General features: G+C 69.4%; 58 protein-coding genes (1 of these 58 cut by a window edge). 39 read left to right on the top strand and 19 right to left on the bottom strand.

Features of this window, described 5'->3' with window-relative positions:
• Positions 1-440: the 3' end of a phytoene desaturase family protein gene (locus LEL83_RS10180; protein ID WP_225558721.1), read on the top strand. 1,036 nt of this gene lie to the left of the window's left edge; the window shows 440 of its 1,476 coding nt (coding positions 1,037-1,476); the start codon falls outside the window, past its left edge; it ends in the stop codon at positions 438-440.
• Positions 441-555: 115 nt separating this feature from the next.
• Here the strand turns inward: LEL83_RS10180 and LEL83_RS10175 are convergent, their stop codons facing one another.
• Positions 556-1,749, bottom strand: a complete 1,194-nt coding sequence (locus LEL83_RS10175; RefSeq protein ID WP_225558720.1) for an acyl-CoA dehydrogenase family protein — start codon at positions 1,747-1,749, stop codon at positions 556-558.
• 47 nt (positions 1,750-1,796) lie between these two features.
• Here LEL83_RS10175 and LEL83_RS10170 point away from each other — a divergent pair, with 47 nt between their 5' ends.
• A complete protein-coding gene (locus LEL83_RS10170; RefSeq protein WP_225558719.1) occupies positions 1,797-2,405 on the top strand; it encodes a QsdR family transcriptional regulator in 609 nt (202 codons plus the stop codon).
• Positions 2,402-2,845 (top strand): acyl-CoA thioesterase, encoded by a 444-nt coding sequence (locus tag LEL83_RS10165; protein WP_225558718.1) that lies wholly within the window; start codon positions 2,402-2,404, stop codon positions 2,843-2,845. The genes LEL83_RS10170 and LEL83_RS10165 overlap by 4 nt, the downstream gene beginning before the upstream one ends.
• 142 nt (positions 2,846-2,987) lie before the next feature.
• Here the strand turns inward: LEL83_RS10165 and LEL83_RS10160 are convergent, their stop codons facing one another.
• From LEL83_RS10160 to LEL83_RS10150, 3 genes are all read right to left on the bottom strand, one after another.
• Positions 2,988-3,137: a hypothetical protein gene (locus LEL83_RS10160; RefSeq protein ID WP_225558717.1), complete on the bottom strand. Its 150-nt coding sequence runs from the start codon at positions 3,135-3,137 to the stop codon at positions 2,988-2,990.
• 32 nt (positions 3,138-3,169) lie between these two features.
• Positions 3,170-3,610, bottom strand: coding sequence for a VOC family protein (locus tag LEL83_RS10155; RefSeq protein ID WP_225558716.1), 441 nt, complete (start codon positions 3,608-3,610; stop codon positions 3,170-3,172).
• A gap of 224 nt (positions 3,611-3,834) precedes the next feature.
• Entirely contained in the window at positions 3,835-7,293 is a 3,459-nt protein-coding gene (locus tag LEL83_RS10150) for a proline dehydrogenase family protein (protein WP_225558715.1), read from the bottom strand.
• A 105-nt stretch (positions 7,294-7,398) separates the two neighbouring features.
• Between LEL83_RS10150 and LEL83_RS10145 the strand changes: the two genes are divergently transcribed.
• From LEL83_RS10145 to LEL83_RS10130, 4 genes are all read left to right on the top strand, one after another.
• Positions 7,399-8,301, top strand: a complete 903-nt coding sequence (locus LEL83_RS10145) for a LysR substrate-binding domain-containing protein (protein ID WP_198658234.1) — start codon at positions 7,399-7,401, stop codon at positions 8,299-8,301.
• 144 nt (positions 8,302-8,445) lie between these two features.
• On the top strand, positions 8,446-10,299 hold the full coding sequence (locus LEL83_RS10140) for a hypothetical protein (RefSeq protein ID WP_225558714.1): 1,854 nt from the start codon (positions 8,446-8,448) through the stop codon (positions 10,297-10,299).
• 245 nt (positions 10,300-10,544) lie between these two features.
• Positions 10,545-12,140, top strand: coding sequence for a putative Ig domain-containing protein (locus tag LEL83_RS16240; protein ID WP_225558713.1), 1,596 nt, complete (start codon positions 10,545-10,547; stop codon positions 12,138-12,140).
• Positions 12,141-12,220: 80 nt separating this feature from the next.
• Positions 12,221-12,853 (top strand): FMN-dependent NADH-azoreductase, encoded by a 633-nt coding sequence (locus LEL83_RS10130; RefSeq protein WP_225558712.1) that lies wholly within the window; start codon positions 12,221-12,223, stop codon positions 12,851-12,853.
• A 15-nt stretch (positions 12,854-12,868) separates the two neighbouring features.
• Here the strand turns inward: LEL83_RS10130 and LEL83_RS10125 are convergent, their stop codons facing one another.
• On the bottom strand, positions 12,869-13,912 hold the full coding sequence (locus tag LEL83_RS10125; protein WP_225558711.1) for an MBL fold metallo-hydrolase: 1,044 nt from the start codon (positions 13,910-13,912) through the stop codon (positions 12,869-12,871).
• Between the two features lie 88 nt (positions 13,913-14,000).
• Between LEL83_RS10125 and LEL83_RS10120 the strand changes: the two genes are divergently transcribed.
• From LEL83_RS10120 to LEL83_RS10105, 4 genes are all read left to right on the top strand, one after another.
• Positions 14,001-15,224 carry a hypothetical protein gene (locus tag LEL83_RS10120; RefSeq protein ID WP_225558710.1) on the top strand — a complete coding sequence of 408 codons (1,224 nt, stop codon included), beginning with the start codon at positions 14,001-14,003 and terminating at the stop codon, positions 15,222-15,224.
• Positions 15,225-15,433: 209 nt separating this feature from the next.
• On the top strand, positions 15,434-15,709 hold the full coding sequence (locus tag LEL83_RS10115; RefSeq protein ID WP_225558709.1) for a hypothetical protein: 276 nt from the start codon (positions 15,434-15,436) through the stop codon (positions 15,707-15,709).
• Between the two features lie 122 nt (positions 15,710-15,831).
• On the top strand, positions 15,832-16,875 hold the full coding sequence (locus LEL83_RS10110; protein WP_225558708.1) for an ATP-dependent DNA ligase: 1,044 nt from the start codon (positions 15,832-15,834) through the stop codon (positions 16,873-16,875).
• A 137-nt stretch (positions 16,876-17,012) separates the two neighbouring features.
• Positions 17,013-17,174: a hypothetical protein gene (locus LEL83_RS10105; RefSeq protein ID WP_198658228.1), complete on the top strand. Its 162-nt coding sequence runs from the start codon at positions 17,013-17,015 to the stop codon at positions 17,172-17,174.
• A gap of 143 nt (positions 17,175-17,317) precedes the next feature.
• Here LEL83_RS10105 and ligD read toward each other — a convergent pair whose 3' ends face one another.
• Complete coding sequence (gene ligD, locus LEL83_RS10100) at positions 17,318-18,340, bottom strand: non-homologous end-joining DNA ligase (protein ID WP_225558707.1); 1,023 nt, start codon at positions 18,338-18,340, stop codon at positions 17,318-17,320.
• Positions 18,341-18,408: 68 nt separating this feature from the next.
• Between ligD and LEL83_RS10095 the strand changes: the two genes are divergently transcribed.
• The 3 genes from LEL83_RS10095 to LEL83_RS10085 are packed head-to-tail and all read left to right on the top strand — an operon-like array spanning position 18,409 to position 21,074.
• Positions 18,409-19,248, top strand: coding sequence for a DUF429 domain-containing protein (locus tag LEL83_RS10095; RefSeq protein WP_225558706.1), 840 nt, complete (start codon positions 18,409-18,411; stop codon positions 19,246-19,248).
• Positions 19,249-19,257: 9 nt separating this feature from the next.
• Positions 19,258-20,460: a glycosyltransferase gene (locus LEL83_RS10090; RefSeq protein ID WP_225558705.1), complete on the top strand. Its 1,203-nt coding sequence runs from the start codon at positions 19,258-19,260 to the stop codon at positions 20,458-20,460.
• Positions 20,457-21,074, top strand: a complete 618-nt coding sequence (locus LEL83_RS10085) for a uracil-DNA glycosylase (protein WP_225558704.1) — start codon at positions 20,457-20,459, stop codon at positions 21,072-21,074. Before LEL83_RS10090 ends, LEL83_RS10085 begins: the two co-directional genes overlap by 4 nt.
• Positions 21,075-21,087: 13 nt before the next feature.
• Here LEL83_RS10085 and LEL83_RS10080 read toward each other — a convergent pair whose 3' ends face one another.
• Positions 21,088-21,516: a DUF6892 domain-containing protein gene (locus tag LEL83_RS10080; protein WP_198658222.1), complete on the bottom strand. Its 429-nt coding sequence runs from the start codon at positions 21,514-21,516 to the stop codon at positions 21,088-21,090.
• A gap of 98 nt (positions 21,517-21,614) precedes the next feature.
• Here LEL83_RS10080 and LEL83_RS10075 point away from each other — a divergent pair, with 98 nt between their 5' ends.
• The 3 genes from LEL83_RS10075 (at position 21,615) to LEL83_RS10065 (ending at position 24,111) form a co-directional block, all read left to right on the top strand.
• A complete protein-coding gene (locus LEL83_RS10075; protein ID WP_198658221.1) occupies positions 21,615-23,069 on the top strand; it encodes an APC family permease in 1,455 nt (484 codons plus the stop codon).
• Positions 23,069-23,185, top strand: a complete 117-nt coding sequence (locus LEL83_RS10070; RefSeq protein WP_225558703.1) for an LPXTG cell wall anchor domain-containing protein — start codon at positions 23,069-23,071, stop codon at positions 23,183-23,185. The genes LEL83_RS10075 and LEL83_RS10070 overlap by 1 nt, the downstream gene beginning before the upstream one ends.
• 305 nt (positions 23,186-23,490) lie before the next feature.
• Positions 23,491-24,111 (top strand): hypothetical protein, encoded by a 621-nt coding sequence (locus tag LEL83_RS10065; RefSeq protein WP_225558702.1) that lies wholly within the window; start codon positions 23,491-23,493, stop codon positions 24,109-24,111.
• Between the two features lie 4 nt (positions 24,112-24,115).
• Here LEL83_RS10065 and LEL83_RS10060 read toward each other — a convergent pair whose 3' ends face one another.
• From LEL83_RS10060 to LEL83_RS10050, 3 genes are all read right to left on the bottom strand, one after another.
• Positions 24,116-24,550 carry a hypothetical protein gene (locus LEL83_RS10060; protein WP_225558701.1) on the bottom strand — a complete coding sequence of 145 codons (435 nt, stop codon included), beginning with the start codon at positions 24,548-24,550 and terminating at the stop codon, positions 24,116-24,118.
• 96 nt (positions 24,551-24,646) lie between these two features.
• On the bottom strand, positions 24,647-25,093 hold the full coding sequence (locus LEL83_RS10055; RefSeq protein ID WP_263867412.1) for a DUF6264 family protein: 447 nt from the start codon (positions 25,091-25,093) through the stop codon (positions 24,647-24,649).
• Positions 25,093-25,473, bottom strand: a complete 381-nt coding sequence (locus tag LEL83_RS10050) for a DoxX family protein (protein ID WP_225558700.1) — start codon at positions 25,471-25,473, stop codon at positions 25,093-25,095. Before LEL83_RS10050 ends, LEL83_RS10055 begins: the two co-directional genes overlap by 1 nt.
• Positions 25,474-25,563: 90 nt before the next feature.
• Between LEL83_RS10050 and LEL83_RS10045 the strand changes: the two genes are divergently transcribed.
• Positions 25,564-25,896, top strand: coding sequence for a hypothetical protein (locus tag LEL83_RS10045; RefSeq protein WP_198658216.1), 333 nt, complete (start codon positions 25,564-25,566; stop codon positions 25,894-25,896).
• A 6-nt stretch (positions 25,897-25,902) separates the two neighbouring features.
• Here LEL83_RS10045 and LEL83_RS10040 read toward each other — a convergent pair whose 3' ends face one another.
• Positions 25,903-26,403 (bottom strand): DUF427 domain-containing protein, encoded by a 501-nt coding sequence (locus tag LEL83_RS10040; RefSeq protein ID WP_198658215.1) that lies wholly within the window; start codon positions 26,401-26,403, stop codon positions 25,903-25,905.
• 123 nt (positions 26,404-26,526) lie between these two features.
• Here LEL83_RS10040 and LEL83_RS10035 point away from each other — a divergent pair, with 123 nt between their 5' ends.
• Positions 26,527-27,939: an amino acid permease gene (locus LEL83_RS10035; protein ID WP_198658214.1), complete on the top strand. Its 1,413-nt coding sequence runs from the start codon at positions 26,527-26,529 to the stop codon at positions 27,937-27,939.
• 43 nt (positions 27,940-27,982) lie between these two features.
• On the opposite strand, the gene LEL83_RS10030 is transcribed toward LEL83_RS10035, so the two are convergent.
• Positions 27,983-28,969 (bottom strand): AraC family transcriptional regulator, encoded by a 987-nt coding sequence (locus tag LEL83_RS10030; RefSeq protein ID WP_225558699.1) that lies wholly within the window; start codon positions 28,967-28,969, stop codon positions 27,983-27,985.
• A gap of 104 nt (positions 28,970-29,073) precedes the next feature.
• Complete coding sequence (locus LEL83_RS10025) at positions 29,074-29,271, bottom strand: hypothetical protein (protein ID WP_198658212.1); 198 nt, start codon at positions 29,269-29,271, stop codon at positions 29,074-29,076.
• A 123-nt stretch (positions 29,272-29,394) separates the two neighbouring features.
• Between LEL83_RS10025 and LEL83_RS10020 the strand changes: the two genes are divergently transcribed.
• The 3 genes from LEL83_RS10020 (at position 29,395) to LEL83_RS10010 (ending at position 34,184) form a co-directional block, all read left to right on the top strand.
• Positions 29,395-32,829 carry a DEAD/DEAH box helicase gene (locus LEL83_RS10020; protein ID WP_225558698.1) on the top strand — a complete coding sequence of 1,145 codons (3,435 nt, stop codon included), beginning with the start codon at positions 29,395-29,397 and terminating at the stop codon, positions 32,827-32,829.
• A gap of 77 nt (positions 32,830-32,906) precedes the next feature.
• A complete protein-coding gene (locus tag LEL83_RS10015) occupies positions 32,907-33,677 on the top strand; it encodes an HNH endonuclease family protein (protein WP_225558697.1) in 771 nt (256 codons plus the stop codon).
• A 90-nt stretch (positions 33,678-33,767) separates the two neighbouring features.
• Positions 33,768-34,184, top strand: coding sequence for an SseB family protein (locus LEL83_RS10010; protein WP_225558696.1), 417 nt, complete (start codon positions 33,768-33,770; stop codon positions 34,182-34,184).
• 32 nt (positions 34,185-34,216) lie between these two features.
• Here the strand turns inward: LEL83_RS10010 and LEL83_RS10005 are convergent, their stop codons facing one another.
• The 3 genes from LEL83_RS10005 to LEL83_RS09995 all read right to left on the bottom strand — a co-directional run bounded on the left by LEL83_RS10005 (position 34,217) and on the right by LEL83_RS09995 (position 39,063).
• Complete coding sequence (locus tag LEL83_RS10005; RefSeq protein WP_225558695.1) at positions 34,217-35,074, bottom strand: nuclease-related domain-containing protein; 858 nt, start codon at positions 35,072-35,074, stop codon at positions 34,217-34,219.
• Positions 35,075-35,281: 207 nt separating this feature from the next.
• Complete coding sequence (locus tag LEL83_RS10000) at positions 35,282-38,776, bottom strand: TM0106 family RecB-like putative nuclease (protein ID WP_225558694.1); 3,495 nt, start codon at positions 38,774-38,776, stop codon at positions 35,282-35,284.
• Between the two features lie 68 nt (positions 38,777-38,844).
• Positions 38,845-39,063, bottom strand: coding sequence for a DUF1653 domain-containing protein (locus LEL83_RS09995; RefSeq protein ID WP_225558693.1), 219 nt, complete (start codon positions 39,061-39,063; stop codon positions 38,845-38,847).
• Positions 39,064-39,181: 118 nt separating this feature from the next.
• Here LEL83_RS09995 and LEL83_RS09990 point away from each other — a divergent pair, with 118 nt between their 5' ends.
• The 5 genes from LEL83_RS09990 (at position 39,182) to LEL83_RS09970 (ending at position 41,915) form a co-directional block, all read left to right on the top strand.
• Positions 39,182-39,679 carry a hypothetical protein gene (locus tag LEL83_RS09990; protein ID WP_225558692.1) on the top strand — a complete coding sequence of 166 codons (498 nt, stop codon included), beginning with the start codon at positions 39,182-39,184 and terminating at the stop codon, positions 39,677-39,679.
• A gap of 108 nt (positions 39,680-39,787) precedes the next feature.
• Positions 39,788-40,306, top strand: coding sequence for a hypothetical protein (locus LEL83_RS09985; RefSeq protein WP_225558691.1), 519 nt, complete (start codon positions 39,788-39,790; stop codon positions 40,304-40,306).
• A 162-nt stretch (positions 40,307-40,468) separates the two neighbouring features.
• Positions 40,469-40,951, top strand: coding sequence for a DNA mismatch endonuclease Vsr (vsr, locus tag LEL83_RS09980; protein ID WP_225558690.1), 483 nt, complete (start codon positions 40,469-40,471; stop codon positions 40,949-40,951).
• A gap of 23 nt (positions 40,952-40,974) precedes the next feature.
• Positions 40,975-41,439 carry a TlpA family protein disulfide reductase gene (locus LEL83_RS09975; RefSeq protein ID WP_225558689.1) on the top strand — a complete coding sequence of 155 codons (465 nt, stop codon included), beginning with the start codon at positions 40,975-40,977 and terminating at the stop codon, positions 41,437-41,439.
• Positions 41,436-41,915, top strand: a complete 480-nt coding sequence (locus LEL83_RS09970; protein WP_225558688.1) for a DUF4395 domain-containing protein — start codon at positions 41,436-41,438, stop codon at positions 41,913-41,915. Before LEL83_RS09975 ends, LEL83_RS09970 begins: the two co-directional genes overlap by 4 nt.
• Before the next feature lie 114 nt (positions 41,916-42,029).
• Here LEL83_RS09970 and LEL83_RS09965 read toward each other — a convergent pair whose 3' ends face one another.
• Positions 42,030-42,458 carry a hypothetical protein gene (locus tag LEL83_RS09965; RefSeq protein WP_225558687.1) on the bottom strand — a complete coding sequence of 143 codons (429 nt, stop codon included), beginning with the start codon at positions 42,456-42,458 and terminating at the stop codon, positions 42,030-42,032.
• Positions 42,459-42,487: 29 nt separating this feature from the next.
• On the opposite strand from LEL83_RS09965, the gene LEL83_RS09960 reads away from it, so the two are divergent.
• From LEL83_RS09960 to LEL83_RS09905, 12 genes are all read left to right on the top strand, one after another.
• Positions 42,488-43,294, top strand: coding sequence for an ATP-binding cassette domain-containing protein (locus LEL83_RS09960; protein ID WP_225558686.1), 807 nt, complete (start codon positions 42,488-42,490; stop codon positions 43,292-43,294).
• Positions 43,294-44,586, top strand: coding sequence for a DUF7224 domain-containing protein (locus LEL83_RS09955; RefSeq protein ID WP_225558685.1), 1,293 nt, complete (start codon positions 43,294-43,296; stop codon positions 44,584-44,586). The genes LEL83_RS09960 and LEL83_RS09955 overlap by 1 nt, the downstream gene beginning before the upstream one ends.
• Positions 44,583-45,173 (top strand): hypothetical protein, encoded by a 591-nt coding sequence (locus LEL83_RS09950; RefSeq protein ID WP_225558684.1) that lies wholly within the window; start codon positions 44,583-44,585, stop codon positions 45,171-45,173. The genes LEL83_RS09955 and LEL83_RS09950 overlap by 4 nt, the downstream gene beginning before the upstream one ends.
• 83 nt (positions 45,174-45,256) lie before the next feature.
• Complete coding sequence (murQ, locus tag LEL83_RS09945; RefSeq protein ID WP_225558683.1) at positions 45,257-46,054, top strand: N-acetylmuramic acid 6-phosphate etherase; 798 nt, start codon at positions 45,257-45,259, stop codon at positions 46,052-46,054.
• 60 nt (positions 46,055-46,114) lie between these two features.
• Complete coding sequence (locus tag LEL83_RS09940; RefSeq protein ID WP_225558682.1) at positions 46,115-46,585, top strand: PTS sugar transporter subunit IIB; 471 nt, start codon at positions 46,115-46,117, stop codon at positions 46,583-46,585.
• Positions 46,586-46,673: 88 nt separating this feature from the next.
• Positions 46,674-47,087: a PTS transporter subunit EIIC gene (locus LEL83_RS09935; protein WP_225558681.1), complete on the top strand. Its 414-nt coding sequence runs from the start codon at positions 46,674-46,676 to the stop codon at positions 47,085-47,087.
• 20 nt (positions 47,088-47,107) lie between these two features.
• Positions 47,108-47,629 (top strand): PTS N-acetylmuramic acid transporter subunit IIBC, encoded by a 522-nt coding sequence (locus tag LEL83_RS09930; RefSeq protein WP_225558680.1) that lies wholly within the window; start codon positions 47,108-47,110, stop codon positions 47,627-47,629.
• A complete protein-coding gene (locus tag LEL83_RS09925; RefSeq protein WP_308009905.1) occupies positions 47,604-48,662 on the top strand; it encodes a MupG family TIM beta-alpha barrel fold protein in 1,059 nt (352 codons plus the stop codon). Before LEL83_RS09930 ends, LEL83_RS09925 begins: the two co-directional genes overlap by 26 nt.
• 650 nt (positions 48,663-49,312) lie before the next feature.
• Positions 49,313-50,098 (top strand): sigma factor-like helix-turn-helix DNA-binding protein, encoded by a 786-nt coding sequence (locus tag LEL83_RS16360; RefSeq protein ID WP_225558679.1) that lies wholly within the window; start codon positions 49,313-49,315, stop codon positions 50,096-50,098.
• Positions 50,085-52,130: a Z1 domain-containing protein gene (locus LEL83_RS09915; protein ID WP_225558678.1), complete on the top strand. Its 2,046-nt coding sequence runs from the start codon at positions 50,085-50,087 to the stop codon at positions 52,128-52,130. The genes LEL83_RS16360 and LEL83_RS09915 overlap by 14 nt, the downstream gene beginning before the upstream one ends.
• Positions 52,123-53,241, top strand: a complete 1,119-nt coding sequence (locus tag LEL83_RS09910) for a hypothetical protein (RefSeq protein WP_225558677.1) — start codon at positions 52,123-52,125, stop codon at positions 53,239-53,241. Before LEL83_RS09915 ends, LEL83_RS09910 begins: the two co-directional genes overlap by 8 nt.
• On the top strand, positions 53,242-54,108 hold the full coding sequence (locus tag LEL83_RS09905; protein ID WP_225558676.1) for a hypothetical protein: 867 nt from the start codon (positions 53,242-53,244) through the stop codon (positions 54,106-54,108).
• A 440-nt stretch (positions 54,109-54,548) separates the two neighbouring features.
• Here LEL83_RS09905 and LEL83_RS09900 read toward each other — a convergent pair whose 3' ends face one another.
• Together LEL83_RS09900 and LEL83_RS15955 are read right to left on the bottom strand one after the other, a co-directional pair.
• On the bottom strand, positions 54,549-55,904 hold the full coding sequence (locus tag LEL83_RS09900; protein ID WP_225558675.1) for a DNA cytosine methyltransferase: 1,356 nt from the start codon (positions 55,902-55,904) through the stop codon (positions 54,549-54,551).
• A 104-nt stretch (positions 55,905-56,008) separates the two neighbouring features.
• Positions 56,009-56,203, bottom strand: a 195-nt coding sequence (locus LEL83_RS15955) for a zinc-binding dehydrogenase (RefSeq protein WP_263867410.1), incomplete at its 5' end; no start/stop codon positions are given.

Genomic DNA, 56,203 nt, shown 5'->3' with positions numbered 1-56,203 from the left:
AGCCGGCGGACACCATGGTGTTCGTCAACCAGTACCGCGCGGGCGAGGTGTACCCGAACCCGCGCAGCACCGTCGGGATCCTGCTCACCGCCCCCGCCGACGGCGGTCACTACACGGCGGAGCACCCCTTCGTACGGCGCGAGGTCGATCGTGTCTCCCGGGCGATGGGACTCGACCGTCCCCTCACCGACCTGCTCGACGAGCAGGTCGTGCTCGACCCGCAGTACTACGGCCAGGGCGGCGAACCGCACGGTGCGCTCTACGGTGCGGCGCGGCCGCCGTGGCTGAGCGGGCCGTTCCACCGGCCCTCGTACAACGACCCCTGGCGGCCCTGGCTGTGGCGGGTCGGTGCGTCGGTGCACCCCGGCGGCGGCGTCCCGGCGGTGGTCGGCGGCGCGATGATCGCGGTGAACCGGCTGCTCAAGTCGACCCCGGCCTGACGGCGGTCAGCGAACCGCTCGCCCCGGCTTGACACGGACCAGCGAACCGCGACCACGGCCTGACACGGACCAGCGGACCGCTCGGCCCCGGCCCGACCGAACCCCCGGCCGACCGCTACACGAACGCAGCCTGCCCGGTGATCGCCCGCCCGACGATCAGGGTGTTGACCTCCCGCGTCCCCTCGTACGAGTAGATCGCCTCGGCATCGGCGAAGAACCGCGCGACCCCCTTCTCGAGCACGATGCCGTTGCCGCCCTGCACCTCGCGGCACCATCCGACGGTCTCGCGCATCTTCGCCGTGGCGAACGCCTTGGCCATCGCCGAGTGCTCGTCGCCCCCGGCACCGCTGTCCTGCATCGCCGAGGCCTGCGTGCACAGCGCGATCGACGCCGTGATGTTGGCGAGCGACTTCACGAGCAGGTCCTGCACGAGCTGGTGCGACGCGATCGGCTTGCCGAACTGGATCCGCTCGCGCGCGTAGGACAGCGCCGCCTCGTACGCCCCGACCGCGATGCCGATCGCCTGCCAAGCGACCTCGGTGCGGGTCAGGCGGAGCACCTCGGCCGTCGCGCGGAACGACGTCGCCCGCTGCAGCCGCCGCGCCTCGGGCACGCGGACGCCCTGCATGACGATGTCGGCGTTCTGCACGCCGCGCAGCGCGATCTTGTCCTCGATCTTGGTCGCGGTGAAGCCCGGGGTGTCCGTGGTGACGAGGAAGCCCTTGACCTGCTCGTCGGCGACGTCCTTCGCCCAGATGACGACGACGTCGGCGAAGGTGGCGTTGCCGATCCACCGCTTCTCACCGTCGAGCACCCACTCGTCGCCCTCGCGCCGGGCCGTCGTGCGCAGCCCGCGCGCGGAGTCGCTGCCGGACAGCGGTTCGGTCAACCCGAAGGCTCCGATCACCTCGCCCGCGGCCATGCGCGGCAGCCACTCGCGCTGCTGCTCGTCGCTGCCGCCCACCGCGATGGAGTTCATCGCCAGGCCGGACTGCACGCCGATGAAGGTCGCAACGCTCGCGTCGACACGCCCGAGCTCGAGCGCCGCCCAGCCGCGGTACACGGCGGAGTTCTCGAACTGCCGGACGAGCGGCACACCCGGCCCGTACATGCCGAGCTCGGCCAGCGGCGCGATCACCTGCGTCGGGAACTCGGCGCGCGCCCAGTACTCGTCGGCGATGGGCGCGACCTCGCGCTCGAGGTACTCGCGCAGCCGTCCGATGGACGCCCGCTCCGGCTCCGTCAGCTGCTGCTGGAAGCCGTAGAAGTCCGATTCGAGCAGGGTCGTCGGGAGCGCCGTCGTTGACATGGAACCAACGATGCATCATTCTCGAAAACGTTGCAAGGGAGGGTTGCGTGTACACATCGGATTCTGCGCTGCGCGCCTTCCGGGAGGCCCGTCACACCTTCATCGCCGGCTCCCGGATCGACATGGGCGCCTTGGCTGCCGCGCTCGGCGTGGACCGGACGTCGCTGTTCCGGTGGGTGGGCAACCGTGACCGGTTGCTGTCCGAGATCCTGTGGTCCCTCGCCGTGCCGACGCTCGACGGTGCCACCCGCGCCGCGGACGCCACCGGATCGACCGGTGCCGAGCGGCTCGTCGCCGTGCTCGACCGGTTCACCGCGGACTTGATCGACGCGCCCTACTTCCGGGCGTTCCTGACGCGCGAGCCGGCGCGGGCGATGCGCCTGCTGACGACCTCGGACAGTGACGTGCAGGGCCGGTTCGTCGGCCGGGTGACCGCACTCATCGAGGAGCAGGAGTCGTCCGGTACGTTCGACCCTGCGCCGCTGTCGGCCGAGGAACTCGCTCGACTGCTCGTCCGGATCTCCGAGTCGTTCACCTACGCCGAGTTCATCTCGGGCGAGGCCCCCGACCCCGCCCGAGCCCGTGCGGCCTTCGAGTACGTCCTGCGGCCCGACACGACGCGCTCCACACCAGCACCACCGATCGGAGACCGATGACCATCGACGAGTACCCGTTCCGCCGCGACTACCCCACCCGTTGGAACGACAACGACATGTTCGGGCACGTCAACAACACGATCTACTACTCGGCGATGGACAACGCGTCGACGTACTGGTTCCGCGAGGTCGCCGGGCTCGACCCGTTCTCGTCCGAGTGGATCGCCGTGCTGGTGTCCTCGAGCTGCCACTTCGTCGAGTCCGCCGTCTGGCCGGACGTCATCGAGGTCGGGATGCGCTCGAAGCACCTCGGTAACACCAGCCTGTCGTGGGAGTTCGGCCTGTTCCGCCAGTCCGACGGCGCCCTGCTCGCCACCGGCGAGTTCGTGCACGTCATCATCGACCGCGAGGGCGCCCGCCGCCCGGTCCCCCTGCCCGCCGAGCTCCGCGAGCTCGTGACCAGTTCGATGGTCGCGCCGCAGCCCGCCGCCGCCGACTGACCCCCGCCGAGCGCGCCCGGCCGCGCCCCACCCGTCGCGCCGGCCGCGCCGGCCCGCGCCGGCGCACACCCACAGTGCCCCCGAACCACGCGATCGTGCGGTTCGGGAGCACTTCGGTTGTGCGAGCCGGATCCGAACCGGGTCAGGGCCGGTGGTCGTCCCGCCGCGGCCGGTACAGCCGAACCGCCAGGTCGTCGCCGGCGGGCTTCGCACCGTTGAGGGTGCCGAGCACCGCTCCGACCGTCCGCAGGACGGACCCGATCCCCCGCCCGATGGCCCCCATGATGCGCATGTCCTCATCGTGGAGGCCGACGGCGTCGTGCGTCAACCCTTCAGGGCGGCCAGCTCGAGGTTGATGTCGTCCGGGTCCTGCACCGACAGGATCACCATGCCGGCGTCGCCGAGGTCGGTCACCTCGCCGTGCTCGACCCCGGCGGCGTCGAGCCGTGCGGCGGCCTCGTGCAGTTCGTCGACGGACCCGACGACGAAGCTGACGTGGTCGAGCCCGACGGAGTCCGGGTCGAAGGTCTGCCCGGCGGGAGCGACCGGCCGGAGCCCGAACACCTGGTCGCCGAGCCGGAACACCGCTCCGCCGTAGAAGCGCTCGCGGTCCTCGCGGACGCCGGGCTCGTCGACCTGGTCGCTGAAGTCGATGGCCGGCTCGGTGCCGAGCAGCTGCTGGTAGAACGCCTTGCTGCGGTGGATGTCGGTCACGGTCACCCGCACGTGGGCGAGCGCGGTCGGGCGGGCGAAGGGTTCGGTCATGCTGGGGCTCCTCGTCGGTCGACCCGACGCAGGGCCGCCGGGTGCGCGCCTTGGTCGCGGCGCGCACCCGAGGCAACCCTCGCCACCTCGGAGCACCCCCGCACGGTGCGGCGACCGGACAGTCGGCGGCACCGAAATCGACTCGAACCACGTGATTCCGCGGTTCGAGTCGACTTCGGTTGGGCGCAGGCTGCGCAGCGCAGCGCCGCGCAGCGCCGCAGCCGCTAGATCAGGTCGTCGGTCAGGTGGTTCGGCGTCCCGAACCGGTGCGCCGTGATCGACACCGCCTGCTCCCGGACGAACGGCAGGATCTCGAGGCGCCCGGCCTCGGTCACCGGGCCGCCGTACACCGCGACGTCCGGACGTCCACCGATCGCGGTGGTCAGCGCCGAGGCGTCCCCGCCGACGAGCCGGACCCGGGTCGACGGCCCCGACGCGATCGAGCTCGCGAAGGACTCGTCGGACACGGTCTGCGACAGCGACCGGACGATCGGCAGCGAGCGGATCGCCGACGCGACGGACGACGGCAGCGTCGCCGCCGTCGAGACGTCGATCGTCGTGCCGGCACGCAGCGCAGCGGCGACGACGCGGACGAGCTCCGGGACGGCGTCCTCGCCGACGGAGGACAGCCGCACCTGCACCGAGGGGAACGGCAGGTAGCGGGCGATGTTCCGCTCCGCGCTCAGCGCCGAGACGTCCGTCGCGGTGCCGAACAGCGTCGACCACGCCTGCTCGTCCGACGCGAGCGCACGACCGAGCACGTCCGAGGTCACCCCGGCGGCCCGGACGAACGCCGAGACCGGTGCCGAGACGGCCGAGCCCTCGGTCGCAACAGCCGGCGTCCACGACCCGAGCCCGAGCAGGTAGTTCAGCCCACCGGCCTTGGTGCCCGCACCGACCGCCGACTTCTTCCACCCGCCGAACGGCTGGCGGCGGACGATCGCGCCCGTGATGCTGCGGTTGACGTAGAGGTTGCCCGCCTCGATGCGCGCGAGCCACGTGCCGATCTCGGCCGGGTCGAGCGAGTGCAGACCCGAGGTCAGGCCGTAGTCGACCTCGTTGACGATGTCGATGGCCTCGTCGAGGGTGTCGGCGGTCATCATGCCGAGGATCGGGCCGAAGTACTCGGTGCGGTGGAACTCCGAGCCGCGGCGGACGCCCTGTCGGACACCCGGGCTCCAGAGCTTGCCGGTCTCGTCGAGGCGCTTCGGTTCGACGGCCCAGGACTCCCCCTCGCCGAGCGTCGTCAGGCCGCTGAGCAGCTTGCCCGATGCCGGCTCGATGACCGGGCCCATCTGGGTCGACGGGTCGGTCGGGTAGCCGACGGTGAGCGAGGACACGGCGTCGAGCAGCTGGTTGCGGAAGCGCTTGGACTTCGCGACCGAGCCGACCATGACCACGAGCGACGCGGCCGAGCACTTCTGTCCGGCGTGCCCGAAGGCCGAGGCGACGACGTCCTTCACGGCGAGGTCGAGGTCCGACGACGGGGTGACGATGATCGCGTTCTTGCCGGAGGTCTCGGCGAGCAGCGGCAGGTCGGGGCGGAACGAGCGGAACAGCTCGGCGGTCTCGTAGGCGCCGGTCAGGATGACCTGGTCGACCATCGGCGACGTGATGAGCTCCTGCCCGAGCTCGTCCTCCGCCACCTGCACGAAGGCGAGCACGTCCGCCGGCGCACCCATGGCGTCGAGTGCGGTCTCGATGACCGAGGCGAGCACGGCGCCGGAGCGCTCGGCGGGCGGCGCGGGCTTGAGCACGACGGCCGACCCCGCGGCCAGCGCGGCGAGGGTCGAGCCGGCGGGGATCGCGACCGGGAAGTTCCACGGCGGCGCGACCAGCGTCAGCGCGGCGGGCGTGAAGGTCGCACCGTCGACCTCGTCGAGCGAGGCGGCGAGCGAGCCGTAGAAGTGGGCGAAGTCGATCGCCTCGGACACCTCGGGGTCGGCCTGGTCGATGGTCTTGCCCGTCTCGGACGCCATCACCTCGATCAGGGCTGCCCGGTTCGCCTCGAGTGCGTCGCCGACGGCGTGCAGCACGGCTCCGCGGGCGGCGCCGGACCAGCTGCCCCAGACCGCACCGGCGGCGCGGACGCGCTCGAGCACCGAGGTGAGCTGCGTGGCGGAGTCGACCCGGGCCTCCCGGACGGCCGACGCACCCAGCGTCGAGGACCCGATCCGGTCCGTGATCGCGGCGCCCCAGGAGCGGACGTCACCGACCGACGGGTCGCTGTCCGGGGTGTTCTCGAAGTGACCGGGGCCGGGGCGGCCGACGGCGGCGTAGCGGTCGGCGACGCGGTGCGACGGCGGCGCGTCGAGTCCGCCGGGCTGCGCGAGCGGCTCGAGCGAGGCCCGGAAGCGGGCTTCCTCGCGGGCGAACAGCGGCGGCGAGGACACCAGGGAGAACACGGCCGACATGAAGTTGTCCTGCGAGGCCCCTTCCTCCAGGCGGCGGATCAGGTACGCGATCGCGACGTCGAACTCACCGGGGTGCACGACGGGCGTGTAGAGCAGCAGCGAGCCGACGGTGTTCTTCACGGCCGCCGCCTGGCCCTGCGCCATGCCGAGCAGCATCTCGAACTCGATGCCGTCCCGCACCCCGCGCTCACCGGCGAGCAGCCAGGCGTGCGCGACGTCGAACAGGTTGTGCCCGGCCACGCCGACCCGGACGTTCTCGACGCGGGAGGGGGTGAGCGCCCAGTCGAGCACGCGCTTGTAGTTGGTGTCGGAGTCCTGCTTGGTGTGCCAGGTGGCGAGGGGCCAGCCGTGCACGGACGCCTCGACCTGTTCCATCGGCAGGTTGGCGCCCTTGACCAGGCGGACCTTGATGCCCGCTCCGCCACGGGCGCGGCGGGCCGCGGACCACTCCTGCAGGTGCTGCATCGCGGCGAGCGCGTCGGGCAGGTAGGCCTGCAGGACGATGCCGGCCTCGAGGTGCAGGAACGCGGGCTCGTCCAGGAGCTTGGTGAAGACCGCGATGGTGAGGTCGAGGTCCTTGTACTCCTCCATGTCGAGGTTGATGAACTTCGCGGGGGTGGCGGCCGCGGCGCGCGCGAACAGCGGGCGGAGCTGCTCGACGATGTCGTCGACCGCGTGGTCGAACGCCCACGGGGAGTGCGGGTGCACGGTGGACGAGACCTTGATCGACACGTAGTCGACGTCGTCGCGGGCCAGCAGCTTGTGCGTGCCCTCCAGGCGGCGGGCGGCTTCGCGCTCCCCCAGGACGGCTTCGCCGAGCAGGTTGACGTTGAGACGGACCCCGTCGCGCTTGATCTTCGCGATGGCCGGGCCGAGCTTGGAGTCGGTCGCGTCGACGATGAGGTGTCCGACCATGTCCCGGAGGACCCGTCGGGCGATGGGCACGACGACGGTCGGCAGGACCGGGGCCATGCCGCCGCCGAGGCGCACGAGTCCTCGCAGCGCGGCGGGCAGGAACCCGGGGGCGTCCGGCGCGATCTGCCGGAGCTTGCGGGCGGCGACGGACAGGTCCTCGGGGCGGACGACGCCGTCGACGAACCCGACGGCGAAGTCCAGGCCGGCGGGGTCGGCGAGCACGCCGGCGAGCTGCTTCGCGGAGCCGTCGACCGGGTACGACTCGGCCTCGGCGAGCCACTGGCGGACGAGTGCGACGGACTGGTCCGCCAGCGCGTCGTGGTCGGTGGCGGGGTGCTCGTACAACGTCGTCATGGGATCAGTGTGGAGGTCCGGGATGCGGTAGCGGAAGTGAGCGTTCCTGATGGGTACCGTTCAGTTGCGCTACCGTTCCGGCCGTGACCCGGCTAGCGTCGGAGCATGCTCGACGTCCGCCGCCTCGTGCTCCTGCGCGAGCTGTCCATCCGCGGCACGATCGCCGCCGTCGCCGAGGCGATGAACTTCACCCCGTCGGCCGTGTCGCAGCAGCTGAGCGCCCTCGAGCGGGAGGCGGGCGTGCAGCTCCTGCGGCGGGCTGGCCGGCGGCTGCAGCTCACCCCGCAGGCCGAGGTGCTGGTCGCCGCCGCCGGTCAGGTGCTCGACGTGCTGGAGCACGCGCAGTCGCAGGTGGCCGAGACCCTGCCGTCGGTGCAGGGTCGGGTGCGGGTCGCGGTGTTCCAGTCCGCGGCGCTCGCCCTCATGCCGAGCGCCCTGCACGAGATGGCGACGCAGCACCCGGACGTGCGGATCGAGATGGTGCAGCGTGAGCCGGAGACCGCGCTCAACGAGACGTGGGCGCGAGACTTCGACATGGTCATCGCCGAGCAGTACCCCGCGCACGCCGCACCGCACCTGTCCGGGCTCGACCGCTCCGACCTGACGACCGACGCCGTCCGCTTGGCCCTGCCACCGCTCGAGACCGCGCTGCTGCCGGTGTCCTCGCTCGACGATGCAGCAGCGATGCCGTGGGTCATGGAGCCGCGGGGCACGGCGTCGCGCCACTTCGCCGAGCAGGTGTGCCGCCGCTGGGGCTTCGAGCCGGACGTGCGGTACGAGACCGCCGACCTGCAGACGCAGATCCGCCTGGTCGAGTCGGGCAACGCCGTCAGCCTCATGCCGGACCTGATGTGGACCGGTCGGACGACGACCTGCCGGCTGCTGGACCTGCCGGAGCGCCCCCGCCGGACGATCTTCACGGTGGTCCGTGCCGCCGGTTCGTCGTCACCGGCCGTCCGGGCGCTCCGCGATGCGCTCGAACGGGCGGCGGCAGCCGTCGGCGACTGATCCCCCGCACCCCCGTCGCGGTGGCGGTGGTGTCGACGCCGTGACCGGATCGAGACCTGGGCGAGCGTCAGGATCGCGGCGCCGCCGACACCTCCTGGATGAGGGCGCCTCCCGGTGCCCCGACCGGCATCCGAGGGGGATCCCATGAACCAGCCCTGCACCTCCACCACGCGACGGGTCGCCGCGATCGGCGCCGCCGTCGCCGTCGTCGCCGCGTCGTCGGCCTTCGGCATCGGCGCCACGACCGCCGTGGCCGCCGAGCCCACGGCGGCCACGAGTTCGGCGACACCCGGTGCGTCGGCTGCGCCCGCCATGCCCGTCACGACGGTCGACAGCGACGAGCAGTCGGGAGGCCCGGCCGCCGACCCGACGCCGACCCCCGTCCCCGAGACGGCGACTCCAGAGCCCACCGCGCCCGCGGAGCCCGCGGCACCCGTCGCGCCCACGGAACCCGCGGCACCCGCGGACGACCCGACCGCCGGGGCTGAGGACGGCAGCGACCTCGCCTTCACGGAGTCCTCGACCGCGGAGGACCCGATCGAGCTCACGGCCACCAGCGGTACGCCCTTCACGCACGCGTTCCGGACGACCGGCGGCGACGGCACCGTCGACTACGCCATCCAGGACGCCCCGTCCTCCGACTATCGGGTCGACGTCGACAGCGGCGTCCTGCGCGGCGACCCGAAGGAGGCCGGCACCTTCCGGTTCCAGGTCGTCGCCCGGAGCGGCTCGACCGAAGTCACGCAGTACGTCGCGTTGACGGTCGCCCCCGGTGACCCCGTGGGCGTGACCTTCGCTGTCGCCACGCCGTACTACGAGGGCATGTGGCAGGTCGAGACCGACGGCACGATCTGGGAGCAGGCCGCCGGTCAGGGTCGCGTCCGCATCGTGCCGAGCGTCCCCGTCGCCGAGGACACCCCGCTGAAGCTCGCCGGACTCGCAGTCGACGAGTGGGGCAACCGGACCACGCCGGGTCCGGAGTACCCCCGCTCGACGGTCACGAGCACGGACGACGCCGACGCGGCGGTGTGGAACGACGGGGACTCCTCGAACACCGTGACCTTCGGCGGGCCCGGCACCCGGACCCTGACGGTCTCAGAAGGGGGCGTGTCCACGTCGTTCGAGGTCGTGGTCGGCGCCGAGGACACCGACGAACCCGCCGCGCCGGACACCATCACGTTCACCGAGCCCTCGACGCCGGAGTCCCCGATCCGGATCGAGACGACAGCGGGCGAGGAGATCGAGCGCACCTTCACCGCGACGGGGTCGTCGAAGGAGCTGCACTACGTCCTGCTGACCGGCCCGACGGCGTTCCCCGTCCCGGACAACCAGTACCCGACCGCTCCGCTCGGCCTCGAGGTCGGTGACACGAGCGGGGTCCTGAGCGGCGCCCCGACCGTGGCCGGCGAGTACGACTTCCAGGTCATGGCGATGAACGGCTCACGCGCGGCCACGCAGTACGTCCACCTGTCCATCCGGCCGGCGGCCACCGAGGAGCTCAGCCTCCTCGTCGGGACCATCGGCTCCCCGAAGGCGTGGCTCCGCGACGCCGACGGCCTGCGCGAGGTCTTCGCGGAGAGCTCGGAGTCGATCCCGGTCGACGCCGTCCCGGTGGCCCAGGGGTCGACGATGGTCGTCCGGGTGAGGGCCCTCGACGCGTTCGGGAACAGCACGCGGGAGTCGGACGGCGCGCAGCCCGTCGTCACGAGCAGCGTCGCCAGCGACGAGGTCACCCTGCCCCACGGGGACTGGGAACCCCGCGTCGGGTTCCCCCACGCATCGCCGCACACCATCACGGTCGCCCTCGGCGAGGTCGCGACCACGTTCGACGTGGACGTGCGACCCTCGATCGCGACCGTCGGTGACACCACCCCGACGGCCGACGGCGGACACCTCGCGTACACCGGCGCGGACACCTCCGGCCCGCTCGCGTGGGCCCTCGCCCTGCTCGCCGCCGGGGTCGGTCTGCTGGTCCACCGCCTGCGCCGTCGCGCCTGAGACGCGACCACCGACGGACGGGAGGCACGGGGCGGGCCCGCCCCGCGCCTCCCGTCCGTCCGTGCGCGACCCGCAGCGAGACGATCGATCCTGCGGCTTCCCGCACGCACCCCCAGCTCTGGTCACAAACCGGCCAACCAGCCCTGGGCGGCCACCCGGCACCGCTACGATCCGAGAACGCCGACATTCTCGGCAGATTCACAAGATCCGGTACCCGACCGGACCCGAACCCCTGGGGGGAACCCGTGCACCGCAGCACCTCCACCGTCCGTCGCGCGTGCGCCGTCGGCACGACCGTCGCACTCGTCGGCCTGACCACCGGCCTCGGCATCATGACGGCGACCGCCGCCAACGCCGAGCCGGTCGACACGACGCAGCCGGTCACGGCAGTCGAGACGCCGATGCCGGCCGACGGCGACGTGACGCCGACGCCGACCGACCCGCCCGCCGAGACCACGCCCGAGACCCCGGCTCCCGTCGAGGAGACCCCGGCACCGGAGGTCACCGACGAGCCCGTCGCGCCGGAGCCCGCTGCGCCGGCTGCCGAGGCCCCGAAGCCGACCGAGACCGCGAAGCCGGACGTCGCCGTGGCCGCCGCGGATGCCACCGTCACCATCGAGGGCGCCGCGAAGGTCGGCACGCTCCTCAGCGCCGTCGTCACCGGCTTCGACGACGAGCAGGGCTACAAGTACACGTGGACCGACCAGGCGGGCACCGTCCTGTCGAAGACCGCGACCTACCGCGTCGCGGCCACCGACGTGCGCAAGACCATCACCGTCGCCGTCACGGGGACGCTGCCCGGCGCGACCGAGACCAGCACCATCACCTCGCCGGCCACCGCGGCCGTCACGCAGACCCCGGCGTTCCTCGGCGAGGACGGCCAGCCCACGAAGGTCGGCGCGACGCAGGACGACCCGCTCATGCTCTCCACCGGCGCGGGCGAGGCCTTCACGCACACCTTCCGCGCGCAGGGTTCCCCGGAGCCGACCTACAGCATCGAGTGGTTCTCCGAGGAGGACGCCGAGTACGCCGAGGAGTTCCCCGAGGACGGGATGACGCCGGCGGACCAGCTCCCCGACGGCCTGGCCTTCGACGCGTCGACCGGCGAGCTCAGCGGCGTCGCCACCGACGCCATGGACTGGACCTTCGCGATCACCGCGACGAGCGGCACCGAGACGACCACGCAGTACGTCTGGCTGACCGTCGAGGCCGCGGCGCCCCTGGGCCTCTTCGTCTACACGACCGACCGCGCCGGCCTGTTCGACTTCGACGACGAGGACACCAGCCCGCGTACCACCTGGGTGATCGACCCGGACGGCAAGCTCTACACGGTGACCGAGACGAGTGACGGCGACGGCACGATCGTCGGCAGCGAGGTCGAGGGTGGTCGGCCGACCATCGCGCAGGGCGGGACGCTCGTCGTGACCGGCTTCCTCGTCGACCGCTACGGCAACCAGATCCTGGGCGAGGACGACGAGTCGATCCAGCCCACCGTCACCTCCGACGTCGCCTCGGACGTCATCGCCATCGACCCCGAGATCGGTGACTTCGGCTTCGTCAACGTGACCTTCCCGCACGCCTCGATCCACAACCTGACCGTCACCGCCGGCGACTTCGACACGTCGTTCGCCGTGGACGTCCGGCCGACCGCGGCGGCCGTCGTCGCGCCGGTCCCGGCCGCGCCGGCAGCGGCCCCGGTCGCTCCGGTGAACACCGGCGGCCAGCTCGCCTACACCGGCTCGGACACCACCGACGCCCTGCCGTGGGCACTCGGCCTGCTCGTCGCCGGTGCCGGCCTCATCGGCGCCCGCTTCGCACGTCGTCGCCGCACCCAGCGCTGACACCTGCACACCGAACGGCCCCGACGTCCCACTCCGGGACGGCGGGGCCGTTCCGCGTCCGCGCCGGTAGCGTGGCCCGCATGCCCTCGCTGCTGCACATCGACTCCTCGGCCGACCTGTCCCACTCGCGCTCGCGTGCGCTGACCGCGGCCTTCGCCGACGCCTGGCGCGCTCGCGGACCGGAGTACACGGTGGTGCGCCGGGACCTGCACGTCGACCAGCTCCCCCACCTGGAGACGTCGGCGCTGCACTGGGCCGCCGCCGACCGCACGCCCGAGGAGTCCGTCGCGCCGGAGGCCGAGGCGCTCCGCCAGCAGGTCATCGACGAGCTGCTGTCCGCCGACGTCGTGGTCGTGGGGGCCCCGCTCTACAACTACACGGTGCCCTCGACCCTCAAGGCGTGGATCGACCGCGTCCACATCCCGGGTGTCCTCACCGGCGGCGTGCAGCCCCTGGCGGGCAAGCCGGTCGTCACCATCGTCAGTCGTGGTGGCACCTACGACGCCGGTACCCCGACCGAGGACTGGGACCACGGTTCCCCCGTCCTGCACATCGTGCTCGGCACCGCGCTCGGCATGAAGCTCTACCCGGTCACCGTCAGTGCGACGCTTGCCGACCGCCTGCCCGACCTCGCGCCGCTCGCCGGACACGCCGCAGCCGAGTTCGCCGACGCCCGGACGACGATCGAGCGGCTCGCCACGACCCTCGGCTGACCCCGGCGGCGACCGTCAGACGCGCCGGACCTCGTCGGCACGTCCGAGCAGGTCGGCGTGGAAGGCCGTCTGCGTCAGAGCACTCGCCAGCAGGAAGCCGGTCATCGACTCGATCCCACCGCTGAACGGCACGCGGGACGCAACGTCGAACAGCGTCGGGTGGTCGAGCGCGTCGAGCGCCGCGGCGACGTGCCGTGATCGCTCCTCGCGGTGCCGAGCGAGCGTCCGAGCGCGCGACACGACGTCACGGAAGCGGTACTCGTGCCCCGGGCAGACCTCCAGGTCGGCGTACGGTTCGAGCCGTGCGAGCGACGCCAGGTGGTCGCGGAGCGGGTTCGTGTCGGACCGACCGCCGAGCCCGATGCCGGAGTTGATCCGGGGCAGCACGTGGTCGCCCGTGAAGAGCAGCCCGTCGGCCTCGTCGACGAAGCACACGTGCCCGGTGGTGTGGCCCGGGGTCCAGAGCGTGCGGATCGTCCGGCCCGGGATCGGCAGCAGGTCGCCGTCCGCCAGGAGCAGGTCGGCGTACGGCGCCTCGATCCGGCCCATCCCGACCCGTCGGCCGCTCCCCCAGGCCTCGACCACGCCCGCGAGCAGGTGCTCGGGGACGCCCCACGTCGCGATGTCCGAATCGGTGCGCTCCGCGTCGGCGCGTTCGTGCTCGAGGGCGGCGACCTCGAGACCGTGCATCGCGACGCGGGCGCCCGTGGCACGGCGGATCGCTGCCGCGGCGCCGAGGTGGTCGGCGTGCAGGTGCGTCACGGCCACGAGCGAAACCTCGTCCAGGGAGCGGCCGATCGCGCCGAGCCCGTCCCGCAGTTCGCGCAGTCCTCCGTCGGCCGTCCACCCGGGGTCGATCACGGCGAGTGACCCGTCGGAGCCCGCGACCACGTAGACCAGGGTGGCGTCCGGGACGCCGGAGCGGAACGGGACCGCGAAGGTCCAGATGCCCGGCCGGACCTGCTCGACGGGCGGCAGCACACCGTCGCGGAGCGCTGCGGCCTGCACGGGGCTGATCGGTTCCGGTGCCGGCGTCGCCGGTGGGGGCACGGTCGTCACGCTGCTCACCCTACCGACCGCCTTTCGGGAATCGGAACGGCACTTCATATGTGTTGTTTTAGAACGTGTATTCCAGTACGTTCCATTTGTGGGCACCGACGACCACGAACGAGAGGACAACATGCAGAAGTTCACGATCCTGATGGCGAGTCTCGGCTTCGCAGCGACATCGCTCACGATCACGCCGCTCGCCGCCGCAGCAGCGACTCCCGACGGCCCGACACTCAGTGGCATTGCGACCCGGTCAGACGGATCGCCGTTCTCGGCCGGGGCGCCCGTCGCACTGTTCGCAACTACTCGGGACCGTGGCGACTCGGCGGTCGGCGAGTCCATGGAGTCCGTTCGCGTCGGGACCTCTCGTGTCGGAGCGGGTGGCGCCTTCGCCGTGACGATCCACGACCTCGCGTCGGTCGAAGCGTTGGCCGACGAGTCCGCCGTTGTCGACCTCGAGATTCGCGCCGTCGACGGCGCGCAACTGGCTCCCTACTCGATCAGTCGCAAGATCACCCACGTCGAAGACCGAGTGTTGCTGACGGACCCTGCTGTCGACGAGGAACAGGCGTCCGCGCGATCTGCGGACCCGGCAGAACCGTTGCGCATCACCTCGACCACCAATGTCGGGTCCGCTCCTGACGCCGGCGTGGGCGACGACCGAACGGTCGCCGCGACCGGCTCCTCGGGCGCGACGCCGATGACCCAGATCTGCGGCGAGACGAAGACCAAGAACCTCGGTACCCGACGCGTAATCGTCGGCGCGACCTACGCGACGGCGAGGTCGACGACCGGGAAGTTCACGTACAAGGCCGGCGCCTCCTCCAGCCTCGGGGTGGCGTACTCGGCCAGCGGAAGAAGCGGGACCTGGTCGAAGGCGGGTTCCACGAGCCGCTCGTCGACCGCCGGCGTGAGCTTCGGGTCTCGGACGGGCGGCAACGCCTACTCGACGTACTTCACGTACGGGCAGTACGCACAGTGGTGCCGCCCCCTCGGGAGCTCGAAGAACAACGTGTACAACCACGTCGTGAAGGCGAACGGCTACGCCGGAGGATCGCACGTCAAGAAGGCTCCCGTCCCCTCGGCGAGGTACTGCACGCCGTTGAGCCGACGAGACACGGTCACGCGGAAGACCACGACGTCGAACACCTGGAGCAACGCCGTGAACTTCAGTGGCCCGCTCGGAGTGAACCTGACTGCGAAGACGGGGTGGTCGTCGTCGGCTTCCATGTCCTACACGAACAACTCTTCGTCGACGAAGCGCATCTGCGGCACGAACGGCTACTGGGGAGGCACGCCCGTCCGAGCGGTGACCAAGTGAGACGCGCGATGGTACTGGCTCTCGCTGCCGCCTGCGCAATCGGCATCACCGCGTGCGCGCCCTCGACGAACGGACCGCTCCGGTACACGGACAGCGGCACCGTGTGGTGCCAGAGCGCCCGACTCGACGGCTCCATCGGCATCCCCATCGACAGGGAACACGGCCCACCCATCGTGGTCACCGGAGTCAGGACGCCGAAGCAGACGGGCGTGACGGCCCACGAGGTCCTGTTGGTCCCGGTCTCGCCGTACGACAGGACCGGGTCGGTGTCGTGGCCGTTGGCCGAGGAATGGGGCGCACCGAAGTCGGCGATCGGTCGAACCGTTCCCGCCGGCGAACACTTCGACCTCGTGATCCACCTGGCACGCGACAAGGGAACGTCGGGCACGACCGGGCCGATCTTCATCGACTACGAGGCTGAGGGCCACTCGTACACGGCCGACACCCACACCGTGGTGGAGATGGAGCCGGACTGCCGGGAATGATGATCGCCCAGGGATCGTGAGCAGCAATGGTCGAGTGCCGGCGGCGGACCCGACCATTCCTGCTCACTATCGCACGGCTCCTGCTCACGATCCCGCACGGGCCCTACGAGTAGACACGAAGCATGGAGATCGCACCGATGCTCGCCAAGGCCGTCGCCACCGTCCCCGACCCGGACAGCACGAAGGGCGGTCTGCGGTACGAACCCAAGTGGGACGGCTTCCGCGGGATCGTGACCATCGACGGCGACGACGTCGTGATCGGCAGTCGCGGCGCGAAGCCGCTGACCCGGTACTTCCCCGAGCTGGTCGAGGCGTTCCGCGCCCAGTTCGGCGGACGCGACCACCCCGTGGTGCTGGACGGCGAGGTCATCCTGCGCTCGGGCGCACCGGGTGCCGAACGCCTCGACTGGGAGGCCCTGTCGCAGCGCATCCACCCCGCGGCCTCGCGCATCGCGAAGCTCAGCGTTGCGACCCCGGCGCAGTTCGTCGCGTTCGACCTGCTCGCCGTCGACGGCCAGGACCTCGTCGACCTGCCGTTCGACGAGCGGCGCGAGCGGTTGGAACAGCTCGGAGCCGACATGACGGACCCGCTCTTCGTCACGCGGACGACGCTCGACGTCGACCTCGCGCGTGAGTGGCTCACCACCTTCGAGGGCGCCGGCCTGGACGGGGTCGTCGCGAAACCCCGCGCGCGGCCCTACGAACCGGGCAAGCGCTCGATGCTCAAGGTCAAGCACCACCGCACCGCGGACGTCGTGGCGATCGGGTACCGGGTGCACAAGAGCGGCTCCGGCGTGGGCTCGCTGCTCGTCGGGCTCTACGACGAGGACGGCGAGCTCCGGCAGGTCGGCGGCGTCTCCGCCTTCTCGGACAAGCGCCGGGCCGCGTTGGTCGACGAGCTCGACCCCGTCGTGCTCCGCGATGCGGACGGGAGGCCCGTCACCGGTGACGGTGAACGGTCCCGGTTCTCGTCGGGTCGCGACACGTCCTTCGTCCGGCTGGCGCCGGAGCGGGTGCTCGAGGTGCGGTACGACCAGATGGAGGGCGACCGGTTCCGGCACACGGTGCAGTTCGAGCGGTGGCGGCCGGACCGCGACGCCGGGTCGTGCGGCTTCGAACAGCTCGAGGTGCCGAGGGCGTACGACCTGCACGACGTCCTCTCCTGACGGGAGGGACCGGCAGCGGAGGGCTGTCCGATTGCCGCTCTCGACGGAACATAGTTAGCCGAACTAGCGAAGTCATGCCAGGATGATCGCAGCAGCACAGGCGTCAACCCGGACGCCAGGGATCGGAGGGGATCGACATGAGCACCAGCACGCTTGTCCGCCACGATCGGCGGACTCCCTTCACGGAGGTCCGCGAGGCACGGCGCCAGCGCGCCCTGCAGCTCAGCGCGATCGTGAGCGCCATCGCCGGCGTCACCGCCACGGCACTCGCCCTCGTCACGATCGGGCTCGGCTCGTGATCGTTGACGGCATCACCGACGTCCACCGCGGCACGTGGTCGAGGCTGACCCGCCTGCACACCGCGAGCATCGGTCTCCCGACGCACACCACGCGCGTCGAGGATCAGGACCGTCAGCGGGACGTCAGCACCGCGTCCTGACGCTCAGCTCGACTTCTTCGCCCGGGACGGCTGCACACGCGGCGGCTCCCCCGGCATCTTCGGGAAGTCGGGCGGGAACGGGAGCTCACCCGCGCCGTTCGCCAGGTCGCGCTCCCACCACGCCAACAGCGGGGCGATGCTCGCCGGTTCCGCGTGCATGTCCCGCCACGGGTCGCCGACCGTCTGCAGGCGCTCGGGCACGGTCCGCACCGTGAACGACATCGGGTCGGCGGTGGGCAGTTCGTCCCAGGTGATCGGTGTCGACACCGACGCGTGCGCGAGTGCTCGCGGACTGTAGGCACCCGCCATCGTCCGGTCGCGGTTCGCCTGGTTGAAGTCGACGAAGACCCGCTGCCCCCGCTCCTCCTTCCACCACGCGGTCGTCACCCGGTCGGGCATCCGACGCTCGAGTTCCCGCGCCGCGGCGATCACCGCGTGCCGCACGTCCAGGAACTCGTACTCGGGACGGATCGGCGCGAACACGTGCAGGCCACGGTTGCCGCTCGTCTTGATCCACGTGGTCAGGCCGACCTCGTCGAGGACCCTGCGGAGTTCCTGCGCCACCGGCACCGTGTCCGAGAAGTCCGTGCCCGGCTGCGGATCGAGGTCGATGCGGAGCTGGTCCGGGTGGTCGCTGTCCTCGGCACGGGACGCCCACGGGTGGAACACGACGGTGTTCATCTGCGCTGCCCACACCGCCACCGCCGGCTCGTCGATCACGAGCTGCGGGTGGGAGCGGGCGCTCGGGTACGTCACGGTGACGGAGCGGACGTAGTCGGGGGCGCCCTTCGGCGGGTTCTTCGAGAAGAACTGCTCGCCGTCGACCCCTCCGGGGAACCGCTGCAGCGAGATCGGCCGGCCGCCGTTCGCCCGGACGAAGGCGTCGCCCACCGTGATGAGGTACTCGGCCAGGTCGCGCTTGGTGATCCCCGCCTCGGGCCAGAGCACCCGCGAGGGGCTGCTGATCCGGACCTCGCGGTCGCCGTCGGGGCCGGGCACGGTCAGCACCGTCGCTTCACTCGCCATGCGACGGACCGTACACGCGTCCCCGCGGCAGGCCCCAGGCCCGCCCTGTGGGGCGGCAGGATGGGCGGGTGGACACCGCGTACCTCGGCATCGACCTGGCGTGGGGCCTCGGCTCCCCCACCCGCGCCCCGAACGAGACCGGGCTCGTCGCGATGGACCACGACGGCACGATCACCGACGCCGGCTGGGCCCGCGGGGTCGCCGAGGTGACCGACTGGATCGTGGGGCACCTGGGCCCGCGCACCCTGGTCGCCGTCGACGCCTCGCTCGTCGTGACGAACCCGACCGGCATCCGCGAGGCCGAACGCCAGGTCGGGCAGCGCTACGGCCGGTGGAAGGTCGCCGCCAACCCGACGAACCTGGCGTCCGCGGCGAGCGCCGGTGCCCGACTGCTCGACGCGCTCACGGAGCACGGCCTCGGGTACGTGTCGAGCACCGAGGCGATGCGGGAGCGCACCGGTCCGGCGATGTTCGAGTGCTACCCGTACACGACCCTGGTCGGCGTCGAGGAGCTCGGCTACGACGTCGAACGTCCCCGCTACAAGCGCCTCGACCTGAAGATCCCCGCGGCCGAGGCCCGGGCCCGCCGTGCCGAGGCCTTTGACGAGCTGGTCCGGCGGCTGCGCGGGACGCCGCTCGACCCACCAATGCTGCTCGACTCGCACCCGCTGACGCGCGCACTGGCAGACCCGTCGGTGCTGCACGGCCCGACGCACAAGCACCGCGAGGACCTGCTCGACGGTGCGCTGTGCGCCTGGACCGCCGCGTTCTGGGAGCGACACGGCGACGGGCGAGTGCAGATCCTGGGCGGCGATCGGGACCTCCAGACCGACACGCTGGACGAGGCGGGCCGCCGGCCCGTCATCGTGGCGCCGGCGCGCCCGTCGCAGCGGGGGCCACGCGGCTAGGGTTGAGCGGTGAGCGCCACGACCGAACCCCTGCACATCGGGCTGGTGTCGCTGCACACCTCCCCCGGCGACGAACCGGGGTCGGGCGAGGTCGGCGGCATGAACGTCGTCGTCCGGCACCAGGCCGAGGCCCTGGCCGACCGGGGCCACCACGTCGACATCATCACGCGCCGTTCCGCTCCGACGCAGCCCGACTCCGTGTCGCTCGTGCCGGGCGTGTGCCTGCGGTTCCTGTCCGCGGGGCCGGCCGAGCCGGTGCCGAAGGGCGAGCACGACGCGTTCATCGAGCCGTTCCGGCAGGGACTCGAACAGCTCGGACCGTTCGACGTCCTGCACTCCCACCACTGGTTCTCCGGTGCTGCCGCCCTGCCGGTCGCCCGCGAGCGGGGCATCCCCCACGTGCAGTCCTTCCACTCGATCGCCGCCGACCCCGCGACGCCGCTGTCCGAGGGCGAGCGCCCCGAGTCGGCCGGTCGCATCGCGGGCGAGGAACGGCTCGCCCGGGAGTCGGACGCCGTCGTCGCGGTGTCCGAGGCCGAGGCGTCGACCGTCCGCACCCGGCTCGGCGGCGACACCGCTCGCACCTGGATCGTGCCGCCGGGTGTCGACGGGTCCGTCTTCCGCCCGGCTGCGGCCGGCGCGCGCCGCGCCGCCACCCCCTACGTGGTCGCGGCGGCCCGTGTCCAGCCGTTGAAGGGGCTGGACCTGGCGATCGAGGCGATCGCCGGCATCAGCCTGGAGGCCCGCCCCACGTTGGTCATCGCGGGTGACGCCTCGAGCGAGGCGGGCGACTACGTGGACGAGCTGCGTCGGCTCGCCGCCGCGCACGGCATCGCCGACCGCGTCACCTTCATCGGACCGCAGTCGCGCGCCGACCTGGCGTTCCTGTTCCGTGGCGCGGCAGCCGTGCTCGTGCCGTCGCACTCCGAGACGTACGGACTCGTCGCGCTCGAGGGGTCCGCTTCCGGGGTGCCCGTCGTGGCCGCCGCCGCCGGGGGGCTGCGTGAGGCCGTGGTCGACGGCGAGACGGGCGTCGTGCTCGAGTCGCGTGATCCCGGGGTGTGGGCCGCGGAGATCGAGCGGATCCTGACCGACGGCCCGTACGCGGCTGCCCTGGCCGCTGCGGGTCGGGAGCACGCGGAGCGCCTGAGCTGGGAGCGGTCCGCCGCCGGACTCGAGGACGTCTACCACCGGGTGCTCGGTCGATCGTGAGCGATCCGGACGGGCGCGACCGGTTCGTCCGGTTCTGGGAGGCGCTCGACGCCGTGCCGGTCGAGCCCGACGCCGAGGCCCTGTACGACGTGCGCTCGGACGAGGGGCGCCTGCGCCGCACGAACCTGTCGCGGTACCTCGAGCGGCTCGCACCGACGGCGGACACCGTGCTGGTGGCCGAGGCCCCGGGCTGGCGCGGCATGACGAACACCGGGATCCCCTTCACGAGCATGCGGGAGCTCGGGCCGGAGTACCGCGTCCCGCCGGAGCCGACCGCACCGTGGGAGGCGTCGTCACGGGTCGTGCACGCTGCCCTGCAGGGGTGGACCGGCCCGCTGCCCGTGGCCTGGGCGATCTTCCAGCACCACCCGTTCGTGGCCCCGGACCGGCTGACGAACCGCACGCCCCGACCGGCCGAGGTCCGGGCCGGCGCACCGGTCGCACTCGCCCTCGTGGAGGCCCTCGGCGGCGCCGATCGGGTGCGGGTCGTCGCGGTCGGTCGGAAGGCGCAGGGTGCGCTCGCCCTCGCCGGCATCGACGCGACGGCCGTACGGCACCCCGCGCAGGGCGGGGCCAGACAGTTCACCGAGCAGCTGCACGCGCTGTCCCGGTGATCCCCGCCGGCGGTCAGGCGGAGCGGACCTCGACGCCCTTGGCCGCCAGGCGTTCCGCGACGTGCGCCGGCAGCGGCGCCGCTGCGTACACCGTGCGGAGTTCCGGCAGGTCGAGCAGATCGTCCCAGTTCTGCGGGTCGAAACGGTCGTCGGAGCCGTCCCAGCCCGGGTGCACGTCCTGCAGCACCTCGAGGTCGGAGTCGACGGTGAGCTCGGTCACCAACGACAGGTGCGACGGCAGGAGTTCGAGGTCGTCGTAGTACTCGCGGGCACGGTCGTCCTGGCCGTCGACGTCGAGGTCCTCGTCGCTCTCGTCCTCGGCATCGGGGTCGTAGGGGTCGAGGACGTCCAGGTCGTAGCAGAGGACGTCGAGCACCAGGAGCTTCGCGTTGAAGTCCGCGAACTCGATGGGCTCCTCGGTGGTGTTCGACTGCTGGTCCATGGCCCGGAGCGTATCCGTCACCGGACCACCGTGTTGCGATCGCGAGAAACCTCCCTGTGGGACTGGACAGCAAGGCATCGCACACGAAAGGGTGACGCATGGCCACAACCAAGTCGGACCACCCGAAGTCGGAGACCCCCGAGCTCCGCAGGGTCCTCGGTCCCAAGCTCCTGCTGCTGTTCATCATCGGCGACATCCTGGGGACCGGCGTCTACGCGCTCACCGGGCAGGTGGCGGCGGAGGTCGGCGGAGCAGCGTGGCTCCCCTTCCTCATCGCCTTCGCGGTGGCGCTGCTGACGGCGTTCTCGTACCTGGAGCTCGTGACGAAGTACCCGCAGACCGCCGGTGCCGCCCTGTACGTGCACAAGGCGTTCGGCATCCACTTCGTCACCTTCATCGTCACGTTCATCGTCATGTGCTCGGGCATCACCTCGGCGTCCACGGCGTCGCGAGCGTTCGCGGCCAACCTCGGCGCGGGCTTCGGACTCGAACTGCCGAACGGCGTGGTGATGCTCATCGCGATGGGCTTCATGCTCGCCGTGATGCTCGTCAACTTCCGCGGTGTGAGCGAGAGCGTCAAGACGAACGTCGTGCTGACGCTGGTCGAGCTGTCCGGTCTCGTCATGGTGATCCTGATCGGCTTCTGGGCGATCGCCGGCGGCAACGCGGACTTCTCCCGCGTGGTCATGTTCGAGACGCCGGAGGACAAGTCCCTGCTGCTGTCGATCAGCACGGCGACCTCGTTGGCCTTCTTCGCGATGGTCGGGTTCGAGGACTCGGTGAACATGGCCGAGGAGACGAAGGACCCGTCGCGCATCTTCCCCAAGGTCATGCTCACCGGCATCGGCATCACGGCCGTCATCTACGTGCTCGTGTCGATCTGCGCCGTGGCCGTCGTGCCGATCGGCGAACTCGCCGGCAACGAGACCCCGCTCGTGACGGTCGTGCAGACCGCCGCCCCGGACTTCCCCATCGCCGACCTGCTGCCGTTCATCTCGATGTTCGCCGTCGCCAACACCGCCCTGATCAACATGATGATGGCGTCGCGACTGCTGTACGGCATGAGCAAGCAGGGCGTGCTGCCGGGCTTCCTGTCCCGCATCTCCCCCGCGCGCCGCACCCCGTCGACCGCGATCTTCTTCACCACGCTCATCTCGCTCGCGCTGATCGGCTGGGTCTCGCTCGACCCGGAGTCGCCCATCGTCGTCGTGCTCGGTGGCACGACCTCGCTGCTGCTGCTGACCGTGTTCGCCGTCGTGAACGTCACGGTGCTGGTGCTGCGGCGCGACCGGGTCGGCCACAAGCACTTCCGCGCCGGCGTGATCATCCCCGTGATCGGCGTGATCACGTGCCTGTGGCTGGTGCTGCCGTTCTCGTCCGGACGTGACCCGCAGCAGTACCAGATCGCCGGCGCGCTGCTGGCCCTGGGCGTGCTGCTCTGGGTCGTCACGTGGTTCACGCACGGCCGCAAGCAGGCCGAGAAGGCACCGACCGGCCTCGTCACCGAGCCGACCAAGGTGCAGCGGCCGCCGCACGACCGCCGCGACGGCTGATGGACGCGACGAGTGTCATCTGGACCGTGGTCATCGCGGTGATCGCCGTGCTGTCGCTGTCTGCCGGGGGCTGGCGCCTGCGTCGCCGTCGCCGCGACGACCGACGCGACGGCTGATCCCCGCGCTCGACGGCCGACTCGTCTGCTGATCGCCGCGTTCGACGAGCGCCGCGCCGTCTGATCGCCGCGCTCGTCTGACCCGTGACGGTCCTGGTTCGCGAAGCCCCCGCTTCGTGCACCAGGACCGTCACTCGTCGTCGGGGATCTGCCCTCCCTGCGGCGAGCAACCGCCGGCGCACCCTGGCGCCCGCCCCGCGACCACGGCGGGCCGCCGCACGGTTCCCAGGAGGTGCCCGTACGCTCGTGCTGCTCTTCCTGCTCCGCCCGTCCAGCACCCGCCCAGCCCGTCGAGAGGTCCCGCCATGCGCCGTGTCGGCATCACCCTCGCCTCGGTGTTCGGCGCCGGGATCGTGGCGGTCGGCATCGGCGTGGTCGTCCTCGTGGTGATCGCGGTCAACTCGATCGCCGGCATCGCGAAGTCGAGCGCCGCCACCCCGACGCCCGCGTGCCCGGCCGTCGCCGCGAAGACCGTGGGCGGCATGGTCGTGCCCGCCGGACCCGTCGGCGGCTTCTGCCAGGACCGCCTGGTGAACGCCGCGCACGTCATCCGGGCGGCGCAGGCACTGGGCATCGGGCCGCACACCCAGGCCGTCGGGGTGATGACCGCGATCGGCGAGTCGAGCCTGGTGAACCTGGACCACGGCGACGCCGCCGGCCCGGACAGCCGCGGCCTGTTCCAGCAGCGCGACAACGGTGCGTGGGGCACGTACGAACAGCGGATGGACCCGTACACGGCGGCGTCGATGTTCTACGCGAAGCTCGTGAAGATCCCGGGCTGGAAGACGATGACCCCGACGCAGATGGCGCACGCGGTGCAGGTCAACTCGGATCCCGACCACTACGCGAAGTCGTGGCCCGAGGCGAAGGCGATCGTCGAGGAACTCACGGGCGCGACCGTGCCGGACACCGCCCCGCAGGGCTGAGCGGTCACGAGGCCAGCGCACGCGCACCCTCGTCGAACTCGATCACCGCCGTGCCCCCGGTGTGCACGACGACCTGGGCGCGGAGCCGGACGGACTGCTCGTCGAGGGCACACGCGCACGCGTCGATCCACCCCCAGTCGGCCGGTGTGAGCCGGTCGGCGTCGGGGCGTTCCCACGCCAGCACGACGTCGGCGGCACCGAGCTGCGTGACGACGTCTGCGATCAGGGCCGCGAAGTCCTCGACGTGCTCGTCCGGTTCGACCGGCAGGTCGGCGATCGGCAGCAGGAACGGGATCGGCATCCCGCGGTCGTCGAGGAAGAGCACCCAGCACTGGGGTCGGATGGCCCGCTCGATGACGGCGGTGACGAGTCGGACGACGTCGTCGTCGGTGCGGACGGGTTCTCGGATGAGACGGTCGAGCATGTCGGTGTCAGGCATGCCCCCAGCGTGGCCGGACCACCGCCGCCGATGAGCTCCGACCGGACTCCTGTGGACGGATCACTGCACCCGCGCTGCCTGTGGAGGAGAGCCGGGTCAGATGCCGCGCGACACCGAGCTGTCGACGAGGAGCATCGCCGCGAAGAACACCACCACGACGGCCGCCATGCCGACGAGCACCGCCGGCCACGTCAGCCGGCGTCGGACGAGCCGCAGCACGCTCACGACGAGCGTCGCCACGAACAGCACCGCGACCAGGATCGGACCGGCGACGACGACCGAGTCACCGAGCGCCGCGTTGCAGGAGTTCCCGGGTGCCGCACACGACACGAACGCCAGCGACAGGAGCTTGATGCCCCAGCCCGCCGCCAGCGCCTCGACCGTGAGCACGACGAGCAGCGCCGTGGAGGCGACCAGGTCGGCCACGCGACGACGACCGGCCAAGGGGTGGCGGGCCTCCCGGCCGAACCGCGCCGGAGCGGACGCGAGCGGGTCCGGGCCGGCCGCAGCCGACGGCCCCGTCCGCTCCGGCGACCCGGCCATCAGGGACGCCGGCCGCGCGTCGACCAGAGGGCGAGCGCGATGAGGAGCGGCTGGCCGAACAGGCGGCCGAAGCGCTTCTCGTCGGTGTCCAGACCGAACGCGTCGCGACGGTTGACCCACTGCGACAGGTTGCCGGGGAAGATCACCGTGAAGAACAGCGCGGCGACGTTGCCGACCAGCCGACGGGACCGCTTCGGCGCGAGCACGAGCGCCGAACCGAGCGTGATCTCCGCCACCCCGGACGCGAGCACGGTCGTGTCCTCGTCGAGCGGCACGAAGTCGGGCACCTGGGCGGTGAACTCCCGACGCGCGAACGTGAGGTGACTGGTGCCGGCGAACACCAGTGCCAGGCCGAGCAGGACGCGGAAGAAGGAGCGCATGCCTCCATGGTGCCCGCTCGCCGGACCGGGCGCCCACGCGGCGTTCCCCGGGCGTGTACGGATCGCGGTCTGCTCGCTAGATTCAGACCCATGGGAGCTGCCGCAGGGGACCACGAACCACCGGCGGCACCTGCGACCGTCGCGGTGCTGCTCGCGCCGCTCGCCTTCTACCTCGGCATCATCGTCCCGGCGCAGTCCACGGTCCGGCACGTGCTGCTCGGCGCGGTGTTCGGGCTCGTCTGCGTGCTGAGCGGGATGCGGGCGCTCCGGATCGCCGGGCGTCGCCGAGCGGTGCGGGTATGGGCGTGGGTCGGCATCGTCATCGGCACCGTCGGCCTGGTGATGCTCGTGTGGCAGGTGCTCGTCATCGTGACGGGTGGCGCGTTCCCGCCGCCGTTCTGGTCGCCGTACGCCCACCGCTGACGCGGGTCACCAGCCGAAGGTGCCGGCCCCGCCCTTGAACGGCCCGACGATGTCGGCCGTGATCCAGCCGCCGTAGAAGTCACCCTCCTGCGCCTGCACGACCTCGCCGCCGACCTCGCAGGAGTCCATCGCCGACGGGTAGATCGCCACGTGGTCCCGCAGCGACTCGTACCCGGGCTCGGGCGTCGGGTAGTCCCAGGCGGCGCGGCTGGCGACCGTGCCGTCACCGCCGACGACGTCGAAGTAGCGCGCACGGCCCTTGAACTCGCACATGCTCGAGCCCTCGGCGCGGACGAGCGAGCCCTCGGCCATGTCGGCGACCGGCAGGTAGTAGACCGGCGGGTGCGACGTCTCGAGCACCCGCACGGCGTCGGTCGTGTCCGCCACGACCGTGCCGCCGAGCCGGACGACCACACGGTCGGTCACGGGCTGCACGGCCGGCGGGCGGGGGTAGTCCCAGACCGATTCCTGTCCGGGGCCGGGTTCGATCCGCTTCGGGTGACGCATGCACCTCGTCTACGCCCTCTGCCTGCGCTCAGCCCGGACGGCGGGCGTGTCCTGCTCCGGTGCCGACCCGTCTCGGTCCGATGGGACCGTGCGCCGATCGCCCGCCGGGTGCACCATGGGCGGGTGACGACGACGACACGAACGCTCTTCCGACGGAAGCCGATCGACACCATCGACGACGAGACCGGGGGCGAGGGCGGCCTGAAACGGCACCTCGGCCTCTGGCAGCTCACCGCGATCGGCATCGGCGGGATCATCGGCGCGGGCATCTTCACCCTCGCCGGCACGGTGGCGAACGGCGTCGCCGGGCCCGCGGTGCTCATCAGCTTCCTGGTCGCGGGCGTCGCCAGCGCTGCCGCGGCCCTGTCCTACGCCGAGTTCGCGGGCCTCATCCCCAAGGCCGGCAGCGCCTACACGTACGGCTACGCCGTGCTCGGCGAGATCGTCGGCTGGTTCATCGGTTGGGACCTGCTGCTCGAGTACACGGCGATCGTGGCGGTGGTCGCGATCGGCATCTCCGGCTACGTCGGGTTCCTGGTCGGTCAGTTCGGCATCGACCTGCCCGCCTGGATGCTCGGCGCGCCCGGCACCGGTGACGGCCACGTCGTCGACGTCTTCGCGATCATCCTGTGCCTGCTCACCGCCTTCGTGCTCACCCGCGGCATCCGCAGCGCCGCACGGTTCGAGTTCGTCGCCGTCGGCATCAAGGTCGCACTGGTCGTGCTCATCGTGGTGCTCGGCGTGTTCCACATCAACAGCGCGAACTACTCCCCGTACTTCCCGTTCGGGTTCGGCGGCGTGATGACGGGCGCCGCGACCGTGTTCTTCGCCGTGTTCGGCTACGACGCGATGTCCACCGCGGCCGAGGAGTCCACCGACGCCCGCAAGCACATGCCGAAGGCGATCCTGCTGTCCCTGGGCATCTCGATGGTGCTCTACGTGCTGGCGACGCTCGTGCTCACCGGGATGCAGAAGTACACCGACATCGACCCGGCGTCGGGCTTCTCGTCGGCGTTCGCGTCCGTCGGGCTCGGCGGTGTCGCGAACGTCATCGCGATCGGGGCCATCGTCGGCATCGTCACCGTCCTCGTGACCTTCATGCTCGGTGCCTCGCGCGTCTGGTTCTCGATGAGCCGCGACGGCCTCATGCCGAAGTGGTTCGCGAAGACCGACCCCAAGCGGCACGTCCCCACCCGCGTCACGTGGATCCTCGGCATCGCGTCGGCGATCCTGGCCGGCGTGCTGCCCATCGGCGTCGTCGCGGAGCTGACGAACATCGGCATCCTGCTGGCGTTCGTGGTGGTCTGCTCCGCCGTGATCGTGCTGCGCTACCGGCAGCCCGACCTGGACCGCCAGTTCCGGCTGCCGTTCATGCCGGTGATCCCGATCATCGGTGTCGTCGCGTCGCTGTGGCTCGTGACGTTCCTGCAGTGGGAGACGTGGGTGCGGTTCGGGATCTGGTTCGCGATCGGGCTCGGGGTGTACTTCGGCTACTCGCGGCGGCACAGCGAGTTGGCGAAGCCCGCGAAGGACTGACGACAGCGCCGCGCGAGACGGCGGCGCAGCCGCGCTCCGACCCTCAGCGCCGCAACGTCTCCCGCGGGTACTCCCCGAACCGCGCCGCGTACACCGACGCGAACCGCCCCATGTGCGCGAACCCCCACCGACGCGCGACGTCGGCCACCGAGGTCGCGTGCGGGTCGAGCACGACGAGCTCGTCGCGCACCCGCCCGAGCCGGACCTCGCGCAGGTACGTCATCGGCGAGCGCTCGAACGCGCGCTGGAACGACTCCTGGATCCCGCGGATGCTCAGCCCGGCGGCGGTCGCGATGTCCGCGACGGTCAGCGGCTCGTGGGCGTGCGCCTGGATGAACTCGACCGCCGCGCGCAGCCGGCCGTCGCTCCGCGTGCCGTACCCGGCGGGGAAGCGCTCGGCCTGCATCGGGTAGAGCCGGAGCAGGGCGCGGGCGACCCCGCGCTGCGCCTCGTGCCATGCGAGCGACTGGTCGCCCTCCTCGCGCAGGGCGCGGACGGCACCGGCCACGGCCGTCCGCCACGCGCCGATCGCGGCCGCGTCGGGCTCGGTCCGCCAGTCGAAGGTCAGGGTGCCGTCGACCAGGTGGTCCTCGGCGGCGACGTCGAGCACCAGGTCCCGACGCAGGTGCACCAGGCGCTGGTCCCAGTCCTGGTACTCCATCTCGAAGCGGCGCTCGACGGGGAACATCGTGGGGACCCCTGGTCGCATGCGGACCTCGTCGCGGCCGACGTCGACGCGGGCCTGCCCGGACTCGAGCCACTGCACGACGACCTCGCCCTCGGTGGCGACGTCGCCCCGCAGGTAGCCGTGCATCTGCGAGCGGCGGATGCTCAGTTGGTCGTCACCGACGGCGACGTACTTGTACCAGTAGTCCTGGTCGAGGGGCCGGGAGTACCAGGCCTTGCCCGCGTACATGCCGGCGAGCGAACTGATCGCGGAGTCGGTGTCCTGCCCGGCGACCGCGATGAGTGACCGTGGGGGCGTGTCACGGGGAGCGGGTGTGACGGCCCCGGTGCTGCTGTCGCTCATCTGGGCTCCTCCCTGCTCGGTCAGAAGGGTGCGGGAGCACGCGGTCTGTGCTCCCCACGCTAGGGAGGGTCACCGCGTCCGACAAGCCAGCTTCGTTCCCTGGCCTAACGGCCGGTCCAGCGCACCCATCCGTGCACCTGGGCGGCGGCGCTCTCCAGCGAGGAGTGCGCGCCGACGAGCGAGTGGTCCGGCGAGTCGACGGTGTACTGCGCGCTCCGCGTGACGTCGCAGACGAGCTCCGAGTCGAGCAGCACGTTCCAGTGGTCCTCGGAGTCGTGCACCCAGTGCAGGCGGTCCGGCATGAGCGTGTCCAATCCATCGTGGACCGCAGTCGTCGCGTCCTCCCCGGACGGTAGTCCTGTCGCTTGACAGGGCTCCCGGGTGGCGGTGCGGGATGGTCGGTGGTGGCTGGCACGATGGGGTCCGTGCCAGCAGCCCCGATGATCGACGCCGTCGACGTCATCCGTTTCGTCGGGCCGCAGACCTTCGGCCGTGCGCGCGACGTCGTGCGGGCCGGTCTGGTGGACGAGGCCACCTGGCACCCCGACGACGGCACGGTCACTGCGACCGTCTCCGGCACCGCCGACGACCCGTACGAGCTGCGGATCGACACCACCCCGGCCCGTGGCGACTTCGTCCGCCCGGTCCGGAGCACCTGCAGCTGTCCCCTCCGCGGCGACTGCAAACACGTCGCCGCCGCGCTGCTCACCATCAACGCCCGCGCACTCGCCGCGAACGCCGGCCCACGCCCGGAAGCGCCGGCTCCGCCACCGTCGGACTGGAGGCACGACCTCGCCCGCCTCGCCGGTGACGACGAGCAGGCGGTCGCCCCGCAGGGCACACGGATGGGCCTGCAGTTCGAGTTGCGTGACGCGGTCCCCGCCCGGCTCGCCTCCCGCGCTCGCGCGGCCGGCAGGGCGCTGCCGGCGCCTTCGCGCTCCGTCCGGCTCGGGGTCCGCCCGGTGACCCGCAGCGACGCCGGCAACTGGGTCCGAGGGCAGCTGACCTGGGGCACGCTCCCCTACTCGCAGAACCGCCTGGGCGTCGGCGCCGAGCAGCACGCCTGGTTCCTGCAGCTCGCGGCCCTGCACCGTGCCGGGCAGCTCGCGGGGCTGCCGGGCGAGAGCGACTGGCTGCACCTCGACGACTTCCGCAGTCCGCTGCTGTGGCCGCTGCTGCGGCAGGCCGCGGCGCTCGACATCGCGTTCGTCACCGGCAAGCGCGAGGGCGGTGCGGTCCTCGGCGAGCAGGCGCAGGTGCTGCTCGACCTGGCGCGGCACGACGGCGCCGTGGTGATCGGAGCGAGCGCCGTGCTCGACGGCCGGCCCGTCGTGCCCGGAGCCGCGCGGATGATCGGCGACCACGGCGTCTACGTCTTCCGTGAGGCCCCCGACTTCACCGTCGGCCTCGCTCCGACACCCGCGCCCGTGCCGGCGGACCAGCGCCGGATGCTGCTCGAGGGATCGCGCATCACGGTGCCGGACGCCGAGGTCGACGAGTTCCTGGCCGACTGGTCGCCCCGGCTGCGTGGTGCCCTCGGCCTGGTCAGCTCCGACGGGTCGGTGGAGCTGCCCGAGCGCACCCCGCCCGAGCTCGTGCTCACCGCAACGTTCGAGCCGGCCCGGGCGCCGCGCACCGACGACCGGGTGCACCTGCACTGGCGCTGGCACGTCGACGGTCGGAAGGACCCGGTCTCGCTGCACGGGCCGCTCCCCGACCTGTCGGTGCTCCGCGCCGCCGACGACGACGATCCGACCGGCACCGACGTTCCGTCCGGCACCGACGCCGGTCCCGTGGCGGACCCGGCCGCGGCGGTGGAGCCGACCACGGCGACGACGCAGGCCGACGACGCGGCACAGGCCGGGCCTCCCGACCGCCCGACGGGACCGGGTGGCGGACTGGACTGGTTCCAGGACGGCACCATCGACGGGGCCGACGTCGCGGTGTTCGCGAACGAGCTGCTGCCGGAGCTGCCCGCGCTCGGCATCCGCACGGTGGTGCAGGGTGAGCGCCTCGACTACGAGCGGTTGAGCGGGCGGCCGCACATCCGCGTGACGACGATGCCGTCGGACAAGCACGACTGGTTCGACCTCGGCATCATCGTCAGCGTCAACGGCAAGCAGATCCCGTTCACACCGCTGCTCACCGCGCTCGCGAGCCGGCAGCGACGACTGAAACTCGTCGACAACTCGTACCTGTCCCTCGCCGACCCCGCGTTCGACCGGCTCAAGGAGCTCATCGACGAAGCCCGCGACCTGGACGAGTGGGAGCCGGACCAGCCGATCGCCGTGACCCCGCTGCACGCCGGATTGTGGTCGGAGTTCGACCTGCTGGCCGACGAGACGTCGCACGACGAACGCTGGCAGGCCGTCACCGCCGGACTGCTCGGGGCGACTCCCCCGGGTGACGTCGCCGTACCGGACACCGTGCACGCCGAGCTGCGGCCGTACCAGCACGCCGGGTACGCCTGGTTGTCGTTCCTGGCGTCGCACGGCATCGGCGGGGTGCTCGCCGACGACATGGGGCTCGGCAAGACGCTGCAGGTGCTCGCGATGATCGCCGCCCGTCGTGCCGCCGACCCCTCGGCGCCGCCGTTCCTCGTCGTCGCGCCGACCTCGGTCGTGGGCAACTGGGCGGCCGAGGCGACGAAGTTCGTGCCGTCGCTGCGGGTCGCCACGGTCACCTCGACCTCGTTGAAGGACCCGGGGCTCGTCGCCCGGACGGCGTCGCAGGCCGACGTCGTCGTCACCTCGTACGCGCTGCTGCGGCTCGACGCCCAGGCGTGGACCGACCTGCCGTGGTCGGCACTCGTGCTCGACGAGGCGCAGTTCGTGAAGAACCCGCAGTCCCAGACCCACCGCGTGGCGTCGGAGCTGCAGGCACCGGTGAAGTTCGCGATCACCGGCACCCCGCTCGAGAACGGGCTGACCGACCTGTGGGCACTGTTCCACATCGTCGCGCCCGGGCTGCTGTCCACCTGGACCCGGTTCGGCGACGACTACGTGAAGCCCCTCGCCTCCCCCGACCTGCGCGGCGAGGCTCGACAGCAGCTCACCGCGCGGCTGCGGCGACGGATCCGGCCGCTCATGCTCCGGCGCACGAAGGAGGCCGTGGCCGCCGACCTGCCGCCCAAGCAGGAACAGGTCGTCCGCGTCACGCTCGACCCCGCGCACCGGGAGCTGTACGAGCGCACGTTGAACCGGGAGCGGCTCAAGGTCCTCGACCTCATCGACGACCTGTCGAAGAACCGGATGATCGTCTTCCGGTCGCTGACGCTGCTGCGGATGCTCGCGCTGTCGCCGGCGCTGGTGTCGCCGCCGACGAGCGACTCGGACGTCTCCGCATCTCCGATCCCCTCGGCCAAGCTGGACCTGCTGCTCGACGAGCTCGAACAGCTCGCCGCCGAGGGTCGCCGTGCCCTGGTGTTCAGCCAGTTCACCTCGTTCCTGCGGATGGTGTCCGACGCCCTCGACGCCCGGGCCATCGGGTACGAGTACCTCGACGGCTCCACGCGCAAACGCCCCGAGGTCATCGAGCGCTTCCGGCGGGGCACCGCGCCCGCGTTCCTCATCTCGCTCAAGGCCGGCGGGTTCGGGCTCACCCTGACCGAGGCGGACACCGTGTTCGTGCTCGACCCGTGGTGGAACCCCGCCGCCGAGTCCCAGGCCGTCGACCGCACGCACCGCATCGGCCAGACCCGGTCGGTCACGGTGCAGCGGTTCATCGCCGAGGACACCATCGAAGAGAAGGTGCTGGCCCTCGCCGCGAAGAAGGCCGAACTGTTCGCCACGATGATCGACGACGACGCCCTGTTCGCCGACGACCTGACCGCCGACGACATCCGTTCCCTGCTGGCCTGAGCCGCCGGCCCGTTCGACCCCGCACCACGTTCCGCCCCGCACCACCGTTCCGCCCGCAGCACCTGGAGTCCCACCGCATGACGTCCCGCCGACGCCGCAGCCGCATCACCCTGACCTCTGTCATCGTCGTCCTGGCCATCGCCCTCGGCGGGTACGCGCTCGACGCCACCGGCGCCCTGGAGCCCGACGCCGCCGGTGAGCCCGCCGCCCGTGACACGACCCCGAGCCGACCGCAGGGCGCATCGACGGAGCCGAGCCGGGCCTCCAGTCCGACCGTCAGCCGGGGCGCCGACACCGATGCAGCCGCCGCTCGCGCGCTGCTCGCCGACCTGCCCGTCAAGGGCAAGGCGGCCGGCACCGGCTACGACCGTACCGGTCAGTTCGGCAGCGCCTGGCTCGACGTCGACCGCAACGGCTGCGACACCCGCAACGACGTGCTGGCCCGCGACCTGACCGGCATCACCCGCGAGGGGCGCTGCAAGGTCCTGACCGGCACCCTCGTCTCGCCGTACACGGGCGCGACCGTCGACTTCGTCCGCGGCAACACGACGTCGACGCTCGTGCAGATCGACCACGTCGTGGCGCTCGAGAACGCCTGGCGCACGGGCGGTCAGCGGCTGTCGCAGGACACCCGCGAGGCGCTGGCGAACGACCCGATGAACCTGTTCGCGGTCGACGGGCGGTCGAACTCGCAGAAGGGCTCCGGCGATGCCGCGACCTGGTTGCCCGCGAACAAGGCGTTCCGCTGCACCTACGTCGAACGCCAGGTCACGGTGAAGGCGAAGTACCGACTGTGGGTCGCGCCGGCAGAGCGGGACGCGATGGTGCGGGTGCTCGACGCCTGCTGACAGGGCTGTCGGCCACTGCTGGGCGTCGGGTTCCATCCTGGAGGCCCGGCTCGCCCCGCTCCGCTGGCTCACCGTGACAGCATGGCTGGCGTGAGTACCGATCAGACGAACGGATCAGCCTTCGGCCGCGGCGTCGACAAGGCGCCGCCGAGCGCGGCCGCCGAACTCCGACGGCGGCTGGCCGCCTCGCCGGCGGGCTTCCTGCGCAGCGCGGCATGGGTCCCCTGGAAGCCGGAGGGCACTCCGGAGGGCGGCAGCGTCGCCCACGTGATCATCCGGGACAAGCCGTTCGTGCCCGTCTTCACCGACCCCGCCGAACTCGCCGCCGGGCTGCCCGACAACGAGGGGCGTCCCGTGCCGATGTCCGAACTCGTGTCCGCACTGCCCGAGGAGTTCGGCATCGTGGTCGACCCGACGAGTGCTGCCGACGCGAACTTCCTGCACGCGGACGTCCTCGCCGAGATGCGGGCGCAGATGCAGGGCGGCGTCCCGACCGACGACGACTGACCCGCACTGTCTGCGGCTCGGAGCATCCGTCGTCAGGCAGGCGCAATCGCCGTCGCGGCGACCGCCCACCAGTACCCGAGCAGACCGCCCGCCGGAACGGCCAGCACCGCGAGGACCCGAGCGCGGCGCATGAGGCTCCGACGGGAGCGCGCGTCGGCGATCTCGCGTTCGAGCCGTTCGAAGCGCTGCACGTGGCGGAGTGTGTCGTCGATGATGACGGCATCCACGTGCCACGTGCCCCGTTCCTCGGCCAGCATCGAGAGGAAGCGCACGGCTTCGTCCGAGTGCACACGCGGCAGACCGCGGATCCACCTCCCCACGTGCTCGGGCTGGAGGACCACGGCTGCCGGCGACTTCTTGCCGAACCGGAGCTCCGCGGCCGCGACGACCAGGATCGGCTGCACGAGGATCGGACCCCCTGCCGCCGCCGACAGCAGGGTCGTCGCACGCTGCCCCTCGGCCAGCGCGCGGTGCAGGTGCGGCGTCCGCTGACCGTTCACCATCAGCGTGCGTCCGCCCGCCCAGACTGCGTGACCGGAGTGGTTCTTCGTGTTGATCGAGAACACGCCGGTCGGACCGACCACGACGTGATCGATGTCCGTGGTGCCCGTCCCGATCGGAACGGCGTGCAGGACCGTGAAGTCCGGGCCGAGTTGCTCCAGCTGCGTCGCGACCTGCCGCTCGCCGATCGCGCCCTTGAACCAGGAACGGGCTTCGGGACGGAGCGGGTCGTGTCCCCAGAACCGCTGCCGGGCGGTCCGCGCGGGGCCTTCGGCCTGGATCGCGAGACACTGCTGCATCACGGCGTACCCGGGCTTCCGGGCGCGGAGGGTCAGCGGGGCCGTTCCCTTCGGGCGCTGCCGGTCCGCGGCGATCGTGTGTTCCCCCATGCCTCCACCGTTCCAGGGCGGTGGATCGCCCGGCCAGCCCTCGTTCTGGCGTCACGACGCGGCGGGGGCGGTCGTGTTTCCGGGTCGTTGACGGTTCTGGTTCACGATCCTCGGAGTTCGCGAACCAGAGCCGTCAGGCGGCTCGGGATCGCCCAGCATCCTCCGCCAGGACGACACCGGCCGCGAACCCGACGACCGCCACGACGGTCACGATGCCGGCGGCTCGACCAGTTCGATGAAGCGCGAGAGCAGGGACAGCCCGGCGATGGACGGCGGCAGCCCCGTGGTGAGCGCCGGCGAGTACACGAGGTACGCCGCCCACTGCGCTCGCGACAACGCCACGTTCAACCGGTTCGGCATGAGCAGGAAGTCGAGCCCGCGCGGGATGTCCGCCGCGCTCGATGCCGCCAGTGACGTGATCGACACCACGGCCTCGCGCCCCTGGAACATGTCGACCGTGCCCACCTGCGTGCCACGGAGCCCGGCGCGGTCGAGGGCCTCGCGGATGAGCGCTCCCTGCGCGTTGTACGGCGCGACGACGATGACGTCCTGGTCCGTGAGCGCCCGTGACACATCGCCGTCGACCCAGCGGCGGCCGACCAGGTCCCGGGCGAGTTCGACGACCCGGGCGGCTTCCTCCGCCGAGGACGTCGTGTTCCCCGTATGCACCACGGGCACGGGGTGGACGCCCGGGTCGAGGTCGTCCAGGTGTCGCCCGCTGACGAGCGAGCTGAGCTGCCCGTCGTAGGACAAGCCTGACACCGACGCCGTCAGCGCGGGCTCCATCCGCCGGGTGTGCGCGAGGAAGTAGCCGAACTCCGGCGGCAGCACGTGCTCGCCGTCCGCCAGCCACCCGAGCGCGGACTGGTCCACCGGCTCAGGGTGCGACCCCTGCGACACCTGTGGGAGCTGCTGCGGGTCGCCGAGCAGCAGCAGGCGCGTGGCGGCGACCGAGGACGCGATGGTCGGCGCCAGCGAGAACTGCCCGGCTTCGTCGACGACGAGCAGGTCGAGCGAGCGCCGCGGGACCGTGCCCTCGTTCGCGAACGTCCACGCGGTCCCGCCGACCACGCCCCCGGTCCCCGTCTCGGCACACGAGGACAGGAACGCCCCGAGTGCGGCGTTGTTCTTCACAGGGGTCCACACGGCGGCCTCGAGGTCGTCCTCGGTCGCACCGGACTTCGGCACCTTCACCACCCGGTCGGCCGGTACCCCCGCACGGACCACCGAGGCCAGGAAGTTCTCCGACGTCGCGTGCGACTGTCCGACCACACCGACCCGCCAGCCATGCTCGCGGACGAGGCGTGCGACGACGTTCGAGCCGACGTACGTCTTGCCCGTCCCGGGAGGACCTTGGATCGCCAGGTACGAGCGGTCGAGCCCGAGCAGCGTCGTGACCACCGCGGAGACGGTGTCGTCGGCGGCCACGGGCGCGAGTGCACCGCGCGGCGGCACCCGGCGGAGCAGGTCGAGCGCCGGGTCGGGCAGCATCGACGGCAGGGCGTCGAGGACCTCCTGCCCCCACTCGGCGATCGCCTCGGGCTGGGGCTTCGCGCGCGGCGGGGCGGCCGGCGCGAGCGCGACCGGGACGTCGTGGTGCGGCTCCCCGCCGCCGACGGGCAGGCTCTCCTTCACGACCACCTCGAACGCGTCGCCGTTGTCGAAGGCGTCCAGCACGACCGCGCGAGCCGACGCACCCTTCGAACCCGGCGCCGGAGCGGTGACCGACGGCGGAAGCGGGTCGTCGTAGACCAGGTGGGGCGTGCCTCCAGGCCGGAGCCGCGAACCGGGCGCGAGCGTCCCCGACAACCGGAGCTCTCGCGACTGCGACCGGGCACGCGGCAGCGTGTCCCAGTCGCGCTCGACGGACGCGCGCTCGACGACCAGCACGTCGCGGGTGTCGGCCCAGTCGTCAACCGGGTTGCGCAGGCGGTCGAAGTGGTCCTGCCAGAAGGTCTTGGCCTCGCGGCGGTGGTAGTCGATCGCGGCGGCGGCGAGCGCCAACGCGGTCTGGTCGGGCGTGCGGTCGAGCGCGTCGACGTCGTCGAGTTCCGCGGCGAGCGCCGTGTACACGGGGTTCGGCTCGCGCTCGACCGGGATCGGCGGCAGCAGCTCGTCCTGCTCGCTCGGCTCCTCGGGCCGCGGGGGCCGCAGCGACAGCAGCCAATCGCGCAGCCGGAGCGTCGAGCGGCAGTCGTAGGCGTTGTAGTCGGCGACCTGGTCGAGCATCCGCTGCCCCTCGACGGCGTCGCCGTTCCGGAGCTCCTCGATCGCGTCGACGTAGGCGGTGATGCTGTCGGCGGCGTTCGTGACGTCGCTCTCGCGCAGGTCCGACCCCATGTACAGCGGCTCGAGCTTCTTGATCGAGTAGCTGCGACTGCCGACGACCAGGGACTGGCGGACGATCGGGTACAGGTCGACCAGCACCCCGGACCGCAGCAGGTCGTCGACGGCTTCCTCGCCCACGCCGTGCCGGGCGGCGAGGGACAGCAGGTGCGTCCGCTCGTACGGGGCGTAGTGGTAGATGTGCATCCCGGGGTACTGCTCACGCCGCGCCTGGATGAACGCGAGGAACTGCTCGAGCGCAACTCGCTCGTCGCGGATGGTGTGCGCCCAGAACGCCGTGAACTCGGCCTGGTCGTCCACCAGGCCGAACAGGTAGTCGAGGCCCCAGTGGACGCCGTCCTCGGTGTGCAGTGGGTCGCCCTCGAAGTCGAAGAAGACGTCGCCCGCGTCGGGCGCCGGGATCGCGTCGAGCGCGCGCGGATCGAGGACCTCGAAGCGCGGCTTGGCTGAGTGTTCGTCTGCTCGGTGCGCGTCCTGGTCGGCTTCAGTCTCGGTCTGGAGGCGCGCCTGCCGCATCAGCCGATCCTGCGTGCTCCGCGACATGCCGGGCACGGCCGCGGTGCGGTCCGCCAGGTCGTCGATCGTCCGCACCCCCTGCCGGATCAGCTTCGTCCGCTGGTCGAGGCGCATGCCGGCGACGAGGACCAGGTCGCGGTGTTGCTGCACCTGGGTCTGGCAGATCGCGCACCGGCCGCAGCTGGAGTAGCGGGGGTCGCCCCAGTGGAGTTCGTCGTCGGCACCGAGGCGCTCGGCGATGACCCGCTGCAGCTCGGCGCGCTGCGTGCGGTACACCGGGGCGATGTCGGCGAGTTCGTGCGTGGTGGTCGTCCGGTCGCCGAGCACCAGGTGCACCTGCTCGCCCGTGGGGATGCCGTGCGCCTGCATCTGCTCGGCGTAGGCCGCGAGCTGGAGCAGGGCGCTGATCTTCGCGTGGCGGGCGAGCTTGGTGTCGTAGACCTCGTACTCGCCGCGGTCGTTGCGGATGATGAAGTCGGCGAAGCCGATGAAGCCCGGGACGTCGGTCGTCGGCGGGCGGTGGAACGTGGGTTGGTACAGGACGTCGGCGCCGGTCTCGAAGGCCGTTCTTGCTTCGGCGGCTGCTCGGGCGTAGTCCTGCGGTGCGGGGCGGTCGAACTCGACGACGTCGCGGGTCTGCTTGAGGATGTCGAGGTAGTCGAGCTCGTGCTGGTCCCCCAGGCGTGCGGTGCGCTCGAGCATGTCGTCGTGCTCGTCGGGCAAGGGGCCGCCGCGACCGAGCTTGGCGTCGAGCCGGCGGAGGAACGCCCACTCGCAGGCCGCCCACGTGCTCAGGTCACTCGGGCTGAGCAGCACGTGCCCGTTGACGCCGATCTGCATGCGCTCCCCCTTGCTCTCCGGTGCGCTGAAAGCCTAGGGGCGGGCGCCGACACCGGTTGCTCGGGCTGTCAGCCGCCGACCGGCACGAAGCGCGGGCCGTCGTAGCCGTCGCGGGTCACGTGCGCCGTGAAGTCCGCGAGCGAGCGGACCCAGTGGCCGTGCTCGCCGTACAGGGCCTGGTAGACGACGACCGGCTCCTCGGTCTCGACGTCACGGGCGACCAGAAGTACCTGGTAGTCGTTGCCCTTGAAGTGGCGGTAGCGTCCGGGCGTCACGTCACTGGTCATGCGCATGATCGTACGGTCAGGAGAGCCGGCGCCCCGTACTGTGGACCGCGTGAGGGAACTGGACGACACCGTCCGTCGAGCGCGGCGCCGGACCATCGTGATCGCGACCGTCGGGTTCGTGATCGGCGCACTCGCCGGCGTGCTCCTGACCACCGGCGATCCGCTGTCCACACGGATCCTTGCCAGTCTCGGCATGGGCTTGAGCATCGGCGGACTGGGCGGCGCCTTCTCCCTGCTGCCCACGACCTTTCGACTCGGGCGCGAAATGCAGACCCCAGGGCGGACGTTCAACCAGCGCGAACGTCGCACGATCCTCCGCGCCGTCTACTCGGGGCGCCCGATCGAACCGCGGGACTCCGATCTCGCGCTCCCGGCCCGCGAGTCGGCGCGAGTCGCATCCACGACCCTGCCGGTCACCCTCGCCCAAACCCTGTTGCTGTTCGCCGGGATCGGGGGCCCACAGCTCCTGAACCTGCTCCGCGACGATGCCTGGAGCGCCGGCTTCAGCCGCATCTTCGTCGCCGCCATCATCGTCGCGTGCGTCGGCTTCAGCATCTCGTTCCGGCGGAACATCCGAGGCGCCCGCCGCTACCTCGCGGCATCCAGCGAGCGCTGACGCTCGCTCTGACTCTGACGCTGAGCCGCGCCGCACTCCGACGCCTCCACCGTCCTGGCCGAGGAAGGGCGACGTCCGTTCGGTACGGTATCCGACGGAGGGGGAACGATGAGCGACAGCATCAACACATGGGGCGGGACCGCGACGAAGGAGCACGAGGCACCGCTGTTCGTGGTGCGGCGGCCGAGGTTCCCGGGAGCGATCTTCACCGTCGTCGGCGCGGCTGGGGTCGTCATCGGCGTTCCCGGCATCGTCCTGCAGCAGGTGTTCGCCCCGGGCGCCGACAGCACCGCGTTCGGCTTCCTCGCCGGCCTCGGCGCGGCGATGTGGCTGCTCGGACGGGCACTCGCCGCCGGCCGGATCGACGTGTACGACCGGCACTACGACGTGAAGTCCGGATTCGGCCGTCTCCGTCGTCGTGAGGTGGACGACATCCACACGCTGCGGTACGGGTCCCAGTCGAACGGCGGGCCGACGTTCATCAGCCTCACCGCGTGGAACGACCGCAGGAAGAAGCAGTTCATGGTCTTCACGATCTACCGCGGGTACGAGGAGTTCACCAAGTGGATCGCTGAGCGCCGACCCGAACAGTGGGCGGAGTGCGAGCGGCTCGGCATCCCCGATTAGGCCGGTCCCGCCGCGGCTCGCGACGTCACGGTCTGACGAGCAGCAGGCGAGCGCGAGCACCACCGCGGGATCTTCCTCCACAGGCGACGACCGAGCCGACGGAGTCCACCACCCCCGGGGCCGCCCGGCCGTCATCGACCGGTGTCTCGGCATGGTCGTGACATGGAGACCTGGGTTGCCGACGACGCGCGACGGCTGCACATGGCACGGTTCAGCCGACGTGACACCGCACCGGAACTCGCCGTGCGGCGCGAGCTGCACCGCCGCGGCCGCCGGTTCTTCGTCGACCGACAGGTGAGCCGTCGCTGCCGCGTCCGTCCGGACCTCGTCTTTCCCCGAGCCCGGATCGCGGTCTTCATCGACGGTTGCTTCTGGCACCTCTGCGAGGAGCACACGCACCTGCCGAAGGCGAATGCCGAGCTGTGGCGACGGAAGCTCCTCGCCAACCGCCAGCGTGACGTCCGCAACCAGGCAATCCTCACCGCAGAGGGCTGGCGCGTCATCCGGTCGTGGGAACACGACGACGCTGTCTCCGTTGCCGACCGCGTCGAACACGAGCTCGATCGCTGGGCCTCCATCGCCCGCCGGGGCCGCAGCAGCCCTGATGCGATCGCGTCACATCCGGTCACGTTCGCCGATTCCTAACCCACCGGGCGTACCGTCACCGCATGACCGTCGGAAGCGCCGTCGCCGTCCTCGTGGGGATCCTCGCACTCGCGACCGTCCTCGGGGTGCTCCTGCGCCGCCGCACCGGCCGTGCCGTACCCGCTGGCAGCAGGACCGGCTCGGAAGGCCCACGTGCCGACGACCTCGCACCGCAGAGCGACTACGGCACCGCCGCCACCCTCGTCCAGTTCTCCACCCCGACCTGCGCCCGCTGCCCGGGCACCCGCCGCCACCTTGACGCCCTCGCCGCCCGACACGACGGCGTCGCCCGACTCGAGATCGACCTCACCGAACGCCCCGATCTCGCGACCCGCTTCAACGTCCTGCAGACCCCGACGGTCCTGCTGCTCGCCGCCGACCGCTCCATTCACACGCGGTTCGGCGGGCCACCCCGCCCGCCCGAGCTCGCCGCAGCCCTCGACACCGTCCTCACCACACGCGCCACCGGCCCCCAGGAGTCCCGATGACCACCACGAACGACCCCGCCCGCGGCATCGACCCGCGCTCCCCACGCTTCGGCGCCGCCATCACCACGGTGCTGCTCGCCGCAACGATCGTCCTCACCCTCGTCCCCGAGACGTACACCGTCGGCATCGTCCTGCTCGCCGTCATCGTGGTGCTCTTCGCCATCGGAGGCATCGCCGGCATCCGACGCCACCCCTACGGCGCGCTCTTCCGCCGCTTCGTCCGCCCGCGCCTCGCCCCGCCCACCGAACTCGAGGCCCCGGAGCCCCCGACCTTCGCCCAGCAGGTCGGCCTGTTCGTGACCGCCGTCGCGTTGCTCCTCGCTCTGCTCGGCGTCCCGTACGCCGCCCCGATCGGTGCCGCCGTCGCCCTCGTCGCCGCGTTCCTCAATGCCGCCTTCGACGTCTGCATCGGCTGCCTGCTCTACGTCTGGCTGGTCCGCGCGGGCGTGTTCCGCCCGCGGCGCGGCGTCGCCTGACCGCGGTCGGTCTGGAGGCGCGACGCACCTTGGTTCGGTCCCGTGCGCCTCCCCTCGGCTCAACTCAGCTGTCAGCCGACACCAGGGTCCGTGTCGACAACCGCGAGGGCTGGTTCAGTACGCCTGCCGCACCGTCGTCACCGAGAGCCGCAGCACCGGATCGTAGGAGGATCCGTTGAGCTCTGAGATCGTCCAGTGGTACCGATCAGGCCGAGTCATCACGCCCCAATCACTGCGCCCGCACTTGTTCACCTTCGACCCCATGCTCTTGTCCGGCAGCCAACCACGCTCGTCGTAGAGACGAACGGTTGCCGACCGGAAGCCGGAGTCCTTCCCAGAGATCCGGCAACCCGCGAAGGTCGTCGCGGTCCGCACCCTGTCGGTGTGCGAGTCCTGCCAGCTCCTCGAACTCTTGCCGATCGCGACTCCCGTGAGCTTCGACGTCCACGACCCCTCGGCGAACGCCGGTGCGGCCGCGAACACGGAGGCGAGAACGACCCCTCCGGACACGACGGCGGCGACGCGACGACTGAACTGGATCATGTTGCTCCCCCTTGATCTGCTGGCCCGGAATGTCCGAGCCGTTTGCACGCTACTGTACGGTGAAACACCAGTACAAGGTTTCGGGGGCGCAAGTGACCATCACCATCAACGGAGTCACCTTCGGCTACCGCCGCGACAATCGAGTTCTGTCCGAGCTGACGACCACGTTCCCACGCGGCGCCAGCGTCCTGCTCGGGCCGAACGGAGCGGGCAAGTCGACCCTCCTCGGCCTCATCGCCGATACTCTTCGGCCGCGCTCCGGCACGATCACCGTCGAAGGAATCGGTGGCGCGGGTGATCGTGGCAACCGGAAGCGGTACCGCCAGGGAGTCGCATGGTTGCCGCAGCGCAGCGCCGCCTTCCCCGGGCTGACTGCTCGGGAACACGTCGCCTACTGCGGGTGGCTCAAGGGACTCACTCGCCGGGACGCGTGGGATCGCGCGAGGACTGCACTCGCCGCTGTCGATCTCGCGAGCCGGTCAGATGTGCGAGCGAGCACGCTCTCAGGCGGCCAGGTCCGCCGTCTCGGTGTCGCTGGCGCGCTGGTGTCGGGTGCGCAGTGGATCCTCTTGGACGAACCAACTGCGGGCCTTGATCCAGCTCAGCGCGCTCGATTCGCGCAGGTCGTCCAGCACCTGCCGCCCGACGTCTCGGTGGTCGTGTCGACTCATCAGACCGAGGACGTCGCAACAACGTACGACCACGTGACCGTCCTGGTGGACGGCAAGGTCCCGTTCGCCGGTCCGGTCCACACCTTCACCGAGCCGTTCGCGACCCTGTCCCCCGCGGCCGCCGTCACGGCTTCGTACGCCCGTTTCACGAGCGAGGACGACTGATGCGGCCACTCATCCCGTGGCGGAGCCGAGCGTCGGTGTGGCTCCTCGTACCGGGGCTGTTCGGCATCGCCGCCTACAGCGTGCAGTTCGCGTCCGAGACGGCCGTGTCCGGGTACTGGCCCGCAGCCTTCGCGGGGTCTGCGATCTTCCTTGCTTTCTCGTGCGCAGCAGCTGCAACCGCCGGCGCATGGGAAGGACGGCGGTACCGGGCTGCCACGGCTGCGATCGAGAGCAGCAGCAGATCGAGTGCGGCGATCGTCATCGACCACCTGTGGACGCCCCTCACCGCCGGCGTGCTGCTGCAGCTCGTCGCGATCGTGCTCATGAGTCGCAACACCTGGGGCGCTCCCGGCGGGCCGTCAGCGCTCGTCGGTCTGACGTTCGTGAGCATCCTCTTCTTCCACACCTGCGTGGGGTTCACGCTCGGACGCTGGCTGCCGCCGGTGGCGTCCCTCCCCTTGAGCCTGCTCGCCTCGTACAGCTGGCTCGGCTTCACCTGGTCGGTGGACTACTTCCCACTCCGCTACCTGGCCGGGCTCGTGATCTCGGACTGCTGCTCCGTCGAGACGTCCCTGGACGACCGAGCACCGATCATCGCGACGGCGTTCAGCGTGCTCGCCGGGTGCAGCCTGCTGATGCTCGCGGTTGCTCGTTCCGCGAGCGGTGGTCGATTGCGCCGGCTCGGCGTCCAGATCGGTACCGGTTCCTTCGCCGTCGTCACCGCAGTGAGCTTGATCGCCAGCGCGGGACTCGGCCCGACGCCGGTCGTCGATCGTCCGCAGTCGCAGGCGATCTGCAGCGGCGATCGACCGACCATCTGCCTCTTCCCGGAGCAACGCGAGCAAAGCCGCTCGGACGCCGTCATCCGGAAGGCCGTGGGGAACCTCACGCGGTCCGGCATCGCGGCCCAACCGACCGTCCGTGCGAGCAACGCACCCTCGACGCCAGCGACCCTGAACCTGATCGTCCAGGTCCGCATGACGAAGGCCGACCTCGTGCACAGCCTCACGACTTCGGTACTCGGGGATGCCGAGGTGGCCTCCTGCGGCACCGAGCAGGACGACGCCGAGCGGTTCAACGACGCTGCGGTCGCCAACCGGTGGCTCATCGACGCCGCCTCGAACGGCATCGTTGCCGCAGACGAAGTGGCATCTGCCCTTCAAATGGACGACCCCTCCGTCTTCAGCGAGCTTCGCCGTGCGCCACTTCCGGCACAAGCTGCGTGGGTCACCGCGACGATCGAGCGACTGACCGACTGCTCGGTCGGTCACATACCGGTGCCGTCCGCATGACCTGGTGGCTGCGGGTACACCGGACCCTGGCGCTGCTCGGTCTCACGGTCACCCTCACCGTCTTCTCCATCGCCGTCGGGCCGATCGGCATGCTCTTCCCGTCGTTCGGTGGTGGCACACCGTTCGCGATGATCCCCGTCGCAGCGGTCGTCCCACTCGTGATCTCCATCGCGACGGGCGCTTCGATCAGCCGCTCGCCGTTCCCCGCCCCGGTTCGACGGACCGATCTGCTCGAGCTGGCCGCCGTCCTGACCGTGCTCGCGCTGGTCGGTCTGATCGCTGCTATCGGTTCGGCGCTCGGCGTTGCTCCCGAGCTCTCGATCGCCACCGTGCGGAACTCGATCGCGTTCTGCGGACTCGTGATCGCCAGCCGCGTCGTGTTCGGCGATCGATACCAGTCCGTGCCCGGCGTGGTGTACCTGTTCGTCGCGGCGCTGTTCGGCCGCGGGACTCCGGGCAACCCAGCCGCATGGGCAGGCGTGGTCACGACGAGCACCGATCCCGGATCGTGGGCCTTCGCGCTCCCGATCGTCCTCACTGCTGTCATTGCTCTCGGCGTGCAGCAGCGGCACGGCAGGATCCGGTAGCTAAGAACGCGCGGCCCGGCCGTGTGCGGTCACCGACTCGTCCTTGGACGGCATCGACCTCGTCTCCACCCGTTGCCCAGCGCATGACGCTCGACCGCAGCGAGCCCGCAGCAATCGAGCCGTGCCTCCCGGCCATCGCCCTCGCCGCCGACTCGATCGCCGCAGCGTTCTCGCGCGGCGGCCGCCTGATCTCCGTCAGTGCCGGCACGCCGGGCCGGCTCGGCGTCCTCGACGCCAGCGAGTGCCCGCCCACCTTCGGCACCGACCCCTCGCAGGTGGTCGGCCTGATCGCCGGCGGACAGGTCGCGCTCACCACCGCGGTCGAGGGCGCCGAGGACGACGGGGAAGCCGCCGTCCGCGACCTCGCCGCGCTCGGCCTGACGGCCGACGACGTGGTCGTCGGGATCAGCGCGTCCGGCAGGACGCCGTACGTGATCGCAGCCATCCTGGAGGCGCGGCGCAGGTCCGCCCTGTCGGTCTCCGTCGCGTGCAACGCCGACTCTGCCGCGGGGCGGGAGGCGGACATCGCCATCGACGTCGTCGTCGGTCCCGAGTTCATCGCCGGGTCCACCCGCCTGAAGGCGGGCACCGCGCAGAAGCTCGTGCTGAACATGCTCACCACGCTCGCGATGGTGCGCAGCCACAAGACGTACGGCAACCGGATGGTCGACGTGCGGGCGACAAACGCGAAGCTCGTCGCGCGGGCGTTCTCGCTGGTGCAGGACGTCACCGGCGCTTCGTCGGCCGAGGTCCAGGCGGCGCTGGATGCCTCGGACGGCGAGGTGAAGACCGCCATCGCCGTGATCCTGACCGGCGCCTCGGCTGCTTCGGCCCGTGAGCGCCTCGTCGCTGCTTCCGGTTCGTTGCGCGCCGTGCTGTAGACCCCGTTCCCCTTTCTCCGCTTTCCTTCCGCTCGATTCCTTCCCCCGAGGAGCACAGCAATGCCCGATGCACAGCAACTCGCCCAGCAGATCCTCGACTCCGTCGGTGGCTCCGCGAACATCGCCGACGTCGAGAACTGCATGACCCGCCTGCGGGTCGAGGTCGTGTCCGACTCCTCCGTCGCGCTTGAAGACCTCAAGGCCACCGACGGCGTCATGGCCACCATCGCGGCCGGCTCGAACCTGCAGATCGTGCTCGGCCCGGGTCTCGTCGATCGCGTGGCCGACGGCCTGAAGGCCCTGCGCGCGTCCGCCCCGTCGGCGGCGGCTGGTGGGTCCTCACCTGAAGAGCTCGCTGCTCGCGGTGCCGAGATCAAGGCGGCCGCGCGGGCTCCTTCCGACGGCCGAACCATGCGCGCGATCCGGAAGATCTCCGCGATCTTCATCCCGCTCATCCCCGCACTGATCGCCTGCGGGCTGATCGCCGGGATCAACGGCATCCTGACGAACTCCGGTGGGGGCCCGGGGTGACGCTGTTCCTCGGCGTGCTGTCATCCGGCTTCCTGTCCCTGCTCGCCGTGTTCGTCGGGATGGCAGTGCCGATGAGAACCGAGTCGCGATGGAGTTCGGCGACACACCCATCCTCGGCGGCGCGGTCGGCGGCATCATCTTCGCGGCCGGCGTCGCGAACGTCACCGTGTTCGGCGAGACCCTCGCTCCCGGGCAGGGCGGTATGCTCGGGGCCATGGCCGGCGGCATCCTCGCCGCCTACGTCGAGCGGTTCATGCGGCGCATGACTCCGGACGTCATCGCGCTCATCGTCGTGCCGACCGTGACCGTCCTGGTCGCCGGGTCGATCACGCTCGGGATCCTGATGTCCGTCGCCGGCGTCGTCTCTGTCGCGATCGGGACCGCTGCCACGTGGCTCCTCGCCAACGGTGGCGCGTTCGCCGGGTTCGTCCTCGGAGGCTTCTTCCTGCCGCTCGTCATGACCGGTATGCACAGGGGCTCATCCCCATCCACACCACGCTGATCGACCAGACCGGGTGGACCGTGCTGCTGCCCGTGCTGGCGATGGGTGGCGCCGGCCAGATCGGTGCGTGCATCGCGCTGTGGGTGCGGTTCCGGTCGAACGCCTCGCTGGTGCGGACCATCCGCGGTGCGCCGGCCGGATTCCTCGGAGTCGGCGAGCCCCTCATCTACGGAGTGACGCTCCCCCTCGGGCGGCCGTTCATCACCGCGTGCATCGGTGGCGCGTTCGGAGGCGGTGTCGTCGGTCTGTTCGACCAGCTCAGGCACTCCGTCGGGGCGATCGCCATCGGCGCCTCGGACCTGTCGCTGATCCCGCTGCTGAACGGCTCGTCCGGGTACGGGTGGGCATTGCTCGGGTACGGATCGGGGCTGGTGGTGGCGTACGTCGTCGGCTTCGTGGCGACGCTGCTCTTCGGGGTGTCCGACTCGGTGCGGGCCGACCTCGAGGCGCAGTCGGCTTCCCCGTCCGGCGACCCCGTCGCTCCGGACGCCCCGCTCGACCTGCAGGTCACGCCGGCTGACTCCGTGGGAGCTGCGCGCTGATGCGGTTGGGCGCGAGCGCGTACCTGGCGCACGGTCCGCTGGCTGGTCCGACCTTCGAGGCGCCGCGGCCGCGGGTGCGACGCTCGCGTTCACCTCGTTGCACATCCCGGAGGACTCTCCGTCGGGCGCCCGCGCCGCTGCGACCGCGATCGTGTCGGCTGCTGCGTCCTCGAGGCTGTCGGTCGTCGTCGAGTTCTCCCCCAACACCGCACGACTGCTCGGGGATTCGCCCTGGGAGTTCCTGCGGTCGATCGGAGTGGCTCGGGTCCGGATCGACTTCGGGTTCTCGGTCCCCGAAATCCTCTCGATCGCTGCCGTCCTGCCGATCGCCCTCAACGCGAGCACGCTGCGGGCCGCCGACCTTGCGCCGTTCGCTGACCTGGACGTCGAGCTGATCCACAACTTCTACCCGCGGGAGTGGACCGGGGTTGCGCTGACCTCGGTGGCTTCGTCCGTCGCTGTCGCCCGGTCCTTCGGCTGGCGGGTCGGGGCGTTCATCGCTGGGGACTCCGTGCGGCGTGAGCCGCTCGGCGAGGGGCTGCCGACCGTCGAGGAGCACCGGACCATGCCGCCGTTGTTCCAGGCTGTGGCGCTCGTAGATGCCGGCGTGGACGATGTGTACGTCGGGGATCCGGCGCTGACAGATCGCTCGTGGTCGAGGTTGAGGTCGTTCGTCCGGGAGTGCCTGCCATGCTCGACGGCCCCGCTGCCCCGGGCGTGCACCCGGCGGTCATCGAGGCGTTGGCGGCCCCGACCGAGACCGCCCCGACGCCGCCGCCATGATCAGGCTGGAGCACTCGCGGGAGCGCTTCACCGGGCTGCCGCTGCCCGAGGTCGGTGGGCAGCCGAGGCCTGCGGGTCGGTCACCGCGCAATTGTCGTCGGCAGGGCGATTCTGCGTGGAGGCGGCGATTACGCTGCGCGACCCGACAGACGAAGATCGCGCCGCCGTCGTGGGGTTGCTTGCGGCTCCAGTTCCAGAGGCGGCCGCTTTCTGCCTCTCCCTTGTGCTCCGCAGATCCTGCCGCGGCTGAGTCCGTTAGGTCGGCATAACGTCCCAGCACTTCGACTGTCATGGGCCCCGCTGAGCGACAGAAGCACACAGATACCGGGCACGCTACAGCCGCGGGGATGATCCGTTTGCCCACGCCGCGGCACAGCACACGCGCGCGGTTGTCCGAACGAACACACTGGCCGAGACCACACCTCCCCCAAAAGCGGGTCGGCACCACAACTACCCGTGCGGGGGTGTGTGCCAGTAGCGTAGGCCGAAGCCTCGGACGTTGCTTTGTCGCCCAACTCCGACGCGATCCGCGCACAAGCACCGCGCACACACAGTCAGGCGAGGAAATCACCTCAAGGGGGAGCTATGGCGGTCGTACGCCGGATACGTGAGGAAGGAACGGCCCCGCAGAGGCATCCTTCAGAAGTCGACCTAGCCATATTCGTGGTCCCCACTGCTGGGCTGATTCAACTCACGACGTATGGATCGGACCATCGTCAGTCAGGCCCGAAGCCCAGTCAGACGCTCCAGTTTGATCGCACCCAGGCACGCCGCCTCCTCACTATTCTAGAGGCGTTCGTGAATGAGGACTAGGAAACACTCCCCAAGGGAGATGTTCCTGCGTACGCTCTGCAACCTTCGGTCGTGTGCGGGTGACTATTACCCAGACTATGGAGCCGAATGATAGAACCAGCGAAGAATGATAGCGAGGAGCGTATGCTCGCGATCATCGAAGCTAGGCGGCGCGGCGATACCCTTGCGGCAATCGGTAGTAGATTCGGAATCTCCCGGGAGCGAATCCGGCAGATACTGAAAGGTGCAAATGGGCCGACTCGCCAAGATGCCAGGAGAGCCCAACTCGCAGCCCGCCAATCCAAAGCCGATTCCGTTCAGCGGGAAATACGAATCGCGCTCGAACAGTACGGACCCGCGACCGCCGAGGACATCTCATTGTTGATTGATGTCCAGGTCGATGAGGTTGCAGCGTGCTGGCCCAAGGACCTGAACCACCTTCGCCTCCATCCACCCAGGAACCGCACTCAAGCCTGGTCGGATCACGACATCATCTCGGCGATTCAGGACGCAGCCTTATATGAATTCCCTCTGACAGCGAAGGCTTATGCTGAATTACAAGCAATCGGACAGATTAACGGACCCTCGCTACCTAGGATAAGCCAACGATTTCGCTTTTGGGCAACAGCATGTGAGGCAGCAGGCGTCGAGCATGGCGCACCGGCCAGAGAAGACTACCAATCCGAATGGACAGATCACGACTTGTTGGCGTATGTGAGCCGCTACCTTTGGGATGGAAACTATCCAAATTCAGTTCACGGCTACACCCAATGGAGGAGATCAGAACATCCAGAGGCACCGTCCTTCTCAACAATAAGAAATCGGCTGGGCACTTGGACCATCGTAAAGACTAGAGCTCTCGAAATGGACGGACTACCAAATGGGAGAAGTTAAGCGCCTTGACGTAGAACTTGCAACGGCTCTCAACTCCGAAGCGAGGAAACGCGTCTGGGACTCGACAACCTCGATCCTTAATCACGGACCAATAGATGGCGACAATCAGTCCACAGTCCTAGCCCTTGGCTATGTGCAGTCCGGCAAGACAACCTCAATCACAGCCCTCGCCGCGGCCGCGGCCGACCGCGGCTACCAAGTAATCGTCGCACTGCTGGGCTCAACCAACATATTGCTTGATCAAAATCGTGCGAGACTAGAATCTGCGCTCGGCATCGGCACTCGAAGCGACTATGTGTGGGTAACCGAGCCCAACCCGTCTACAACAGCGAGCGGCAAGAGGATCCGCGACTTCGTCACACGTGGCCGGGTCTGTTTCATCCCTGTGTTGAAGCATGCTGGCCGCATTCGTTCGGTTGCGAAACAGCTAGAGAGCCTTCCCGACACCATTCCCGTTCTCATCATCGACGATGAGGCAGATCAAGCATCGTTGAATACCAGCGACACGAGTGAGAGTAGAACTTACGCAGCAATTAAAGAATTGCGTCGTTCCCTCCCGAAACACCTTTACGTTCAGTACACAGCGACACCATATGCCCCCCTCCTACTAGACACAACCGACATGCTAAGCCCGAGGGCGGTCGAATTTCTCGCACCAGGACGCGGCTACACAGGGGGCAAAGAATTCTTCCTCGACAACGCAGCGACCGTGGTTAGAGACGTCCCACTACTCGATGAGCAAGCGTCGCGGAATCTACCGATCCAGCTTCAATTGAGCCTAACCAAAGCCTTGGCCGCATTCCTGGCTGGAGCTGCCCTCCTAATGTTGGCGGACCCAACCGCTCCGCCCGTGAGTATGCTAGTTCATTCCACGGCACGGAATGATGTCCAAGCTCGCTACGAGTTTCTCCTTCGCCGTCAGTTGACGAAGTGGCGGGCTTCAGTCGAGACGGGTGACGAAGCGCAGTTCCCGGAACTAGTGCGCGAGGAAAGAACTCGTCTAGTTCGGAACGGCGCGACCGACTCATCAGACGCCGACTTTGTAAAGCAGTTGCGATTCGTCCTTCGCGAAGCGACAACCTGGCTGGTGAATAGCGCCGCGGACGTAAATCGCGTTGACTGGACCGTAGCACCCATTCATATTTTGGTGGGTGGGAACAAGTTGGATCGCGGTTTCACCGTTGAGGGTCTGACAGTGACGTATATGAACCGCCCCGCTAGCAAGCAGGTCGACACGCTAGAACAACGCGCCAGAGCATTCGGTTACCGTGGGGACCTACTCCCGTACTGCCAATTCTTCGCAAGCAAGAAGACCGTTCGATCCCTGACCGAGATTGTGCATACAGAAGAAGATTTGCGAGCGCGCCTACGAGATCATGTCGAGGACGGCGGATCCGTCCGAACCTGGGCGCGAGAGATCGGACTGCTGCTTCCGGACGGCATGATTCCTACTCGCGCTAGTGTGATCGAGGCCTTGGTTTCACATCCACTTGGTTGGCACGTCCTTCGACGACCTTCGACTGAGTCGGGGGACACCGGCCTCAACTGGGCTCTGATCCGACAACTGGGTCTCGCGGACGCTCCACTACTCACACACGGCCGGCGTCAGTTCCGAACGCTCACGGTGACATCCATCCTTCCACTCCAAGAAATGCTCACAGCCTGGAGGCGAGGCGCATTTAGTCCAGGCTGGCTTCAAGATGAATTCATGGATGCTCTTGAACGCCGTTTCAGCACCTACGGGCGAGCCACCATCATGCTCATGGACGACGCGGATTCCCCTCGAGTCCGCAAGTGGGAAGACGACATTGGCTTTGTGAACCTCTTCCAGGGTAGGGACCTGAGGCCGCAACCCAATGGAGACTTCTACCCCGGCGATCGAAACGTGATGAATCTCGAGGAGAATCCGGGCCAGATTTTGCTTCAGGTACACAGGAACGTCCGACGAAATGACCCCGCTTCAGTCGAGTTGCTTTCTCTGGCTCTTTACCTCGGAAGCGGAACGATTCAAAGAAAGGCTTCAAATGTCTAGTACTCTCCCTCCGAGTGCGGGGCGCCCGGCATCTATTGCCCTGCGCAGCCTGCGCCTTGATCCTGAAAACCCTCGAATCCCGGAAAGCATGCGGGCAGAGGCAACGGCTGAACTAGCGGTCCTTCTAGAGATGGGTTTCGACGCTTTCGCGGTAGCGCAATCGATCGCAGAGCTTGGCTACTTCGCTGCGGAACCCCTTATCGTTTTACCGAATCCCGATGAAGAAGGCACGTGGCTCGTCGCGGAGGGCAACCGGCGCCTCACCGCACTGCTCGGGCTGGCTGACGCATCAGTACGAACAAACTTCACGGATCCGGAGCGCTGGGAAATACTCTCGAGCCGGCGTACGATTTCGCTGGACATGGAAGTCCCGGTAGTTATCCATGCGAGCCGAGAGACCACACACGCGGAGATCGCACGCGTTCATGTCGTGGGCAAACTTGCCTGGCGTCCATACATGCAGGCGAAATATATCGCCGCGCGTGTTGCTGAGGGACGTACCGTACAAGAAGTTGCTGACCTGATTGGTGTCACAAAGAGCACCGCCGCCAATCTCTATCGGGACCAAGCTGTTCTGGCCCAAGCCTCGTCTATTGGACTGGAAACCGTGCAAGTAGAGCGAGCTTTCTCCCTCTTGACCGTGGCGCTCGGCAACACAAAAATTCGAGACCATCTCGGAGCACCTTTGGGCTCTCGGATGGAACCCGACACCGAGCCGATTCCGGCGGACAGAGTCGAAGAACTCGAAGAAGTGATTAGCTGGATCTTTGGCGACGAGGATTCCGAGGCCGTTATCTCAGATTCTCGACAAATTACGCATCTTGGGTCAGTGATCGCCAACGATATTGGATTAGCAGCGCTCCGCCAGGGCGATACTTTGGAAGAAGCCAAGCAAAAGGTGAGTGCTGCGGGGCTCGATCCGCTTACGAGCCTGCTCAAGCGCCTAACGACCGCGAAAAATGCGCTGGATAGCGCTAGTAACGATATCGCTGAACACGGAGACCTAGCCGAGGTACAGTCCATTGTAAGTGACCTAGAATCGCTCGTCGAGGGAATGCGATCCTCCTTAACCGAGGTTGCTTTAGACTCCGCCGCGGACTCGATCAAATAGATGGAGTTTTCTAGTGTAGAGGAGTTAGCCGATTGGATCGAGACTTCGCTTGTGGTTGCGACTCCCAAGACCCTCGGGATTGACCGTCTCAATTTCCTCGCTCGTGCAGAGTTGAACGCCGGCGAAGCAACGGTATCAAGTGCATTGGCGGTTATGCAGAACCGAGCGAAGGTGCTTGGAGACGACTATCCCTTCGGGGTGAACGCGGTATCGGTGAGCAGCATTCGCACGTCCAGCCGTGTTCCGTACCTGACTCTCTTGTTCATGAGTCCAGGCTCTCCTTGGCGGCAGATCGCTCCCGCCGACGAACTATCAGACACTGCGTCAAGGTTTGAGGAACTAGTTCGCGATGGGCTGTCGAACTTCTGGGGCAAAGGCGGCCAAGCACTCCTTTTCGGATATCCTTCGAAAGAGGGACGCCCTCAAGAATTCAGCCAAGCCGTACGTTGGCTAGCTGACATAGTGGGCTTGCGCGTCGGTGTTGGCTACCGGCCACCTCGACGCAAGGACGGTGGCGTCGATGTGGTGGCGTGGCGTCCCTTCAGGGACGGCAGATCGGGGTTCCCAATCTTGCTGGCACAGGCCACGATCCAGAAGGAGACGTTCACCAAAACTTCTGACATCGACTCACGGCTGTGGGCCAGTTGGCTTGCTATGGACGTGGATCCCCTGCGCGCACTTTGTCTCCCTGGGACAGTTAGGCGCCAGGGACCGGAATGGGATCAGTTGTCGTCGGTTGTCCTAGTTCTCGATCGCATCCGAATCATCGAGTTGATTCGAAGAGGCAGCTCCAGCAGCATCGATCCCACGTGGATCGAGCAACGGATTGCGAAGCTGCGTTCGGTCATGCTTGCTGCAGAGATTTAGCAGACCGTTAGCGTATTGCGACTGACCGCCGAATAAACACGGGTCTACTGAATCAGATGTTCGATCTGACCCGATGAAAGCAACTTGCCGTATTTGCTCGATGGTCACATTTCCTCTCATGAGTCAACCCCTGAGGGGGCTACTCAGCGCACTTTGATCCGAAGTGACATCAGCCGTACATTCGGACTCGATCGACGCCATCTCTCGAAAATGTAATTCTCGGTCGCTGGCGAGGGTTCGCGCCCAGGGATCTACCTGGAGAGAAGCTTGGGCGACTGAGTGAAAAACCCGTTTACGTTTCAGTGCTGCACTAGCACGGGAAAGGAGGGCCGGATAAGAGGTGAAGCGATTCCTAGCCGGTCCCCACTCCACCACCAAGACACTTCCTCGATCAGCGCGTCAGCGAGTGCTCAACGACACGAGGACCCTGGACATAACAGCTAGGCCGCGATCTCAAGCGATTCCTCATCCAATCGCTCGCCCTCATCGCCGAGGCCGAGAGTGCAATCGATGAGTTGTTCGGCGATACGCTGCACCACTCGCGCGTTCACTGCGTTACCGAGCGCCTTGTAGGCATGTAAATCGAGTTCCGGAAGTTCAATTCCCCCGAGGCTCTGTAGTTTCGCGCACTCTATAGGCGTCATGTACCGCTTTTCCCACCCAATGATCGGCACCTGGGAAGTGGTCATCGCGATAAGGCTAGGCGCGGTTGTTGTCCGCTTCACACGGATGCCCGAGGCTCTCGCCTGAATTACATACTCCTCGATGTCACGCCTTCCACCTTGCGCGTTCCACTCGAACTTTTGAAAGCTGGATGGTAGCTGATCAATCCGCGACCGCTTCAACCACGGATCAATCCACTGCGAGTTAGCCGCATAGAAGTCTCGATTTTGCCGTATGAAGCTTCGTTTCCAGGATGGAAACTCGTACTCCAGACGACGGCCATGACTCGGCAACGCCTTTAAAACCTCGCTGTCACCCAGACCCTTAAGCGACCTGCCGAACGATCCTTTGTGTGCGTTTAGGGCTTCCGAGCCCAGTTCCGCGAGAAGTGCTGCAGGAGTCTCTGTCTCGTAGGGGTAGGTGGCGCCAAATTCCATTGCCCATATGGGGAATGAGGGCAACTTCACGTCCACTGGAGCGGACTTCAAGAAATCTCCCCAGATATCGATGGCTCGAAGAGTTTGTGCTGGCACTGGTCTAGTGGGAACGCTCTCACTCGAGAGCACCGATCGGATGTCAGTAGTGCCAGATTCGGCAGCGGGCCAAGCGAAGCCCGAGAGGCCGCTCCTCGAGCCTACTATGTAAGCTCGGTCACGTACTTGAGGAATTCCGAACTGATGCGGCGAGAGCCTCGTTATCGCGACGTCGTAGCCGAGACCCCGGAGTTCACTAAGCATCGTGCGAAGGGTTTCGCCTTTTTGATGCCGAAGGATATTGGGGACGTTCTCAAGGATGAACATCGAGGGCATCTTTGCCCGAAGAATATCCCTGACTTTGAAAAAGAGTTGCCCCTGCAGTGTGTGCGCGAAACCTAGTTGCTCACCCGCTTTCGAGAAGGGCTGGCACGGGAATCCTGCGGTGAGGATCTCATGGTCAGGAACAGCAGTAGGATCCAAATCGTTGACGTCAGCCCACGGACGAATACCGAAGTTCGTTTCGTAAAGCTGATTCAATCGGGCTTCCCATTCGGCCGCGAAGACGACGGTCCCGCCAAGTGCGCTCAGGGCTACATGAAACCCACCGAGCCCAGCGAACAAGTCCACGAATCTGAAATTTTGTCTGATGGTGGGCACAGTGGACCTTCCTACTGGACTTCTCACCTCAATGTATCGAGAACCAGTGACAGACACACCCCGACACTCTGACCCAGCAAGTTCCTCGCCACCGTGACCGCCGCTCACCACGTCAGCACAAACCGCCCCCGCGTCCCCCCGGCCTCCAACCGTTCATGCGCCTCCACAACCCGCGCAGCCGGCATCACCTCCGCAACCCGCGGCGTCAACGTCCCAATCTCCACCGCATGCCGCAGCTGCTCGAGCTTGTCGAACGACCGGTACTCCGAGAACACCATTACCTGCACGAACTCGATCCC

The sequence above is a fragment of the Curtobacterium oceanosedimentum genome (assembly GCF_020297365.1).
Taxonomy (GTDB): domain Bacteria; phylum Actinomycetota; class Actinomycetes; order Actinomycetales; family Microbacteriaceae; genus Curtobacterium.
This window is presented reverse-complemented; position numbering and strand designations above follow the sequence as displayed.

Bases quoted from the DNA above. Each gene is read 5' to 3' on its own strand.
- LEL83_RS10055 (WP_263867412.1), bottom strand. From the start codon at position 25,093: ATGGCCGGGTCGCCGGAGCGGACGGGGCCGTCGGCTGCGGCCGGCCCG.
- LEL83_RS16360 (WP_225558679.1), top strand. From the start codon at position 49,313: ATGATAGAACCAGCGAAGAATGATAGCGAGGAGCGTATGCTCGCGATC.
- LEL83_RS10080 (WP_198658222.1), bottom strand. From the start codon at position 21,516: ATGGACCAGCAGTCGAACACCACCGAGGAGCCCATCGAGTTCGCGGAC.
- LEL83_RS09915 (WP_225558678.1), top strand. From the start codon at position 50,085: ATGGGAGAAGTTAAGCGCCTTGACGTAGAACTTGCAACGGCTCTCAAC.
- LEL83_RS10165 (WP_225558718.1), top strand. From the start codon at position 2,402: ATGACCATCGACGAGTACCCGTTCCGCCGCGACTACCCCACCCGTTGG.
- LEL83_RS10150 (WP_225558715.1), bottom strand. From the start codon at position 7,293: ATGACGACGTTGTACGAGCACCCCGCCACCGACCACGACGCGCTGGCG.
- LEL83_RS10105 (WP_198658228.1), top strand. From the start codon at position 17,013: ATGAGCACCAGCACGCTTGTCCGCCACGATCGGCGGACTCCCTTCACG.
- LEL83_RS10070 (WP_225558703.1), top strand. From the start codon at position 23,069: ATGGACGCGACGAGTGTCATCTGGACCGTGGTCATCGCGGTGATCGCC.
- LEL83_RS10140 (WP_225558714.1), top strand. From the start codon at position 8,446: ATGAACCAGCCCTGCACCTCCACCACGCGACGGGTCGCCGCGATCGGC.
- LEL83_RS10130 (WP_225558712.1), top strand. From the start codon at position 12,221: ATGCCCTCGCTGCTGCACATCGACTCCTCGGCCGACCTGTCCCACTCG.
- LEL83_RS10155 (WP_225558716.1), bottom strand. From the start codon at position 3,610: ATGACCGAACCCTTCGCCCGCCCGACCGCGCTCGCCCACGTGCGGGTG.
- LEL83_RS09985 (WP_225558691.1), top strand. From the start codon at position 39,788: ATGAGCGACAGCATCAACACATGGGGCGGGACCGCGACGAAGGAGCAC.
- LEL83_RS10040 (WP_198658215.1), bottom strand. From the start codon at position 26,403: ATGCGTCACCCGAAGCGGATCGAACCCGGCCCCGGACAGGAATCGGTC.
- LEL83_RS09935 (WP_225558681.1), top strand. From the start codon at position 46,674: ATGGAGTTCGGCGACACACCCATCCTCGGCGGCGCGGTCGGCGGCATC.
- LEL83_RS10145 (WP_198658234.1), top strand. From the start codon at position 7,399: ATGCTCGACGTCCGCCGCCTCGTGCTCCTGCGCGAGCTGTCCATCCGC.
- LEL83_RS10160 (WP_225558717.1), bottom strand. From the start codon at position 3,137: ATGCGCATCATGGGGGCCATCGGGCGGGGGATCGGGTCCGTCCTGCGG.
- LEL83_RS09960 (WP_225558686.1), top strand. From the start codon at position 42,488: ATGTCCGAGCCGTTTGCACGCTACTGTACGGTGAAACACCAGTACAAG.
- ligD (WP_225558707.1), bottom strand. From the start codon at position 18,340: ATGGCGAGTGAAGCGACGGTGCTGACCGTGCCCGGCCCCGACGGCGAC.
- LEL83_RS09910 (WP_225558677.1), top strand. From the start codon at position 52,123: ATGTCTAGTACTCTCCCTCCGAGTGCGGGGCGCCCGGCATCTATTGCC.
- vsr (WP_225558690.1), top strand. From the start codon at position 40,469: ATGGAGACCTGGGTTGCCGACGACGCGCGACGGCTGCACATGGCACGG.
- LEL83_RS09970 (WP_225558688.1), top strand. From the start codon at position 41,436: ATGACCACCACGAACGACCCCGCCCGCGGCATCGACCCGCGCTCCCCA.
- LEL83_RS10015 (WP_225558697.1), top strand. From the start codon at position 32,907: ATGACGTCCCGCCGACGCCGCAGCCGCATCACCCTGACCTCTGTCATC.
- murQ (WP_225558683.1), top strand. From the start codon at position 45,257: ATGACGCTCGACCGCAGCGAGCCCGCAGCAATCGAGCCGTGCCTCCCG.
- LEL83_RS10060 (WP_225558701.1), bottom strand. From the start codon at position 24,550: ATGCCTGACACCGACATGCTCGACCGTCTCATCCGAGAACCCGTCCGC.
- LEL83_RS10045 (WP_198658216.1), top strand. From the start codon at position 25,564: ATGGGAGCTGCCGCAGGGGACCACGAACCACCGGCGGCACCTGCGACC.
- LEL83_RS10065 (WP_225558702.1), top strand. From the start codon at position 23,491: ATGCGCCGTGTCGGCATCACCCTCGCCTCGGTGTTCGGCGCCGGGATC.
- LEL83_RS10025 (WP_198658212.1), bottom strand. From the start codon at position 29,271: ATGCCGGACCGCCTGCACTGGGTGCACGACTCCGAGGACCACTGGAAC.
- LEL83_RS09940 (WP_225558682.1), top strand. From the start codon at position 46,115: ATGCCCGATGCACAGCAACTCGCCCAGCAGATCCTCGACTCCGTCGGT.
- LEL83_RS10000 (WP_225558694.1), bottom strand. From the start codon at position 38,776: ATGCAGATCGGCGTCAACGGGCACGTGCTGCTCAGCCCGAGTGACCTG.
- LEL83_RS10175 (WP_225558720.1), bottom strand. From the start codon at position 1,749: ATGTCAACGACGGCGCTCCCGACGACCCTGCTCGAATCGGACTTCTAC.
- LEL83_RS09955 (WP_225558685.1), top strand. From the start codon at position 43,294: ATGCGGCCACTCATCCCGTGGCGGAGCCGAGCGTCGGTGTGGCTCCTC.
- LEL83_RS09975 (WP_225558689.1), top strand. From the start codon at position 40,975: ATGACCGTCGGAAGCGCCGTCGCCGTCCTCGTGGGGATCCTCGCACTC.
- LEL83_RS09905 (WP_225558676.1), top strand. From the start codon at position 53,242: ATGGAGTTTTCTAGTGTAGAGGAGTTAGCCGATTGGATCGAGACTTCG.
- LEL83_RS10110 (WP_225558708.1), top strand. From the start codon at position 15,832: ATGGAGATCGCACCGATGCTCGCCAAGGCCGTCGCCACCGTCCCCGAC.
- LEL83_RS10075 (WP_198658221.1), top strand. From the start codon at position 21,615: ATGGCCACAACCAAGTCGGACCACCCGAAGTCGGAGACCCCCGAGCTC.
- LEL83_RS09950 (WP_225558684.1), top strand. From the start codon at position 44,583: ATGACCTGGTGGCTGCGGGTACACCGGACCCTGGCGCTGCTCGGTCTC.
- LEL83_RS10030 (WP_225558699.1), bottom strand. From the start codon at position 28,969: ATGAGCGACAGCAGCACCGGGGCCGTCACACCCGCTCCCCGTGACACG.
- LEL83_RS10050 (WP_225558700.1), bottom strand. From the start codon at position 25,473: ATGCGCTCCTTCTTCCGCGTCCTGCTCGGCCTGGCACTGGTGTTCGCC.
- LEL83_RS09995 (WP_225558693.1), bottom strand. From the start codon at position 39,063: ATGACCAGTGACGTGACGCCCGGACGCTACCGCCACTTCAAGGGCAAC.
- LEL83_RS09965 (WP_225558687.1), bottom strand. From the start codon at position 42,458: ATGATCCAGTTCAGTCGTCGCGTCGCCGCCGTCGTGTCCGGAGGGGTC.
- LEL83_RS10005 (WP_225558695.1), bottom strand. From the start codon at position 35,074: ATGGGGGAACACACGATCGCCGCGGACCGGCAGCGCCCGAAGGGAACG.